50 protein-coding genes, 2 tRNA genes and 1 pseudogene (1 of these 53 running past the window's edge) are annotated in these 57671 nt (G+C 60.1%); 34 read left to right on the forward strand and 19 right to left on the reverse strand.

Annotated elements, in window-relative coordinates; all coding sequences use genetic code 11:
* A partial coding sequence (locus BMX68_RS26005; RefSeq protein WP_218145927.1) for a hypothetical protein occupies positions 1–573 on the forward strand: 573 nt, incomplete at its 5' end.
* 65 nt (positions 574–638) lie between these two features.
* Complete coding sequence (locus tag BMX68_RS25685; protein ID WP_017131676.1) at positions 639–806, forward strand: hypothetical protein; 168 nt, start codon at positions 639–641, stop codon at positions 804–806.
* 40 nt (positions 807–846) lie between these two features.
* Here BMX68_RS25685 and BMX68_RS20655 read toward each other — a convergent pair whose 3' ends face one another.
* Entirely contained in the window at positions 847–1311 is a 465-nt protein-coding gene (locus tag BMX68_RS20655) for a CopD family protein (protein ID WP_017131675.1), read from the reverse strand.
* Between the two features lie 98 nt (positions 1312–1409).
* Here BMX68_RS20655 and dinG point away from each other — a divergent pair, with 98 nt between their 5' ends.
* From dinG to pdxH, 5 genes are all read left to right on the forward strand, one after another.
* Positions 1410–3554, forward strand: coding sequence for an ATP-dependent DNA helicase DinG (gene dinG, locus BMX68_RS20660; RefSeq protein WP_017131674.1), 2145 nt, complete (start codon positions 1410–1412; stop codon positions 3552–3554).
* Positions 3555–3652: 98 nt separating this feature from the next.
* A complete protein-coding gene (locus tag BMX68_RS20665; RefSeq protein ID WP_026013138.1) occupies positions 3653–6013 on the forward strand; it encodes a beta-agarase in 2361 nt (786 codons plus the stop codon).
* Positions 6014–6137: 124 nt separating this feature from the next.
* Positions 6138–7283, forward strand: a complete 1146-nt coding sequence (locus tag BMX68_RS20670) for an EstA family serine hydrolase (protein ID WP_017131672.1) — start codon at positions 6138–6140, stop codon at positions 7281–7283.
* 110 nt (positions 7284–7393) lie between these two features.
* Positions 7394–8581, forward strand: coding sequence for an OmpA family protein (locus BMX68_RS20675; protein ID WP_074862570.1), 1188 nt, complete (start codon positions 7394–7396; stop codon positions 8579–8581).
* Between the two features lie 35 nt (positions 8582–8616).
* Complete coding sequence (pdxH, locus tag BMX68_RS20680; RefSeq protein WP_074862573.1) at positions 8617–9264, forward strand: pyridoxamine 5'-phosphate oxidase; 648 nt, start codon at positions 8617–8619, stop codon at positions 9262–9264.
* Here the strand turns inward: pdxH and BMX68_RS26480 are convergent.
* Positions 9216–9437: pseudogene (locus tag BMX68_RS26480) on the reverse strand (hypothetical protein). The gene pdxH and the pseudogene BMX68_RS26480 overlap by 49 nt on opposite strands.
* Positions 9438–9666: 229 nt before the next feature.
* Between BMX68_RS26480 and BMX68_RS20690 the strand changes: the two are divergent.
* On the forward strand, positions 9667–10131 hold the full coding sequence (locus BMX68_RS20690; protein ID WP_017131669.1) for an outer membrane lipoprotein: 465 nt from the start codon (positions 9667–9669) through the stop codon (positions 10129–10131).
* 68 nt (positions 10132–10199) lie between these two features.
* Here BMX68_RS20690 and nhaA read toward each other — a convergent pair whose 3' ends face one another.
* Positions 10200–11387, reverse strand: coding sequence for a Na+/H+ antiporter NhaA (nhaA, locus tag BMX68_RS20695; protein ID WP_017131668.1), 1188 nt, complete (start codon positions 11385–11387; stop codon positions 10200–10202).
* Between the two features lie 302 nt (positions 11388–11689).
* Between nhaA and BMX68_RS20700 the strand changes: the two genes are divergently transcribed.
* Positions 11690–12787, forward strand: coding sequence for a PLP-dependent cysteine synthase family protein (locus tag BMX68_RS20700; protein WP_176987121.1), 1098 nt, complete (start codon positions 11690–11692; stop codon positions 12785–12787).
* Positions 12788–12858: 71 nt separating this feature from the next.
* Here BMX68_RS20700 and BMX68_RS20705 read toward each other — a convergent pair whose 3' ends face one another.
* The 4 genes from BMX68_RS20705 to rimO form a co-directional block, all read right to left on the reverse strand.
* A complete protein-coding gene (locus tag BMX68_RS20705; protein WP_017131666.1) occupies positions 12859–13320 on the reverse strand; it encodes a YehS family protein in 462 nt (153 codons plus the stop codon).
* A 57-nt stretch (positions 13321–13377) separates the two neighbouring features.
* A complete protein-coding gene (locus BMX68_RS20710; protein WP_026013137.1) occupies positions 13378–14088 on the reverse strand; it encodes an rRNA pseudouridine synthase in 711 nt (236 codons plus the stop codon).
* 117 nt (positions 14089–14205) lie between these two features.
* Positions 14206–14655, reverse strand: a complete 450-nt coding sequence (locus BMX68_RS20715; protein WP_017131664.1) for a GNAT family N-acetyltransferase — start codon at positions 14653–14655, stop codon at positions 14206–14208.
* Positions 14656–14761: 106 nt separating this feature from the next.
* Complete coding sequence (gene rimO / locus BMX68_RS20720; RefSeq protein WP_017131663.1) at positions 14762–16099, reverse strand: 30S ribosomal protein S12 methylthiotransferase RimO; 1338 nt, start codon at positions 16097–16099, stop codon at positions 14762–14764.
* 345 nt (positions 16100–16444) lie between these two features.
* On the opposite strand from rimO, the gene BMX68_RS20730 reads away from it, so the two are divergent.
* From BMX68_RS20730 to BMX68_RS20740, 3 genes are all read left to right on the forward strand, one after another.
* Positions 16445–18343, forward strand: a complete 1899-nt coding sequence (locus BMX68_RS20730) for a potassium transporter Kup (protein WP_017131661.1) — start codon at positions 16445–16447, stop codon at positions 18341–18343.
* Positions 18344–18501: 158 nt separating this feature from the next.
* Complete coding sequence (locus BMX68_RS20735; RefSeq protein ID WP_017131660.1) at positions 18502–18792, forward strand: Phd-YefM; 291 nt, start codon at positions 18502–18504, stop codon at positions 18790–18792.
* 13 nt (positions 18793–18805) lie between these two features.
* Positions 18806–19093, forward strand: a complete 288-nt coding sequence (locus BMX68_RS20740) for a type II toxin-antitoxin system RelE family toxin (protein WP_017131659.1) — start codon at positions 18806–18808, stop codon at positions 19091–19093.
* A gap of 60 nt (positions 19094–19153) precedes the next feature.
* On the opposite strand, the gene BMX68_RS20745 is transcribed toward BMX68_RS20740, so the two are convergent.
* From BMX68_RS20745 to BMX68_RS20760, 4 genes are all read right to left on the reverse strand, one after another.
* Complete coding sequence (locus BMX68_RS20745) at positions 19154–20434, reverse strand: virulence factor family protein (protein ID WP_017131658.1); 1281 nt, start codon at positions 20432–20434, stop codon at positions 19154–19156.
* Positions 20434–23076 carry a bifunctional lysylphosphatidylglycerol flippase/synthetase MprF gene (gene mprF, locus BMX68_RS20750; protein ID WP_060782697.1) on the reverse strand — a complete coding sequence of 881 codons (2643 nt, stop codon included), beginning with the start codon at positions 23074–23076 and terminating at the stop codon, positions 20434–20436. Before mprF ends, BMX68_RS20745 begins: the two co-directional genes overlap by 1 nt.
* A 268-nt stretch (positions 23077–23344) precedes the next feature.
* Positions 23345–23421 (reverse strand) — tRNA-Met (locus BMX68_RS20755).
* Positions 23422–23627: 206 nt separating this feature from the next.
* Positions 23628–23704: transfer RNA gene (locus BMX68_RS20760), tRNA-Met, on the reverse strand.
* 294 nt (positions 23705–23998) lie between these two features.
* Here BMX68_RS20760 and dinB point away from each other — a divergent pair.
* Complete coding sequence (gene dinB / locus BMX68_RS20765; protein ID WP_074862576.1) at positions 23999–25060, forward strand: DNA polymerase IV; 1062 nt, start codon at positions 23999–24001, stop codon at positions 25058–25060.
* 40 nt (positions 25061–25100) lie between these two features.
* On the opposite strand, the gene BMX68_RS20770 is transcribed toward dinB, so the two are convergent.
* The 4 genes from BMX68_RS20770 to BMX68_RS20785 form a co-directional block, all read right to left on the reverse strand.
* Positions 25101–26054 (reverse strand): hypothetical protein, encoded by a 954-nt coding sequence (locus BMX68_RS20770; RefSeq protein WP_017131656.1) that lies wholly within the window; start codon positions 26052–26054, stop codon positions 25101–25103.
* Between the two features lie 17 nt (positions 26055–26071).
* Complete coding sequence (locus BMX68_RS20775) at positions 26072–27787, reverse strand: proline--tRNA ligase (protein WP_017131655.1); 1716 nt, start codon at positions 27785–27787, stop codon at positions 26072–26074.
* A 116-nt stretch (positions 27788–27903) separates the two neighbouring features.
* Complete coding sequence (locus BMX68_RS20780) at positions 27904–29454, reverse strand: AmpG family muropeptide MFS transporter (protein WP_017131654.1); 1551 nt, start codon at positions 29452–29454, stop codon at positions 27904–27906.
* 44 nt (positions 29455–29498) lie between these two features.
* Positions 29499–29813, reverse strand: coding sequence for an MGMT family protein (locus BMX68_RS20785; RefSeq protein WP_218165327.1), 315 nt, complete (start codon positions 29811–29813; stop codon positions 29499–29501).
* Between the two features lie 201 nt (positions 29814–30014).
* Between BMX68_RS20785 and BMX68_RS20790 the strand changes: the two genes are divergently transcribed.
* The 5 genes from BMX68_RS20790 to groL all read left to right on the forward strand — a co-directional run bounded on the left by BMX68_RS20790 (position 30015) and on the right by groL (position 34596).
* Positions 30015–31022 carry a DUF481 domain-containing protein gene (locus BMX68_RS20790; protein WP_026013136.1) on the forward strand — a complete coding sequence of 336 codons (1008 nt, stop codon included), beginning with the start codon at positions 30015–30017 and terminating at the stop codon, positions 31020–31022.
* Between the two features lie 52 nt (positions 31023–31074).
* Complete coding sequence (locus BMX68_RS20795; RefSeq protein ID WP_017131651.1) at positions 31075–31806, forward strand: HugZ family pyridoxamine 5'-phosphate oxidase; 732 nt, start codon at positions 31075–31077, stop codon at positions 31804–31806.
* A 65-nt stretch (positions 31807–31871) separates the two neighbouring features.
* Complete coding sequence (locus tag BMX68_RS20800) at positions 31872–32345, forward strand: FxsA family protein (protein WP_017131650.1); 474 nt, start codon at positions 31872–31874, stop codon at positions 32343–32345.
* A gap of 261 nt (positions 32346–32606) precedes the next feature.
* Positions 32607–32900: a co-chaperone GroES gene (locus BMX68_RS20805; RefSeq protein WP_017131649.1), complete on the forward strand. Its 294-nt coding sequence runs from the start codon at positions 32607–32609 to the stop codon at positions 32898–32900.
* A 49-nt stretch (positions 32901–32949) separates the two neighbouring features.
* On the forward strand, positions 32950–34596 hold the full coding sequence (groL, locus tag BMX68_RS20810; RefSeq protein ID WP_017131648.1) for a chaperonin GroEL: 1647 nt from the start codon (positions 32950–32952) through the stop codon (positions 34594–34596).
* Between the two features lie 195 nt (positions 34597–34791).
* Here the strand turns inward: groL and BMX68_RS20815 are convergent, their stop codons facing one another.
* Positions 34792–36741: an LTA synthase family protein gene (locus tag BMX68_RS20815; protein ID WP_026013135.1), complete on the reverse strand. Its 1950-nt coding sequence runs from the start codon at positions 36739–36741 to the stop codon at positions 34792–34794.
* 202 nt (positions 36742–36943) lie between these two features.
* Between BMX68_RS20815 and colR the strand changes: the two genes are divergently transcribed.
* The 5 genes from colR (at position 36944) to BMX68_RS20840 (ending at position 40716) form a co-directional block, all read left to right on the forward strand.
* Positions 36944–37627: a two-component system response regulator ColR gene (gene colR, locus BMX68_RS20820; RefSeq protein ID WP_017131646.1), complete on the forward strand. Its 684-nt coding sequence runs from the start codon at positions 36944–36946 to the stop codon at positions 37625–37627.
* Positions 37617–38897 (forward strand): sensor histidine kinase, encoded by a 1281-nt coding sequence (locus BMX68_RS20825; protein ID WP_017131645.1) that lies wholly within the window; start codon positions 37617–37619, stop codon positions 38895–38897. Before colR ends, BMX68_RS20825 begins: the two co-directional genes overlap by 11 nt.
* 190 nt (positions 38898–39087) lie before the next feature.
* Positions 39088–39768, forward strand: coding sequence for a class I SAM-dependent methyltransferase (locus tag BMX68_RS20830; protein WP_017131644.1), 681 nt, complete (start codon positions 39088–39090; stop codon positions 39766–39768).
* Between the two features lie 4 nt (positions 39769–39772).
* Positions 39773–40492: a lipopolysaccharide kinase InaA family protein gene (locus BMX68_RS20835; protein WP_017131643.1), complete on the forward strand. Its 720-nt coding sequence runs from the start codon at positions 39773–39775 to the stop codon at positions 40490–40492.
* Complete coding sequence (locus tag BMX68_RS20840; protein WP_017131642.1) at positions 40489–40716, forward strand: hypothetical protein; 228 nt, start codon at positions 40489–40491, stop codon at positions 40714–40716. Before BMX68_RS20835 ends, BMX68_RS20840 begins: the two co-directional genes overlap by 4 nt.
* Positions 40717–40949: 233 nt before the next feature.
* On the opposite strand, the gene gap is transcribed toward BMX68_RS20840, so the two are convergent.
* A complete protein-coding gene (gene gap / locus BMX68_RS20845; RefSeq protein ID WP_017131641.1) occupies positions 40950–41951 on the reverse strand; it encodes a type I glyceraldehyde-3-phosphate dehydrogenase in 1002 nt (333 codons plus the stop codon).
* 211 nt (positions 41952–42162) lie between these two features.
* Between gap and edd the strand changes: the two genes are divergently transcribed.
* The 4 genes from edd (at position 42163) to BMX68_RS20865 (ending at position 47296) form a co-directional block, all read left to right on the forward strand.
* Positions 42163–43989: a phosphogluconate dehydratase gene (edd, locus tag BMX68_RS20850; RefSeq protein ID WP_060782691.1), complete on the forward strand. Its 1827-nt coding sequence runs from the start codon at positions 42163–42165 to the stop codon at positions 43987–43989.
* A complete protein-coding gene (locus BMX68_RS20855; RefSeq protein ID WP_060782690.1) occupies positions 43986–44987 on the forward strand; it encodes a glucokinase in 1002 nt (333 codons plus the stop codon). Before edd ends, BMX68_RS20855 begins: the two co-directional genes overlap by 4 nt.
* 127 nt (positions 44988–45114) lie before the next feature.
* Positions 45115–45846 carry a response regulator gene (locus tag BMX68_RS20860; RefSeq protein ID WP_017131638.1) on the forward strand — a complete coding sequence of 244 codons (732 nt, stop codon included), beginning with the start codon at positions 45115–45117 and terminating at the stop codon, positions 45844–45846.
* Entirely contained in the window at positions 45836–47296 is a 1461-nt protein-coding gene (locus BMX68_RS20865; RefSeq protein WP_060782688.1) for an ATP-binding protein, read from the forward strand. The genes BMX68_RS20860 and BMX68_RS20865 overlap by 11 nt, the downstream gene beginning before the upstream one ends.
* Here BMX68_RS20865 and BMX68_RS20870 read toward each other — a convergent pair.
* On the reverse strand, positions 47265–47909 hold the full coding sequence (locus tag BMX68_RS20870; protein ID WP_017131636.1) for an AP2/ERF family transcription factor: 645 nt from the start codon (positions 47907–47909) through the stop codon (positions 47265–47267). The genes BMX68_RS20865 and BMX68_RS20870 overlap by 32 nt on opposite strands.
* A gap of 322 nt (positions 47910–48231) precedes the next feature.
* Between BMX68_RS20870 and BMX68_RS20875 the strand changes: the two genes are divergently transcribed.
* From BMX68_RS20875 to BMX68_RS20900, 6 genes are all read left to right on the forward strand, one after another.
* A complete protein-coding gene (locus tag BMX68_RS20875; protein ID WP_017131635.1) occupies positions 48232–49500 on the forward strand; it encodes a D-mannose isomerase in 1269 nt (422 codons plus the stop codon).
* 125 nt (positions 49501–49625) lie between these two features.
* The gene (locus BMX68_RS20880) at positions 49626–50912 is read left to right on the forward strand and encodes an ABC transporter substrate-binding protein (protein ID WP_026013134.1); all 1287 of its coding nucleotides are present in this window, start codon (positions 49626–49628) and stop codon (positions 50910–50912) included.
* Between the two features lie 146 nt (positions 50913–51058).
* Positions 51059–51967 (forward strand): carbohydrate ABC transporter permease, encoded by a 909-nt coding sequence (locus tag BMX68_RS20885; RefSeq protein WP_060782687.1) that lies wholly within the window; start codon positions 51059–51061, stop codon positions 51965–51967.
* A complete protein-coding gene (locus tag BMX68_RS20890) occupies positions 51960–52805 on the forward strand; it encodes a carbohydrate ABC transporter permease (protein ID WP_060782686.1) in 846 nt (281 codons plus the stop codon). Before BMX68_RS20885 ends, BMX68_RS20890 begins: the two co-directional genes overlap by 8 nt.
* Positions 52806–52807: 2 nt before the next feature.
* The gene (locus BMX68_RS20895; RefSeq protein ID WP_017131633.1) at positions 52808–53968 is read left to right on the forward strand and encodes an ABC transporter ATP-binding protein; all 1161 of its coding nucleotides are present in this window, start codon (positions 52808–52810) and stop codon (positions 53966–53968) included.
* Positions 53969–54057: 89 nt separating this feature from the next.
* Complete coding sequence (locus tag BMX68_RS20900) at positions 54058–55407, forward strand: carbohydrate porin (protein ID WP_017131632.1); 1350 nt, start codon at positions 54058–54060, stop codon at positions 55405–55407.
* Between the two features lie 80 nt (positions 55408–55487).
* On the opposite strand, the gene BMX68_RS20905 is transcribed toward BMX68_RS20900, so the two are convergent.
* A complete protein-coding gene (locus BMX68_RS20905) occupies positions 55488–56348 on the reverse strand; it encodes a MurR/RpiR family transcriptional regulator (protein WP_176987122.1) in 861 nt (286 codons plus the stop codon).
* A gap of 210 nt (positions 56349–56558) precedes the next feature.
* On the opposite strand from BMX68_RS20905, the gene zwf reads away from it, so the two are divergent.
* A protein-coding gene (gene zwf / locus BMX68_RS20910) for a glucose-6-phosphate dehydrogenase (protein WP_017131630.1) crosses the window boundary here: on the forward strand, positions 56559–57671 show its 5' portion. It continues 357 nt past the right edge of the window; only the first 1113 of its 1470 coding nucleotides appear in the window; the start codon lies at positions 56559–56561; its stop codon lies off the right edge, out of view.

Here is a 57671-nt window from a genome sequence, read left to right on the forward strand (position 1 = left end):
CTGACCCTGTGGGATAAAAAAATCTTCGTCAACGAAATCCGCAACAAGAAAAACGCCTACGAGCAACTGATGGCCTTGTCCCGCAGCGTAAACGTCAATGCCCATCACTACGCGTTCGCGGCCAACCGCTATGCGCTTAACCACTTCGAACAACGTGTCTACGACGCCAACCGCCCGAAAGCGGGCGCCGACGCGACACAGGTGATTCCGCTGATGAGCGACGCCGATGCCGCTGACCTGCGCGACAACCTGGGAATTGCCGGGCTGGTGGTGGAATACGGCATGGGCAGCGGCACCCGCCGCGAGGCCAATGGCTGCGGGCAGTACCGGCGCATCTTCGATCATGACCATGAAGCGCTGTCGCTAATCGATGAAGCGGGGCGGCACTTGGGGCATCTGTTCGACGAGATTCAGGAGCGCACCCGACAAGCCACCGAGAGCGTCGGTGCCGTGAAGGACCGGCTGACCGATAGCATCAGCGAGCTGCCGGCCCGAGCCGCCGAAGTCGCCCGCCGACGCGCACGGGACGCTCTGCGCGATTCACTGCCCAAAGGCATGCCGCCGCTACGGTGATTTTTATGACCCAGCACGAGATGGATAGGGAGGCTATGAGGTTGAGAGGATCAGCATGATTTTTTATGCATCGGATACTGGCTGAAGCACGCGCCAGAGGTGATGCACGGCTAAAATTCAGCGCCCGCGACAGCCTCGCCAAGATCGTCGGTCAATCACTGCACTGGACAGCCGGAGAAACCATCGCCCTCGGCAGCAGCTATGACACTCACGTGGTCGCCGGCTACAACTGATAGTCGGAGACTACCCGGTATTGATTGCAAAGACGTTTCCTCAGAAGCTCGGGCGCGCCGCGGCCACCGCCACCAGCGCCAGGCCGATCAGCAGATTGATGCCCACCAGGCGGCGAATTCGCCCCAACATGGCAGCACCTTCACCCCATTGTTGCGCCTCCACCGCCTGGCGCAATGGCGGTAATTGCAACGACTGGATACGAAGAAACAGTGCCAGCATCACGATATATAGCCCCATCATGACCTGCACATAGCGCGGCGCTGTCTCGAACCCGCTGAAACGCAGGTGGATCAGGCCCACGCCGCTGATCGGCAGGATCACCACCGCGACCCAGACCCAGACAAAAAAGCGTTGAAACACCTGGACCCACAATTTCAGGCGGGCCGGCCCTTCGAGGGCGGTCATGGCCGCCGGGCGCAGGATTATCCAGGCGAAGAACATGCCGCCGACCCAGATCAGGGCGGCCAGCAAGTGCAAGGTATAGGCGAGTGCAAAAGCGGTCATTCGGGTACTCCGTTCGGCGCGAGATGAATTCGCGGGGTATGATAGCGGCCATTCGAACCACTGAAAATTTATCCAGCGTTTTTCGCGCCCGAAGACTCATGATCAGCACCGAACTCAAAACCACGATCCAGGGCGCCTATTCGCGTTTCCTCGAAGCCAAGAGCCTGAAACCACGCTACGGTCAGCGCCTGATGATTGCTGAAGTGGCGAAGGTCCTCGGCGATATCAGCACCGACGATGAAGGTCGCCGCGACGGCGAACCTGCCGTGGTTGCCGTCGAAGCCGGCACCGGCACCGGCAAGACCGTGGCCTACAGCCTGGCGGCGATTCCCACCGCCAAGGCTGCGGGCAAACGCCTGGTGATCGCCACGGCCACCGTCGCCCTGCAGGAGCAGATCGTCTACAAGGATCTGCCCGATCTGATGCGCAATAGCGGACTGAATTTCAGCTTCGCCCTGGCCAAGGGGCGCGGGCGCTATATGTGCCTGTCCAAGCTCGACATGCTGTTGCAGGAAGGCCACGCGCAGACCGCCACGGCCCAGTTGTTCGAGGAGGAAGGCTTCAAGATCGAGATCGATGAGGCCAGCCAGAAGCTGTTCACCAGCATGATCGAGAAACTGGCCGGCAATAAATGGGATGGCGATCGCGACAGTTGGCCCAATGCGCTGGAAGACGCCGACTGGGCGCGCCTGACCACCGATCACAGCCAGTGTACCAACCGCCATTGCCCGAACTTCGGCCAGTGCGCTTTCTACAAGGCACGCGAGGGAATGGGCAAGGTCGACGTGATCGTGACCAACCACGATATGGTCCTGGCCGACTTGGCCTTGGGCGGTGGCGCGGTGTTGCCGGACCCGCGTGACACGTTGTATGTGTTCGACGAAGGCCATCACCTGCCGGACAAAGCCATCGGCCACTTCGCCCATTACACGCGCCTGCGCTCCACCGCCGACTGGCTGGAACAGACCGCCAAGAACCTGACCAAGCTGCTCGCCCAGCACCCGCTGCCGGGTGACCTGGGCAAGCTGCTCGAGCAGGTCCCGGAACTGGCCAGGGAGATCAAGACCCACCAGCAGTTCATGTTCACCGCGTGCGAGCAACTGGCCGACTTCAAGACCGGTGAAGACACGGAAGGCCGCGAGCGCCCACGCCATCGCTTTGTCGGCGGATTGATCCCCGATCACCTGCGGGAAATGGGTATCGAGCTGAAGAAGGGCTTTGCCCGTCTCAATGACTTATTTACTCGCTTGACCGAACTGCTGAAGGAAGGCATGGACGGTGAAGTCAATATCGGCATCACCAGCAACCAGGCCGAGGAGTGGTACCCGCTGTTCGGCAGCCTGCTGTCCCGGGCCCAGGGCAACTGGGAATTGTGGACCGCGTTCACCGTTGAGGACCCGCAGGACAACCCACCCATGGCGCGTTGGCTGAGCCTGGCGGAAAGCGGGGTGCTGTTCGATATCGAGGTTAATGCCAGTCCGATCCTGGCGGCGGAAATGCTCCGGCGCAACTTGTGGAACGTAGCCTATGGCGCATTGGTGACCTCGGCGACTCTGACGGCCCTTGGCACTTTCGACCGCTTCCGCATGCGCGCCGGTTTGCCGAAGACAGCCGTAACGGCAGTGGTGCCCAGCCCCTTCCATCACGCCGATGCCGGTGTGTTGCGGGTACCGGATCTCAAGGCCGACCCGAGGGATGCCATGGCCCACACGGCGGCGATCATCCGTGACCTGCCGGAGCTGGTCGAAGGCTCCAAGGGCACGCTGGTGCTGTTTTCCTCGCGCAAGCAGATGCAGGACGTGTTCGACGGTCTGGATCGCGACTGGCGCAAGCAGGTGTTTATCCAGGGCAACCTGTCCAAGCAGGAAACCCTCAACAAGCACAAGGCGCGGGTCGACGGTGGTGATTCCAGCGTGCTGTTCGGTCTGGCGAGCTTCGCCGAAGGCGTGGACTTGCCGGGCGCTTACTGCGAACACGTGGTGATCGCCAAGATTCCGTTCTCCGTGCCGGACGATCCGGTGGAAGCCGCGCTCGCCGAATGGATCGAAGCCCGTGGCGGCAACCCGTTCATGGAAATCTCCGTACCCGACGCCTCGCTCAAGCTGGTCCAGGCCTGTGGCCGGCTGCTGCGCACGGAAGCGGACCGGGGCATCATCACCTTGCTCGACCGGCGGCTGGTCACCCAGCGTTACGGTAAAGCCATCCTCAATGCCTTGCCGCCATTTCGTCGTGAAATTTCTTAGTGTGATGTAGGTTAAATCGCCTATTTTGTGGTCTATGGGAGGCGCGTTACCAGCGCCACGCAGGCCCTTGACCGGCTATTAGGGAGAAAATGATTCATATGATTGACCGTATGCTGCCCGCCGCTCTTGCTCTGTTGTTCGCTGCGCCGCTGTTGGCCGCGCCCGCCGGCCAGCAGACGCTGTTCAATTTCGTTCGCCCAGCCGACGTGGTGCAGGTAGTGACCAACGGCACTGACCTGCCGCAATCCAATGCCGAACAGACCGCCGAAGGCGAAGTGTTGCGGCGTGTCACCTTCACCCCGAGTGCCCAGCCGAGCCTGCGCCTGACGCCGCAGAGCGGTGTCTGGGACTGGTCGCAGGCGCGGATGATGAGCCTGCGGATACAGAGTGCGATGGATTGGGCCTTGACGCTCAACGTGACCATCCAGAGTAATGACGGCAAGACCCTCACCAGTCGCATCGACCTGCCAGCCGGTCCGGCGCAGACCCTGCTGGTGCCGCTGCAGGTCTTCTCGCCCCTGAGCCAGGGCATGCGCGCCGGCCCGCCGATGCCGATGAGCGTGGATGGCCAGCGGGTGTTGCTGGCCAGCAGCGTCGGAGAGCTGGATCTCGCGCAAGTGGTGTCGGTGACCTTGTCGATGGACAAGCCGAAAGTCGCACAGAACATCCTCTTGGAGCGTTTTGGCGTGCAAAACGGTGATGATGTGATCAAGGCCGCCTACAGCACGCTGGTGGACCGCTATGGCCAGTCCAGTCGCGCCCGATGGCCGGAAAAGGTCGGTTCCGACGAGCAGCTTAAGGCCGCCTCGACCAAGGAGTCGCAACAGTTGCAGGGCTGGCTGGCCGAGCGTGAGCGGGGTGGCCTGGACCCGTTCGGCGGCTGGAGCCATGGCCCGAGCTTCGCCGCCACGGGCTTCTTTCGCACCGAAAAGCATGACGGTCGCTGGTACCTGGTGACGCCGCAAGGTCACCCGTTCTACTCGCTTGGGGTGAATACTGTGAGTGCCAGCGACCAGCAGACCTACGTCGAAGGTCGCGAATGGATGTTCGGCGAGTTGCCCGAGGAAGGCCAATCGCTCGCCCGCTATTACGGTCAGGGCGATAACAGTGTCGCCCTGGCTTCCAATGCCGGGCGCGGATTCAACCGTGGAAAGTGGTTCGACTTCTATGGCGCCAACCTGCAACGCACCTATGCGCAACCTTGCGCCCAAGCCAAGGAAGGCGAGCCGCAGACACCGTGTGCCGAAGGCTTGGACAGCCAGCGCTGGCAAACCCACACCCTTGACCGCTTGCTGGCATGGGGTTTCAACACCCTCGGCAACTGGAGCGATCCGGCCTTGGGCCAGAACGATCGCGTACCGTACACCTTGCCGCTGTCGATTGTCGGCGATTACGCGAGCATCAGCACCGGTAACGATTGGTGGGGCGGCATGCCCGACCCGTTCGATCCACGCTTTGCCATGGCCACCGAGCGTGCGGTCGCCATCGCCGCCCGGGATCACCGCGACGACCCATGGTTGATAGGCTATTTTGCTGACAACGAACTGGCCTGGGCTGGCCCCGGCGATGATCCGAAGTCCCGTTATGCGCTGGCCTATGGCACCCTGCGCATGACTACCGACGTTCCGGCCAAGCGCGCATTCCTCAAGCAGTTACGCGATAAGTACCGTAACCAGCAAGGCTTGTCGAAAGCCTGGGGTGTGGAGATCCCGACCTGGGAGCAGATGGAAGACCCAGGGTTCGAAGCACCCTTGCCGAACCCGGAACACCCGCAAATCGAGGCTGACCTCCGGTATTTTCAGAAAGTATTCGCCGACGCCTATTTCAAGACCATATCCGATTCGTTGAAATGGCACGCCCCGAACCACCTGTTGCTGGGTGGTCGGTTTGCCGTCAGCACGCCCGAAGCGGTGGCGTCCTGTGTACAGTATTGCGATGTGCTGAGTTTCAACTTCTACACCCTTGAGCCCCAGGACGGTTACGATTTCAGGCAATTGGACGCGCTGGACAAGCCGGTGCTGATCACTGAGTTCAATTTCGGTTCGCGGGACCGTGGTCCGTTCTGGGGGGGCGTGACCGAGCTGTCGAAAGAAGAAGACCGTGGCCCGGCCTACGCCAACTTCCTCAAACAGGCGGTCAGTGAACCTTCTATCGTTGGTGTGCACTGGTTCCAGTACCTCGACCAGCCCGTTACCGGTCGTCTGCTGGATGGCGAAAATGGCCACTTCGGTCTGGTTGGCATCACCGACGTGCCGTTCCAGGGCTTTGTCGAGAGCGTGCGCAAGAGCAACCTGCAGGCCATTGAGCTGCTGGGCAAGGCCGCCGAGAAAGCCAAGATCGATGCCCAGCAGAAGGCGGCAAAGGGTTTCCACGACAGCGATGGCGGCAAGGGCCGTTCGGGCAGTGCCGGTGGGACGGGCGTGGGCCACGTCGGCGGGCACTCCGGCAACGGTCACTGAGCGCATTCACCGGGCTTGGGCACTCCGGTAGCGAGCATCATCCGACCTGTGTCTGTTCCCAAACCGGGCAATCGCTGGAACAATGCCTGCCATGTTGTCAGGTGATTGTCGGGAGAATTCAAGGGTGCAGATTCAGGGTCATTACGAGCTTCAATTCGAGGCGGTGCGCGAGGCGTTCGCGGCCCTCTTCGACGATCCCCAGGAGCGCGGCGCGGCGCTCTGCATTCAGGTTGGCGGCGAAACCGTGGTCGATCTCTGGGCCGGTACCGCCGACAAGGACGGCGCCGAGGCGTGGCACAGTGGCACTATCGCCAACCTGTTCTCCTGCACCAAGACATTTACCGCCGTCGCCGCCTTGCAACTGGTGGCCGAGGGCAAGTTGCAACTGGATGCTCCGGTTGCACGCTATTGGCCAGAGTTCGCCGCTGCCGGCAAGGCAACCATCACGTTGCGCCAGTTGCTCTGCCATCAGGCCGGGTTGCCGGCGTTGCGCGAGTTGTTGGCCCCTGAAGCCCTTTATGACTGGCAGGTGATGGTTGCTGCCCTGGCCGCCGAGGCGCCCTGGTGGACGCCCGGTGAGGGGCATGGTTACGCCGCCATCACCTATGGCTGGCTGGTCGGCGAATTGTTGCGCCGGGCCGACGGTCGGGGGCCGGGCGAGTCCATCGTCGCGCGCATTGCCCGGCCGTTGGGACTGGACTTTCATGTCGGTCTGGTGGACGAGGAGTTCTATCGGGTGGCGCATATTGCCCGTGGCAAAGGCAATGTCGGTGATGCGGCGGCCCAGCGCTTGTTGCAGGTGACCTTGCGCGAGCCCACGGCGATGTCCACCCGTGCGTTCACCAACCCGCCGTCCATCATGACCAGTACCAACAAACCGGAGTGGCGGCGCATGCAGCAACCGGCGGCCAACGGCCACGGTAATGCACGCAGCCTGGCGGGCTTCTACAGCGGGTTGCTCGATGGCAGCCTGCTGGAAGGTGAAATGCTTGACGAGTTGACCCGTGAACACAGCGTGGGCATGGACAAAACCCTGCTGACCCAAACCCGTTTCGGCCTGGGTTGCATGCTCGATCAGCCGGACGTCGCCAATGCCACGTTCGGCCTCGGTGCCAGAGCCTTCGGCCATCCGGGAGCGGGAGGCTCGATCGGCTTTGCTGATCCCGAGCACGATGTCGCCTTCGGTTTCGTGACAAATACCCTCGGCCCCTACGTTCTTATGGACCCACGGGCTCAGAAGCTTGTACGGATTCTGGCTGACTGTCTGTAGAATGCTCGCACCGTGCCGTAGGTCGGAACCCTGTGGCTTTTTTGTTTTCAAAACGTCTGTTTATATGGCTTTAGTGCCTCTGTTTTTCTATCTCATTTTGCGGATTTCCAATGTCATCGAATAAGTCTCTCGCCCTGGCCATCTGCCTGACCGTTACCGGTTGTGCACAAACTCCACAGAATGCAGATGGAAGCCACTGGTGGTCGTTCGGTTCGCCCGACAAGGTCGCGGAGAAGGCTCCAGCCCAGATATCTACAGCTCCAGCCGCAACCAAGGACGCCAAGGCTGGTGCACCTGTAGTTGCCAAGGTCGTGCCGGCTCCGGCAGTTGTCGCGGCAGCTCCCGCCCCGGCGGCAGAGGCGAGCAGCGGTAGTAGCTGGTGGCCGTTCGGCTCTGCCAACAAGAAGGACACGGCAAAGGATTTGGCCGCTGCCAAGCCACAGGACAAGCCCGTGCCCCTGGCGACGGCGGTAGCCGCCGCGACTAACCCGGCCCCCCAGGCCGACCCGGCGACCCATTGGTGGTGGCCGTTCGGCAGCTCGGACAAGGCTAAGGACACTGCTCAGCCGCTGGTCAAGGCCGTGCCGATGCCCGACCCGAAAATCACCCAGGCCTGGCTCGACAACTATGAGCCGCGCTTGCGCACGGCGATCGAGGGTTCTTCGCTGAAGCTGGAACGTCGCGAAAACGTCCTGGTGGTCATTGCGCCGGTGGATGGTTTCTACAATGCCAAACGCCCGGAAATGCTGTTGCCAGTGACCCTCGGACCTTTCGCGCGTGTTGCCAAGGTCGTTGAAGGTGATCCAAAGACTGCGGTGCTGATTCTGGGCCACGGCGACAACAGCGCCAGCGTTGATGCGGCCCAGGCCCTGAGCCAACAACGAGCCCAGTCGGTCGCGGCAATTTTCCGCCTCAGTGGCTTGCAACGCGATCGCTTGATCCTGCGCGGCATGGGTTCGGTGATGCCGCGTGCGGCCAATGACAGCAGCGAAGGTCGCGCCCTGAACCGTCGTATGGAAATTCTCCTGACTCCGCAGAACACCATGGTGGCGTTGCTGAGCAAGTACAGCATTCCACCTTCGGCGCCCGCGACTCTGGTGGCGGCACAGAATGTCAAGCCAGCGGAGGCTCAGGCACCGGTTGCGAAGAAAGCGCCCACCACCTCCAAGGCCAAGGTAGCGGCCAAGAAGGCGCCGGCCAAAGCCCCAGCAAAGAAAGCCCCGGTCAAGAAAGCAGCGCCAGCCAAGGCGGCGGTCGCGAAGAAAGATCCGGTGGCTGACAGTGCGGCCAAGAACTGATTGGCGATTGATTCGGGATTAGAAGGGAAAACACCATGACCCAGTCCCTGGCCGATATGCGCCGCGACTACACCCGCGACGGCCTCACCGAGGCCCAGGCCCCGGCCGAGCCGTTCGCGCTGTTCCACCAGTGGTTTGCCGACGCAGTGAAGACCGAGCAACCGCCGGTGGAGGCCAACGCCATGACCTTGGCGACCGTCGATGAAGACGGTCGGCCCCATTGTCGCATCTTGTTGTTGAAGGGCCTGGACGAACAGGGCTTTACCTTCTTCACCAACTACGAAAGCGACAAGGGCCGGCAACTGGCGGCACGGCCATTCGCGGCCATGACTTTCTTCTGGCCGAGCCTGGAACGTCAGGTGCGGATCGAGGGGCGGGTGATCAAGGTCACGCCGCAGGAATCGGCCGCCTACTTCCAGGTCCGCCCACTGGGCAGCCGCTTGGGCGCCTGGGCGTCACCGCAAAGCCGGGTGATTGCCGATCGGGTCGAGCTGGAGGAGCTGCTCAAGGCTACCCAGGCCCGGTTCAGCGATACCCAGCCGGATTGTCCGAAACACTGGGGTGGCTATCGCCTGCTGCCGGAACGCATCGAGTTCTGGCAAGGTCGCGCCAGTCGCCTGCATGACCGCCTCGACTATCGTTTGATCAATGACGGCTGGCACCGTTCGCGCCTGGCGCCCTGATCGGGACATTCTGCGGCGGTGGCCTTCAGCCAGTGCCGCGGGTTCTTGTGCTTGACCTTCTGCTTTCTGGCAGTGTCGAGACATCACTGCGTGAACTTTTGCTGTACTTCACTGTCTCCCGCTAGCGACAATACGCAGTCGCGATCCATCCAGCATCTGATGCTCACATACAGTCAATCGTGGAAATACCAGCCAGCGGCAGTCGTGACGACAATGGTGATGTCAGCCTGACGGTCCTTGCGGCACGCGGTGTGGGCGAGTTGAAAGCACGCTACCCTATCCTCGGCTTTGTTGCGCCCCGGCTGTACCGGTGCTGAATGAAAAACACTTTATCCGTTGGCCGCCGTGACACGGATCAAGTTGCGGAGTTTAATTGAGTCATGTCCTTTTGGAGTTCCCCTTATGCGTAAGTCTGTTTTGTTGATTGCTTCATTCTCCACAATGGCGATGCTGCTCGCTGGCTGCACCAACAGCCTGACTGGCGATAGCTATTCGCGCGATGAAGCCCGTCGCGTGCAGACTATCCGTCTGGGCACCATCGAATCCCTGCGTCCGGTACAGATCGAGGGCAACAACTCGCCCATCGGTGCCGGTGCCGGTGCGATCGTGGGTGGTGTCGGCGGCAGCGCCATCGGCGGCGGTCGTGGCAGTATCGTCACGGCGGTGATCGGCGCGGTGGCCGGTGGCGTGCTCGGCAATATGGCCGAGAAAGGCCTGACCAAGACTCAGGGTGTGGAAATCACCGTGCGTGAAGATGACGGTAGCCTGCGTGCCTATGTGCAGGAAGTGGCACCGAACGAAATCTTCCGGGTTGGCGAGCGTGTACGTATTTCCACTGTGGGTGGTACCAGCCGCGTTTCCCATTGATCTGACGATCAACCAGCAAAAGACCCCCCGGCCAGTACCCTGGCCGGGGGGTCTTTTGCTTTAGGCGATCAGGTGATCACGGTGCCGGCCTTGCGACTGGCCATCGCCGTCACGGCATAACCGATCAACGCGGCAAGGATCGAGCCGGTGAGGATACCCATGCGGTCCATGCCGGCGTAGTCGCCACTGCCCGGTACAAAGGCGAGGGAGCCGACAAACAGGCTCATGGTGAAGCCGATGCCGCAGAGGATCGCCACACCGAGCACCTGGCCCCAGTTGGCCCCGTTGGGCAGTGCGGCCATGCCTGCCTTGACCGCGAGCCAGGCCAGGCCGAACACCCCGACGGTCTTGCCGATCAGCAGGCCGGCGGCAATGCCCAGCGGCACATGGTGGGTGAAGCTGTCGAGATTGACGCCCGTCAGCGAGACGCCGGCGTTGGCAAAGGCGAACAACGGCAGGATACCGAAAGCCACCCAGGGATGCAGCGCATGTTCCAGGCTCAGCAGCGGCGAGGTCTCGGAGTTCTTGGTGCGCAAGGGGATGCAGAAGGCCAGGGTAACGCCGGCCAGCGTCGCATGCACGCCACTTTTGAGCACGCAGATCCAGAGGATCAGGCCGATGATCATATAGGGCCCGAGCTTGATCACGCCCAGGCGATTCATCGCGATCAGGGCCACCAGGCAGGCGCCGGCCAGCAGCAGTGATAGGGTCGAGAGCTCGCTGGAGTAGAACACCGCGATGACGATGATTGCGCCGAGGTCGTCGATGATCGCCAGGGTCATCAGGAACAGCTTCAGTGACACGGGGACGCGCTTGCCCAGCAAGGCCAGCACGCCGAGGGCGAAGGCGATATCGGTGGCCATGGGGATCGCCCAGCCACCCAATGCGTCCGGATGGTCTTTGTTCAGGAACCAGTAGATCAGCGCCGGCACCACCATGCCGCCAATCGCCGCCGCCCCGGGCAGGACAATTTGCGAAGGCTTGGACAGATGACCTTCGAGGACTTCGCGCTTGACCTCCAGGCCGATCAGTAGGAAGAACAGCGCCATCAGGCCGTCGTTGATCCACAGCAACAGCGGCTTGGCGATTTTCAAGGCGCCCACCTGGGCCACTACCGGGACGTCCAGCAAGCCGTTGTACAGGTACGACAGCGGTGAGTTATTGATGATCAACGCCAGCGCTGCTGCGGCAATCAATAACAGACCGCTGGCAGCTTCCAACTGAAAGAAACGTGTGAAAGTGCTACGCAGAGGCAAGGCGGCTCTCCATTGATAAAGTCAAAAGGTGGGACACCCTAACCCGCACTGTTGGTTGTTAAAACAAAAACTATATTCTTTTTTGCTATAATCGGAAGATAGGGACATTGAGCAGAGGAGCTTAGCAGTTGTATGTCCAAATGCGTCTTCACTGTATCTGTGCGACATGTAGGAAACTTCCTATAGTTAATGTTGAGTCTTGGCGGAACCATCCGCTTTTTGTCCTTCAGCGGTTTGGCCTAGAGCCAATGACGTAGCCATTCGTCAGCGCCTTCGCGGGGGGCCGTTCCAACGAGTAACCGATCATGAGCGACAATCGACAATGGGCCCGGGAAGCCATCCGGATCATCGAGGCCGACTTCCAGCGCAGTGCCGATACCCACTTGATTCCCTTGCCGCTGCCGGGCCTGCCGGGTGTCGAGTTGTACTTCAAGGATGAGTCCAGTCACCCCACCGGCAGCCTCAAGCATCGCCTGGCGCGCTCGCTGTTCCTCTATGCCCTGTGTAATGGCTGGTTGAAACCAGGGGCGCCGGTGATCGAGGCGTCCAGCGGTTCGACGGCAATTTCCGAGGCTTACTTCGCGCGCTTGCTGGGGTTACCGTTCATTGCCGTGATGCCGGCCAGCACTTCCCGGGAAAAGATCGCGCAGATCGCCTTCTATGGCGGCCTGAGCCACCTGGTGCAAGACCCGACGCAGATCTATGCCGAGTCCGAGCGCCTGGCACGGGAAAGCGGCGGACACTTCATGGACCAGTTCACCTATGCCGAACGGGCCACCGACTGGCGAGCAAACAATAATATCGCCGAGTCGATTTTCCAGCAGTTGCGCTTCGAGCGGCATCCGGAGCCGAGCTGGCTGATTTCCAGTCCAGGCACCGGTGGCACCACCGCGACACTGGGGCGTTATGTGCGCTACCGCCAACAGTGCACCCAGGTGTTGTGCGCCGACGCCGAGCGTTCGGTGTTCTTCGAGTATTACCAGACGGGCGACGCCAGCCTGCGTCTGGAGTGCGGTTCGCGTATCGAGGGGATTGGCCGGCCACGGGTCGAGGCTTCGTTCTTGCCCAAGGTTATCGATGCCATGATCAAGGTGCCGGATGCCTTGTCCCTGGCGGCCATGCATTACCTGGCACGACGCCTGGGGCGGCGAGTCGGCGGCTCCAGCGGGACCAACCTGATCGGCGCGCTGGTGGCGGCGCGGCATATGGTCGACGCGAGGGAGAGCGGCTCGATCGTGGCGATCCTCTGTGATGGTGGTGAACGTTATGCCACTACCTACTACGATGAGTCCTGGCTGCAGGCTCAGGGGTATCAGTTGGACGAGCTGATCGAGCGCGTCGCGGCTTGTGTCGAGCGTGGCGAGGCGTTGCCCGAGGACGTGCTGCGGGCTGGGATCTGATCCGAATATTGAGGTTTCTGGTGGCGAGTGGTCAGGCCTGCGGGGCTGTCCGACCGCCGCAGGCCTTGGGATCAGCCGCGAAGGCGCAGGGTCAAGCCCTTGAGGAAGTTGCGCAGTAACTGGTCGCCGCACGGACGATAGTTGGTGTGGCCAAACTTGCGAAACAGCGCACTCAGTTCCGGTTTGGACACCGGGAACTCGGCAGCCTTGAGGATTGCGTGCATGTCATCTTCCTTCAGCTCGAAGGCAACCCGCAGTTTCTTCAGGATGATGTTGTTGGTCACTGGCAGCTCCACCGGTAGTGGCTGACGGCTATCATCCTTGCCGCGCTTGAAAACCACCAGGCCGTCGAGGAAGTGCGCCATAACTTCGTCGGGGCAGTGCACAAAACCCTCCTCCTCGTCCTTTTTCAAGTAGGTGACGATATCGGCCTTGGCGGCTTCGAAGCCGGTCAGCTTGATGATCTCGACCACCTTGGCGTCGCTGATATCGAGCATGTAGCGCACGCTGCGCAGTACATCGTTATGAATCATGGGGGGAGTCCTGGCTGATCAACGCCGCGCATCTGGCGCGGTGTTGGAGTATTGAGTTCAAAACTTTTCCTTGGCCGACAGGTAGCGCCATTGGCCCACCGGCACCTTGCCGATGGAGACGCCGCCGATACGGATGCGGCGGATGGCCACGACGCTGAGACCGACGGCTTCGCAGAGTCGCGCGATCACGCCCGGTTGCGGGTTTTTCAGGGCAAAACGCAGGCGGTTTTCGTTTTGCCAACTCACTTTGACCGCCGGCAGCTCCTTGCCTTTGTAGGTCAGGCCGTGGTTCAGCCGGTTGAGGCCATGGGCGAGCATATCGCCGGCGACCTCGACTACATATTCCTGCTCGATCTTGTCGGCATCGGCGGTCAGTTTGCGCAGGATCTTCCAGTCCTGGGTAAACACCAGCAGGCCGCTGGCATTGGCCTGCAGGTCGGCGGCGGCCGTCAGGCGCAGGAAATGCCCTTTGAGCGGGCGCTTGCCATAGCGGTGCTCTTCGGACAGATTGGCGGCTTCGAGCAGCTGCAAGGCGCTATCGGCGCTGATGCCGGCCGGCTGGTGCAGCAACAGTGTCACCGGCTCCGGCGCGGTGGCCTTGGCGTCGGGGTCCAGTTCGACCTTCTGGCTATCGACCTTGAACTGAGGCTCGTCGATGACCTCACCGTCGACCGTGACCCAGCCGCCCTCGATAAACAGCTCGGCCTCCCGGCGGGAGCAGCCGACCAGCTCGATAAGGCGTTTGGAAAGGCGAATGGGTTCAGACATGACTGCGGCCGTGGCAAAGGAGGACTGCCATTGTACCCGCCTGGCGCCGGTTAAGCCCGGCAACATTTGTCGCAGTGACCTGCCGCCCACCTGCGCAAGGTGGGCGGCCATCGATGGTCAGCGTTTCAGGCGTAGATGCAGCAGTGGATACGGCTGCCCCATGCCGTCGCGCGCCGAACGGTCGATCACCTCGAAGCCTTGCTTGAAATAGAAACCGATGGCCTGTGGGTTCTGTTCGTTGACGTCCAGTTCGTCGGCATTCAGATGTTCGATCGCATACCCTAGCAACAGCTTGCCCAGGCCTTGACCGCGGTTCTGCGGCGCAATGAACAGCATCTCGACCCTGCCTGCCGCCACGCCGGCGAAACCGGTGATGCGCTGGTGGGAGTCGCGAGTACAGATCAGCATGACCGCATCCAGGTAGCGGGTCAGCACCAGGTTCTTCAGCAGTTCGATGTAGCTATCCGGCAGGAAGTCATGGGTGGCGCGAACGGAAGCCTCCCAGACAGCGGTCAGCTCGGGGTAGTCGCTGGTTTTTGGGGTATGGATGACGGAGGGCTGGTGCATGTCGCCGTTCCTCTTCTGGCGCAGGCTTTGTTATTGAGGCAAACAATAGCTGTAAAAAAGCCCCGCATCTCGTGGAAAGAGCAGGGCTTTTCGATTTTGTTACAACTTACAGGGTTTGCGCCCAGAGGTCGTACTCATCGGCGTCGGTCACCCGGCACCAGACCTTGTCGCCCGGCTTGAGATCACCGGCCCCGTCGATGAAAACGTTGCCATCGATTTCCGGCGCGTCGAAGAAGCAGCGACCGACGGCGCCGTTCTCGTCGACTTCGTCGATCAGTACTTCGATTTCCTTGCCGATGCGTAGTTGCAGGCGCGCCGAGCTAATGGCCTGCTGATGTGCCATGAAACGCTCCCAACGGTCCTGCTTGATGTCGTCCGGTACGACTGTCAGGCCCAGGTCATTGGCCGGGGCGCCTTCGACCGGCGAGTACTGGAAGCAGCCGACGCGGTCGAGCTGGGCTTCGGTCAGCCAGTCGAGCAGGTACTGGAAGTCTTCTTCGGTCTCGCCCGGAAAGCCAACGATAAAGGTCGAACGGATGATCAGCTCGGGGCAGATTTCGCGCCAGTTCTTGATCCGCGCCAGGGTCTTGTCTTCGAACGCCGGGCGTTTCATCGCCTTGAGAACTTTCGGGCTGGCATGCTGGAACGGGATGTCCAGGTACGGCAGGATTTTGCCGGCGGCCATCAACGGGATCAATTCGTCGACGTGCGGGTAGGGGTAGACATAGTGCAGGCGAACCCACACGCCCAGGCTGGCGAGGGCCGCGCAGAGCTCGGTCATGCGCGTCTTGACCGGGGCGCCGTTCCAGAAGCCAGTGCGGTACTTGACGTCCACGCCATAGGCGCTGGTGTCCTGGGAGATCACCAGCAGTTCCTTGACCCCGGACTTGACCAGACGCTGGGCCTCGTCGAGCACATCGCCGACCGGGCGGCTGACCAGCTTGCCGCGCATCGAGGGGATGATGCAGAAACTGCAGCTGTGGTTGCAGCCTTCGGAAATCTTCAGATAAGCGTAGTGACGTGGGGTCAGCTTGATGCCTTGTGGCGGCACCAGGTCGATCAGCGGATTGTGATCCTGGCGTGGCGGCACCACTTCGTGTACGGCGTTGACCACCTGCTCGTACTGCTGCGGTCCGGTCACGGACAATACGCTGGGATGCACGTTGCGGATATTGCCTTCTTCCACACCCATGCAGCCGGTGACGATGACCTTGCCGTTCTCCTTGATCGCTTCACCGATCACTTCCAGGGACTCGGCCTTGGCGCTGTCGATGAAACCGCAGGTGTTGACCACCACGACATCGGCGTCCTGGTAGGTGGAGACGACGTCATAGCCTTCCATGCGCAGTTGCGTGAGGATGCGCTCGGAGTCGATCAGGGCTTTGGGGCAACCCAGGGATACGAAACCGACCTTGGGGTTGGCCGGCGCGGTGGGGGTGGACATGTCTAACCTCGGTCTGGGGATCGCTGTGTTTGGCGGTTTGGATAAACTCGCTCACGACGGATGGGCGCTTGATGCGCCTCTGATCAAAAAGTGCGCAATTCTAGCGATGGGCGAGGCACTTGACCAGCTTTATGGAGGGAAATGCGACGAGTGCTGCGCTATGCTTCGCCGCGTCGCGCCTCGGTGTCATTTTTTGTTTCAGATTGCAGTAAAAGATTAATCGTCGGCAACTGTAAGAAAATCAGCGCATGCTGTACTCAAACAGCTGTACCGATAGAGCCGCACCAAAAAAGAGTAGTGCTTCTTAGACGAAGACCGGTCCACGTTGTAGTAGGGGAGTAATTGATGGGGCAGGCAGTGAGTCAGGCGCCGGTTGGGCATTCGGCGACAAAGCCGTTGGGCATGCTGGTGGCTGCGGTGGGGGTGGTGTACGGCGATATCGGCACCAGTCCGTTGTACACCCTCAAGGAGGTGTTCTCCGGTGGGTATGGGGTTCAGGTCAACCATGATGGCGTATTCGGGATTCTCGCACTGATTTTCTGGTCGTTGATCTGGGTGGTCTCGATCAAGTACGTGTTGTTCATCCTGCGGGCGGACAACCAGGGCGAGGGTGGAATCATGGCCTTGACCGCCCTGGCGCGGCGGGCGGCGTCGCCGTATCCGCGGTTGCGGGCGGTGTTGGTGATCCTCGGGTTGATCGGCGCGGCACTGTTCTATGGCGACAGCATGATCACTCCGGCCATCTCGGTATTGTCGGCGGTGGAAGGGCTGGAGTTGGCCTTTGACGGCCTGGAGCGCTGGGTGGTGCCGCTGTCGCTGGTGGTGCTGGTGGGGTTGTTCCTGATCCAGAAACACGGGACGGCGAGCATCGGCAAGTTGTTCGGGCCGGTGATGGTCGCCTGGTTCCTGGTACTCGGAGTTCTAGGCGTGCATGGCATTCTCCAGCATCCGCAAGTGCTCAGCGCGCTGAATCCGATGTGGGGCGTGCGTTTCTTCGTGGTGCATCCCGGCATGGGCGTGGCGATTCTCGGCGCGGTGGTGCTGGCATTGACCGGTGCCGAAGCGCTATATGCCGACATGGGCCACTTTGGCCGCAAGCCGATCGCCCGTGCCTGGTTCGCGCTGGTACTGCCGGGGCTGGTGCTGAATTACTTCGGCCAGGGTGCCCTGTTGCTGGAAAACCCGGAAGCGGCGCGCAACCCGTTCTACCTGCTGGCGCCGTCCTGGGCGCTGGTGCCGTTGGTGGGATTGTCGACCCTGGCAACCGTGATTGCTTCGCAGGCGGTGATTTCCGGAGCCTTCTCCCTGACCCGTCAGGCAATCCAGCTCGGCTACATTCCGCGCATGTATATCCAGCACACCTCCAGTGCCGAACAGGGGCAGATCTACATCGGGGCGGTGAACTGGAGCTTGATGGTCGGCGTGATTCTGCTGGTACTGGGCTTCGAGTCCTCCAACGCGCTGGCCTCGGCCTACGGCGTGGCGGTGACCGGGACCATGCTGATCACCAGCATTCTGGTGTCGGCGGTGATGTTGCTGCTGTGGAAGTGGCCGCCGATTCTCACGGTACCCATCCTGGTCGGTTTCTTGGTGGTGGATGGATTGTTCTTCGCCGCCAACGTGCCGAAGATCGTCCAGGGCGGTGCTTTCCCGGTGCTGGCGGGGATTGCGTTATTTATCCTGATGACCACCTGGAAGCGCGGCAAGGAGCTGTTGGTGGATCGCCTGGATGAGGGTGGCCTGCCGCTGCCGATCTTTATCGGCAGTATCCGCGTGCAGCCTCCGCATCGCGTGCAGGGCACGGCGGTGTTCCTCACCGCCCGCGCGGACGCGGTGCCTCATGCCTTGTTGCATAATCTGCTGCACAATCAAGTGCTGCATGAACAGGTGGTGCTACTGACGGTGGTCTACGAAGACATTCCGCGGGTGCCGAGCCAGCGACGGTTCGAGGTCGATTCCTACGGCGAAGGTTTCTTCCGGGTGATCCTGCATTTTGGTTTCACCGACGAACCGGACGTGCCGGAGGCGCTGAAGCTGTGCCACCTCGACGAGTTGGATTTCAGCCCGATGGGCACTACCTACTTCCTCAGCCGTGAAACCGTGATCGCGTCGAAGATCGTCGGCATGGCGCGCTGGCGGGAGTCGCTGTTCGCCTTCATGCTCAAAAACGCCAACGGCAACCTGCGGTTCTTCAAGCTGCCGGTGAACCGGGTGATTGAGCTGGGCACCCAGGTCGAGATGTAATCCTGCGATCACAAAAAAGCCCCCGTTGCCTTGTGGCGGCAGGGGCTTTTTGCTGAGGCGTGGAACGATCAGCTATATTAGGTTACGTTTAATTTGATGTAGTATTTTGCGTTCTATTTTATGATTTTTCTGTTCTAACCTGTGCGGGAGAGAGTGATATGACTGCATTGCTGGAACGTGCCGATCAGGCTGTCTCGGTGACAGCCATGGTTCGTGGCTTCAGTGCCAAGCTCAAGGACATTGCCAGCCGGACTACCGAGCGTCTGGTGATTTTCAAGGATAACGAACCTGCGGCGGTGATTATCAATGTCGAAGCCTTTCAGGAAATGCTCGACGAGTTGGAGAATCTTCGTGTCGAAGCAACCGCGCATGAACGGCTGATGGGCTTCGATGCGGGTAACGCCCTCTCTCATAAAGACCTGCGGGCACGCTACGCCGCAAAGGATTGATTGGGAGAAGGGGATGGCTTGGAGCGTTATCTATCATCCGCAGGTCATGGATGATCTGGATCAATTGGGCAGTGCCGCAGCGAATCGAATCCTCGATGTGATCGAGGAGCGCATTGTCCATGGCGAGCCGGACAAGAGCGGCAAGCCATTGCGCGGCAGTCTTGCGGGGTGTCGCAGGATCAGAACCGGCGATACGCGTATTGTCTATCGTGTCGACGGCAAGGCCATCGAGGTGTTGATCGTGGCAGTCGGAGCCAGGCGGGACAGGGAAGTCTATGATACTGCCGAACGCCGGATCTGAATGCAAGAAAGCCCCCGTTACCTTGTGGCTGTAGGGGCTTTTGCCGGTGTTTGTCGCGACTTATTCGGCCCTGCTCTGGCGCTTGTCGATGGCGTCGATCAGGCGCTTGGCCAGCGCCGGGTAGTTTTCGTCGAAGTGATGCCCGCCCGGTAATTCCATCGGCTCGCCGACAGCGGTCTTGGTGGTACAGCCACTTTCATCAATCTCTTCCTTGCCGTAGATGCACAGCACCTTGGCGGCCGGCAGCTTGGCCATGTCGGGGCCGGTGTCCAGCTCCATGCCGGCCTTGCCCAGCCAGCCATCGACATGAATCTCGAAGCTGCCGCTGCGGGCGAAGGCCAGTAGGATGATAGCGTCCACGCGCTGTTGTTCGGCTTCTGGCAGGCGGTTGTAGATCGCTGGCAGCACGTCGGCACCGAATGAGTAACCGGTCAGCACAAAGCGCTTGATCCCCCATTTCTGGCGATAGTGCTGCATCAGTTCGGTCAAGTCGACAGCGCTCTGTTCCGGGCTCTTGTGTTGCCAGTAGTAGCGCAGGGTGTCGATACCGATCACTGGGTAGCCGAGCTTGGCCATTTCACCGGCGACATCGCGGTCGAGGTCGCGCCAACCACCGTCGCCGGAAAGGAACAGGGTCACAGTGTCGGTGGTCTGGCCGGCCGGTACTTCCACCACTGGAATGGCCAAGCCACCGTTCTCGGAACCGACCAGCATCTTGCGCAGTTCGTTGTTCAGCACCTGTGGCAGGTGCACATCGTAGTCGCTGATGCTGGTCTCGGCATTGGCCTGGTCGCGCACGAACGCCGCGCTCGGATCATCCGGGCCGTCGTTCCAGGCGACGAGCCAGTGACCATGGGCCGCCGACTTGGCAACCGGTGTGCCGCAGCCTGGTTGCTCAAGGGTAAAACCGACCGAGATGGCCTGGGCCTTGTCATCGGTCTGTGTCGCCAGCCAGTTCCAGGCCAGGGTGGCGCCTGGGCCGATACCGCCGACCAGCGTCGCCGGCCCTTTCAAGTGTTGCAGGGCGTTGTCCAGGGCCTGTTGCTGCAGCTTGCAATCATCCTTGGGCAGGATCACTTGGACGATCTGCGCGGCGCCGCTACGACTCAGCGCTGATAGTTGTTTGTCGCTGAGGGCGTCTTCGGCGAGGGTTGCCACGATGACCTGGGCCTTGGGTGTGGTGCCGGGGATCAAACGGGTCAGGGTCGAGCCATCGGCCTGATCCAGGTGTTCAAGAGTGGGTTGCGGCGTGGGGCGATTCCAGAACCAGTAGCCGCCACCCGCGAGCGCGGCCAAGACCAACACGATTACCAGTAAAACCCGCCAGGAGCGTCGAATCATCAGCGTTTCACCAATCCAGTCAAGCCGCCCGCGATCAGGGCGGCAGTATCGGCCAGGGCAACCAGCGGATCGAGTCCGGCTGGCACGGCCATGTAACGAGGTTCCCAGTCAGGCTGGAACTTGTCTTTGAAGCGGCGCAGGCCCTGGAAGTTATAGAGTTGCTCACCGCGCTGAAACACCATCGACCCCAGGCGCTGGGTCAGGGGAGCGCCGCGCCGGGGTTGCAGACCAGAGAGCGGTACCATGCCGAGGCTGAAGCGTGCATATCCGTGATTTTTATAATGTTGAATCAAACCGACCATCAGGAACTCCATGGTCAGTTTCGGTGCGTCGGGGTGCGAGCGCATCAAGTCGAGGCTGGCCAGTTCATGGCTATGGGTCTCGAGCAGGTTGGCGAACGCCACCGGTCGACCTTCGAAATGAATGATCGCGACGCGGAAGTGGTTGATGTATTCCGAGCTGAAGCGGCCCAGGGAGAAGCCTTTCTCGCGGACGTTCTTGCCGGTCAGCCAGGCATCGGAAATCACCTTGAGTTCATCCAGAGGTGCTTGTCCCGGCTCGTAGATCTCCAGAGACAGGCCGTCGCGACTGCCACGATTCCAGGTGTAGCGCAGGTCCTTCATCTCCTTGCCTTTGGATTCAAGATCAAAGCGGTGCAAGTCGACCCGGGCCTCTTCGCCGAGTTTGATAGCGGTCAGGCCGATGTCCATGTAGTACGGTAAGTTCTCGGCACGGACCTGATAGAACACTGGACGCGCATGGTGGGTATCGCACAGGTCGCGGAACTGCCAGATCAGCTCGGCGCGCTGGCGTGCTGGGCCAATTGGGTCATACAGCGATACCAGGCTGCGGCCGCGACGGGCATACATGAGGAAGGCGGTATCGGTCGGATGGAACAGGAAGGCTTTGTCACCCGTCAGGGCCAGGCCGCCATCGGGCTGGTCGGAGGCCATCAGGATCTTGTGGGCACGTTCCAGTTCTTCGGCACTGGGCTGATGGATGACCGGGCGTTCGGTGCGCAGCAGCCAGGTCAGGGATACCGCCACCAGCAGTACCGCGGCACCCAGCAATGAGCGCAGTCCCCGTGGAGCATCGCCATCCAGTGCGAATTGCCACCAGAGTTCATGGCTGTAGGGCACGTCCTGGTAGGCGAACAGCAGTAACCAGACCGAAGCCCCCAGCACGCACAGGCTGGCTACCAGATACAGTGGCGAGAACGGTAGCTCGGTCAAGCGGCTGGGTCGGTAGAAGGAACGCCGGAAAGCTCCCAGCAGGCAGGCCGTGGCCGTCAGCATGCTGGCTTCTTCCCAGTCGAAGCCCTTGAGCAGCGAGAGCAGGGCGCCCACCAGCAGCAGGATCATGGTCAGCATCCAGGCCGCCGAGAGGCGCCGACGCAGGCCCTGGGCCAACAGCAGGCACAACACGCCTACCAGGCTGGCGCCGAAGTGCGAGGCGTCGATCAGGCGATCCGGCACGAGGAAGTCGATGCCTTCCAGGCGGGTATCGATTTCCGGGGTGGCACCGGAGAACAGCAGCACCACGCCGGAAAGGAATACCAGCACCGCGAGGACCGGAGCGGCCAGGCCGGACGCCACGCGCATGCTCTGGCGCGACGCGATCAGACGCTGGGCCTCGGTGCTCAGCAGTGCCAGGCAAGCCAGCAGCAACGGCAATAACACATAGATCAGCCGGTACAGCAGCAAAGCTGCCGCCAGTGGGGCTGCCCCCAGCTCATTGGCGAAAGCGGCCAGCAGGATCGCTTCGAACACCCCGACGCCACCGGGCACGTGGCTGAGTACGCCCGCGGCCAGGGCCAAGAGGTACACCAACAGAAAGGCACCGAACGGCGGCGCCTGCGGCAGCAGCAGATACAGCACTGTTGCGGCGGCGGCCACGTCCAGGGCGGTGATGACCAATTGCAGCAAGGTCAGGCGGGCGCCGGGCAAGCGCAGGGTACGGCGACCGACCTTGACCAGCAGGTTGTTCGGGATGGGTTGCTCTGGCAGGCGTCGACGATAAATACCCACTGCCAGCAGCGCGAACAGGGCAAGGAGGGTCACGGCAACCGCGCCCAGCAGATAGGCGGGCAGGTGCAAGGCTTCAGCGGCAGCCGGCAGGTTGCTCAGAGTAGCCAGAGCAGCGAGCGGTGGCAGCGCGCAACCCAGCGACAGGCTGGCGAACAACGTCATGCGTGCGACTTCAGCGGCACCGAGGCCGTTGCGGGCGTAGAGACGATAGCGTACCGAGCCGCCGGAAAGCAGCGACAGGCCGATGGCATTGCCGATGGCGAAGGCGGTAAAGCCGCCTAGAGCCAGGGTCTTGGCCGGCAGGTGGACATTGGTATAACGACTGGCGGACCACTCATACCCCAACAAGATGATAAAGCCGATGGCGGTTGCCGCGACGGCTCCCGCCAGGGCCGGCTTGGGCACGCCCAGAATCGAATCGTGAAGCGCATCCAGGTCGAGTTCGATCAACAGATGATGACAGGCGACCAGGGCAATGGCGAACAACAACAGGGTGACAATCAGCCCAACGGATTGACGGTACTTGCTCAGCAGATCCAGCCAGCGCAAGCGGGTGGCCGCAATCGGTTGTGTCGCTGTGACGGTGTCTTGTGGTTCAGACGAGTTGGCGCGCATCAATCACCTCTAGGATTGTGCGCGACAGGATGGGGGTATCCAGCCAAGTTACCAATCCCTACGGACAAAATAATTACAAATATAACGCGTCTCGCCGTCTTGCGGCGACCTACGTCCCGGGGCTGTTGTAGAGGGGTTTGTTGCTAATTGAGCATAGCCTGTACAGGCATTGGTTCTGGCTTCCGTCGGGGATGGATTGTGCTTGAGCACCATGCTTTTTCAGCGAATACAAAAAAGGCCACTCTTTCGAGCAGCCTTTTCCGATGTTTGGTTGCGGGAGCCGGATTTGAACCGACGACCTTCGGGTTATGAGCCCGACGAGCTACCAGACTGCTCCATCCCGCGTCTGTGTGGCGGCATTCTACAGCCAAACACCGGGGTGTCAACTGTTAATAGCCCAGAGGGTCAAAATAATGCAAAAAACCCCAGCACGTCCTTTTGGATTGGATAAGTGTCAGACAATCAAGGTTTTTTTGATCGAGTGAGGAAGGGCTGGAAGAAACAAGCGAACACAAAAAAGGCCACTCTTTCGAGCAGCCTGTTCTGATGTTTGGTTGCGGGAGCCGGATTTGAACCGACGACCTTCGGGTTATGAGCCCGACGAGCTACCAGACTGCTCCATCCCGCGTCTGTGTGGCGGCATTCTACAGAGAAACACCGGCCTGTCAAACCTTAATTTCGGAAAACCTCTTTATTGTTCAATTGCTTAGCCTCTTAAACAGGGTGCTTGAGGCGTCTCGAGGCCATGCCCTGCAAGGCTTTTGGCTCTATCGTGGTTGGCTTTTCGATTGAAAAACTAAATTTATATCGGCTATTTCTCACTGCCTTGTCGGAATATTTAAACCACTGGTGCTATATACAGGTATCAGTGAGATACTGACGATCCGTGCCGTTTCTGTCTTTTGAATAAACACTGTCCGCCATGACGCAACGCAAAATCATCCATGTCGACTGTGATTGCTTCTACGCTGCCATCGAGATGCGCGACGACCCGAGCCTGGCCAGCAAGCCGCTGGCGGTGGGCGGAGCGGTAGATCGGCGGGGAGTGATCGCGACCTGCAATTACGAAGCGCGGGCATTTGGAGTGCGGTCAGCAATGTCATCGTGGCAGGCTTTGAACCTGTGCCCGGATCTGGTGATTGTCGAGCCGCGCATGCCTGTCTATAAGGAGGCGTCAAAGGAAATCCAGGCAATCTTTCGGGACTACACCGACCTGATCGAGCCGCTGTCGCTGGACGAGGCTTACCTGGATGTGTCTGACAGCCCCCACTTTGCCGGCAGTGCCACGCGGATCGCCCAAGATATCCGGCGTCGAGTGTCGCGCCAGTTGCATATTACCGTCTCGGCGGGTGTCGCGCCGAACAAGTTCCTGGCGAAGATTGCCAGTGACTGGAAAAAGCCCAATGGCTTGTTTGTGATCACTCCAGACCAGGTGGAGGCTTTTGTCGCCGGGCTGGCGGTCAGCAAACTGCATGGTGTCGGCAAGGTCACGGCGGACAAGCTGGGGCGATTGGGTATCGTCGACTGCCTGCAGTTGCGCGAGTGGAGCAAGCTGGCCCTGGTGCGTGAGTTCGGTAGTTTCGGCGAACGCTTGTGGGGGCTGGCGCGGGGGATTGATGAGCGAGTGGTGCACAATGACAGTCGGCGGCAATCGGTCAGTGTCGAAAATACCTACGACGTCGATTTGCCCGATCTCGAAAGTTGCCTGCAAAAGCTTCCGCAGCTGATGGAAACCCTGGCCGGACGCATGGCGCGGCTGGACGATGGTTATCGACCGGGCAAGCCGTTCGTCAAGGTGAAGTTTCATGATTTTACCCAGACCACCCTGGAGCAGGCCGGGGCCGCCCGGGATCTGGAGAGTTATCGACAGTTACTCAGCCAAGCATTTGCCCGTGGAGATAAGCCCGTGCGCCTGTTGGGTATCGGGGTGCGCTTGCAGGATTTGCGCGGCGGCCATGAGCAGTTGGAGCTGTTCAGCCGGTAAGTCGTGTGAGCTGGCGGGCTCGCTCACACAGGGGAGGTGTTCAGCTTGCTCCGGGATCCGCCACCAGACGTCCGGCATTCTTGCTCAGCGACTTGAGAAACTCGTGTTGCAACTCGGGATCGTTGCGCGTCAGTTCGATCAGGCTCTGTTCCAGTTCGCTTGCTTCTTCTTCCAGGCCCAATTCGGACAGGCGCTTGACCCGATGAACCCATTGGTCGACATCGTCGCCCTCCAGGTCGTCATAGATCAAGGCGTGGGCCTCCAACAACTTGCCTTGGAGCTGGCTGCTGATGGACAGGTTCGAATCCGAGTGGACTTCATCCTTGGCATCCTCGACGCGAATCGTCAGGTTGCCAATGTGATTCAGGCCCCGCTCGGCAAACGGGCTGTCCAGCAGGTTCAGGCGTAACACACCGTGGCGATCGGTGGTCAGCTCATAGGTCTGTCGACCCGCCACCACCTCCACTGGCCGTTCGGCCCACGGTAGGCTCGAATATTCCATGCGCTTGTCGCGCTGGACTTCTTCGATGGCTGCCAGGTTTTGCTGCGCGCGTCCGTGGGATTGCATGTTCATTAACGGATTGAGCCCGTCGATGCCATAGCTGATCCAGTCGCGGGTCATGCTGGTAGGCAGGGAGCCGAGGGCGAACACGTTCACCACGTTAGCGCCGATGCCACCCACCAGCGCCACCGCGCCCAGCGGTATTTCATAGGCTTTGCGCCAGGGCTGATAAGGCGTGTAGCGATCGTAGCGACGGGTGACGTCGAACTCGGTGACCTCGAAGGTCTTCTGTTCGTTGATTCGCACACGACGTTGCGCTAGTTCGAGGATCTTGGGGTCGCCGACATCGATCTGCAGGCTGTGCTCAAGCAGTTTGCGTTCGACACGTTCCTCGTGCTCGCTGCGCTGCGACATCGGGTTGGCACAGCCGCCAAGCAGCAGGGCGCCGCACAAGGCGGCGCCCCCGAGGGCTAAGGTACTTCGATTGAACATGAGGTCTCTATCTGGGCTTAGCGACGGATACGGGCCTGCAGGAAAGCCAGTACATCGGCAACCGGCAGCGCTTGCGCCTCGGCTTCGGTACGGCTCTTGTATTCCAGGTTGCCTTCGGCCAGGCCGCGGTCGCTGACCACGATCCGGTGAGGAATACCGATCAGTTCCATGTCCGCGAACTTGATGCCCGGGCTGGTCTTCTTGTCGCGATCGTCCAGCAGCACTTCGAAGCCGGCGGCCGTCAGTTCGGCATAGAGCTTGTCGGTGGCTTCACGAACCTGTTCGGTTTCGTAGCGCAGCGGCACCAGGGCGATCTGGAACGGTGCGAGGCTGTCGCTCCAGATGATGCCGTTGTCATCGTTGTTCTGCTCGATGGCCGCGGCCACCACGCGAGAAACACCGATGCCGTAGCAACCCATGGTCAGGGTGACCGGCTTACCGTTTTCGCCCAGGACCTGGCACTTCATCGCTTCGCTGTACTTGGTGCCCAGCTGGAAGATGTGTCCGACTTCGATACCGCGCTTGATTTCCAAGGTGCCCTTGCCATCCGGACTTGGGTCGCCAGCAACGACGTTGCGCAGGTCGGCAACGGTCGGGACCGGCAGGTCGCGTTCCCAGTTCAGGCCGAAGTAATGCTTGTCGTCGATGTTCGCACCGGCCCCGAAATCGCTCATCAGCTCGACCGAGCGGTCGATGATGATCGGCAGTGGCAGGTTCAGCGGGCCGAGGGAACCTGCGCCGGCGCCGATGGCGTCACGCAGTTCGGCGTCGGAGGCCATGATCAGCGGGTTGGCGACGCCAGGCTGGTTGGCGGCCTTGATTTCGTTCAGCTCGTGATCACCACGGATGATCAGCGCAATCAGCTTGCCCTCTTCTTCGGCGTGGACGATCAGGGTCTTGACGGTCTTTTCGATCGGCAGGTGGTAGCCTTCGACCAGTTGTACGATGGTTTTTGCATCGGGCGTGTCGACCAGGCGCAGTGCTTCACTCGGCGCGGGGCGCGAGGTTTCCTGCGGCACGGCTTCGGCCTTCTCGATGTTCGCCGCGTAATCGGAGCCGTTGCTGAAGGCGATATCATCTTCGCCGGACTCGGCCAGCACATGGAATTCGTGGGAGCCGGCACCGCCGATGGAGCCGTTATCCGCTTCGACCGGACGGAAACGCAGCCCCAGGCGGGTGAAGATGTTGCAATAGGCCTGGTGCATACGGTCGTAGGTGGCCTGCAGCGACGCCTGGTCGGCGTGGAAGGAATAGGCGTCCTTCATGATAAATTCGCGACCGCGCATCAGACCGAAGCGTGGACGGATCTCGTCGCGGAATTTGGTCTGGATCTGGTACAGGTTGATCGGCAATTGCTTGTAGCTGCTCAACTCGTTACGGCACAGGTCGGTGATCACTTCTTCGTGGGTCGGGCCGGCGCAGAAGTCGCGGTCATGGCGGTCCTTCAGGCGCAGTAGCTCGGGGCCGTACTGTTCCCAGCGACCGGATTCCTGCCACAGCTCAGCTGGCTGGATACCCGGCATCAGCACTTCCAGCGCACCGGCTGCGTTCATTTCTTCGCGCACGATAGCCTCGACCTTGCGCATCACGCGCAGGCCCATGGGCAGCCAGGTGTACAGGCCAGAAGCAAGCTTGCGGATCATTCCGGCGCGCAGCATCAACTGATGGCTGATCACGACCGCATCGGAAGGTGTTTCTTTCTGTGTGGCGAGCAAATATTGACTGGTGCGCATGGTTGGCCGTTGTCGTTGCTAGTGGCTAGAAGTAACGGAGCATTGTACGGGCGGGATCCGGCGACGTACAGACGTGTGGCGGCTCTGAGGCGGGGAGAGCATAGCTCCCCTCGTGTTTATGGGGCTTGCTGCGTGTCTTCGGTGGTTGAAGGTGTTGCACCGCCGCGACGAACTTCCTGATACCAATGCAGGGCAATCAGCACCAGGGTGGGAACGCCCATTATCGCCGTGGCAATAAAGAACTGATGGTAACCGAACTTCTCGACCATCACCCCCGAATAGCCGCCGATCAGCCGTGGCAGTAGCAGCATGATCGAGCTGAGCAGGGCGTACTGAGTGGCGGAGAACTTCAGGTTGGTCAGGCTCGACAGGTAGGCGACGAATGCCGAAGTCGCCAGGCCCGAGCTGAAGTTGTCCAACGAAATGGTGGCGATCAGCATCTTCAGGTTCGGTCCCATGTCGGCCAGCAACATGAACAGCAGGTTAGTGCCAGCCGAGGTGACGCCGCCGATAAACAGGATCGGCAGGATGCCGAAGCGCACGATCAGCAAGCCGCCCATGCCAGCGCCCAGCAGGGTCATGATCAGACCGAAGATCTTGCTCACTCCGGCGATCTGGTCCTTGGTAAAGCCCTGGTCGATGTAGAAGACGTTGGCCATCACCCCCATCACCGTATCCGACATCCGGTAAGTGGCAATCAGCCCGAGCAGCAGCAGGGCTTGCCAGCGATAACGGAGGATAAAGTCGTTGACTGGCGTGAGCACCGGCGCCAACCCGCGTCGCCCCAGGTTCGATAGGCACAGCACCGTCAGGGTGGTGTAGAGGATAGCGCGCAGAAAGGCGCGATCTTCGAGGAGCAGGTCGAGCAAGCTGACGTCATGGAACAGCACACCGGCGAAGTCGGTGTTGTAGAGCTGGGTGAACATCGCCGGCACCGAGACCAACAGAATGATCAGCACGAATACCGAGGTCAGTTGATGCATGAAGCTGTAGCGCCCCGCGGACAGTTGGGTACGCAACGGCACCGGCGGTTCGCGCATGAAGAAAGTGGTGAGTAGCGCAGGGATCATCAAGACGCCAAACAGCACATAGGTGCCGGTCCAGGCCGAGTGCTTGTAACTGAAACCGGTGGAGCCGAAGCCTTCGGCGAAAAACAGGGCGCCGGCGGTGGCCAGCAGGGCGGCGACCCGGTAACCGGACATATAGCTGGCAGCCAGAGCGGCCTGCTGGGTGTCATGGGCGATTTCCAGGCGATAGGCGTCGACCGCGATGTCCTGGGTGGCGGAGGCAAAGGCGACGAGCACGGCGATTGCGATCAGCCAGGACAAGTGTTTCTGCGGATCGCAAAAGCCCATGCCGATCAGCCCTAGAACAATCAGGCTTTGTGCCAGAACCAGCCAGGAGCGACGCCGACCCAGCTTGCCGAGCAGTGGCAGGCGCCATTGATCGAGCAAGGGCGACCAGACCCATTTGAAAGCGTATGCCAGGCCGATCAGGCTGGCATAACCAATGGTTTCGCGGGCTACACCGGCCTCGCGCAACCAGACCGAAAGCGTTGAAAATACCAACATATAAGGCAGGCCGGCGGCGAAACCGAGCAGCAACAGCACTAATGTCGAGGGGCTGGCATAGGCGGCGAGCGCGGCGCGCCAGGTTTTACGGGGCATGGGCTGGAATCTGCCTCAGGGTTGACGGAAACAAAGCGCGCACTCTAACCGCTGTGCTCTATCGGACGCCAGCCATGACGCTTGATATCGACACGATTGTTCAGGACGCTGAGGCCTTCGGTGCGCAGCCGGGCCCGTTGTTCGTCGCCGGATGGGCTGCCGACCGGTAGACTGATCCGACCACCGGCACCCAGTACGCGGTGCCAGGGCAGGCGGGTGTCGGCCGGCAACTGACTCAAGGTCCGCCCCACCCAGCGGGCCGCCCGACCGAGTCCGGCGAGTTCGGCCAGCTGACCATAGGTGACCACCTTGCCTTCAGGCACTTGGGCCAGGGTCAGGTAGAGGGCCGTACGCCGCATCTGGGCGGGGCTTTCACTGACGGTTTCTTCGTTCACGGGGCCATTCCTTTGAGTGGTTTTTGCCTCTATCAAGTCAGAGATTTCCGCTTATTGAGAGTAATTGTTGAACTTGACTCCTGTTTGCTCGGTCGGTCCTTGCTCGTGCGTTATCCGCCGGGATAATGCCGGTTTTTTTTCGCCAACCTGAGTCTTGTGTTGTCTATGTTGTCCAGAATCCTATTGTGCCTCGCTGTTTTCAGCGCCTCTACGCCTTTGCTGGCCGATACTGTCTGGTTGAACAACGGTGATCGCCTGAGTGGCAAGATCAAGCTGTTCGACGGCGGCAAACTGTTGGTCCAGACCGATTATGCCGGAGTCGTTGCAGTTGACTGGGCTCAGATCAAGACCCTGGAGAGCGATCAGGAGCTGCTGGTCAAGCAGGACGCCTACAGCGGTGAGAGGGCCCAGTCGTTGCTGGCCGCCGACACCGGCAAGGTGATCCTGGCCAATGGCCGAGCCTCGAAAACAGTGGATCTGGACAGCATCCAGCAGATCGTCAAACCCAAGCCGGTGATCGCAGACCTGGTCTGGAAAGGCAATGTCGATGTGGCCTTGGATTACAAGCGTGCGGAAAAAGATACCGATGACTACGACATCGACTTCAAGACCACGGCCCGCCATGGTGCCTGGAGGCATCATGCGCAAGGAGAATACAACCGCGAGTTCCAAGACAATCTAGTCATCACGGATAACTGGGGTATCGAGTATGCCCTTGACCGTTTCATCACCGAGCAATGGTTCTGGCAGGGGCGCCTGAGCTACAAACGCGACCGGATCGAGGACTTGTCGCGCCAGCGCACTGTCGGTACCGGTCCGGGTTATCAATTCTGGGATAATGAGTTAGGCGCGTTCTCCCTGGGTTCGTTGGTCAACAACACCCATTATGAATATGACGATGGCGAGAGTAAGACCTTCTACTCGTTGGGCATGAAGTGGGACTATAACCGTTACTTGGTCGGCAAGACCGTAGAGTTCTTCACCAGCGGCGAGGTAGGCTGGCCGTTGAACGGGCCTTCTAAATACGCTCTGGATGCCGACATGGGCCTGCGCTACAGAGTCACCGAATGGGCGTCGTTGAACCTCAAGGCTGAACGCGACATTGTGAATGGCGACGACGACACCCGATTAAACCGAACCCGCTACACCGTCGGGTTCGGCGTGGCCTGGTAAGGGGCAGGAATGCTATAAGGCAAGCGGTGGATTTTGCATGAGGAGTCATAAGGTGAGTGTGGACGTTGCCAAAAATGCGCGAGCATTGTTGCTCAAGGAGTACCGGGGCGTGTTGTCAACGCATTCCAAGGCCATGCCTGGTTTTCCGTTCGGCTCCGTGGTGCCTTACTGCCTGGACGATCAGGGCCGCCCGCTGATCTTGATTAGCCGGATCGCCCAGCACACCCACAACCTGCGCAAAGACCCGAAATGCTCATTGCTGGTGAGTGATCGAGAAGCCGAGGATGTCCAGGCGGCCGGTCGCCTGACCTACCTGGCCGAGGCGGAGAAACTCGTTGAATCCGCGGCTATCGAAGCCGCCGCCGAGCGCTACTACCGCTACTTTCCGGACTCGGAGAACTACCACAAAGCCCACGATTTCGATTTTTGGGTGCTCAAGCCGGTACGTCACCGTTATATCGGTGGCTTCGGCGAGATCCACTGGCTTGACCAGGTGACCTTGGCTAATCCGTTTGCCGGCAAGGCGGAGGTGAGTATGGTCGAGCATATGAACAGCGATCATGCCAAAGCGATCGCTCACTATGTCGACTTGGCGGGATTGCCACGTATCGCGCCGGCCCAACTGGCGGGAATCGACACGGAAGGGATGCACTTAAGGGTCGGTCAGGGGGTGTATTGGCTGGCCTTTGAAACACCTTGCAACACGCCGATGGAGGTTCGCCAGGCCTTGGTTTCCTTGGCCCATGCGCAGTTTTGGCCGAAAAAGCAAGCGGCCGAGGCTTGAATTCACGGAGGGTTGACGTCATCTGATGTCTACTGGAAGGCATTCTTCCGTAGAGGAACCATTTGATGCGCGCTTTTCTATTGCTCTTTCTGCTGTTTCCGGTGCTAGAGCTGTATGTGTTTTTTCAGGTCAGCACGGCTATCGGTTTTTTCCCGGCGCTGGCCCTGATCATTCTTGGCTCGGCACTCGGTGTACTGGTCCTGCGGGTCGCTGGCCTGGCTACCGCGTTTCGGGCGCGCGAAAGCCTGAGTCGTGGTGAACTGCCGGCCCAGACCGTGCTTGAGGGCCTGATGCTGGCCCTGGGCGGTGGCCTGATGTTGCTGCCGGGCTTTATCAGCGATGTGTTCGGCCTGCTGTTGCTGTTGCCGATCACCCGTCGACTGGCGGTCGGCAAGATGCGGCGACGGGCCGAGGAGCAAGCGATGCGCCAGCGAGCCTTTGCCGATGACCTGCAGACTCGCGGCCAGCCTAGCGCGGCACCGGCCAATGGCCGCCTGCCGAACGTGATCGAAGGTGAGTTCGAACACCGCGACTCCTAACCGATCGCCACTTCGCCACGCGACACCTTCGGGTGTCGTGTTCGTTTCTACAGGGACCGTTACCTGCAAAAAAACCTCTTCCTGCCCTTGTAATTATCTTTGGCGCCCCTATGTAACGGTCACCGCAAGGTTTTTGGCGTAAATCGCCAAACAGTCTTTTGCGGTTCGCTCGTCGAGCCGCAACCGGCAACGCCGGATGTGCTAGCAGGCCGGTATTGATACTGGCTGTGGAAAACCATAAATAACTAGGAGAGATCGACAATGAAGCTTCGTCCTCTGCATGACCGCGTCGTCATCCGTCGCAGCGAAGAAGAAAAGAAAACCGCTGGCGGCATCGTCCTGCCAGGTTCGGCTGCCGAGAAAGCCAACAGCGGTGAAGTTCTCGCTGTAGGCACTGGTCGCGTTCTGGACAACGGTGAAGTGCGTGCGCTGGCCGTGAAAGTGGGTGACAAGGTTGTGTTTGGCCCTTACTCCGGCAGCAACACTGTGAAAGTAGACGGCGAAGACCTGCTGGTAATGGCTGAGAGCGAAATTCTCGCTGTTATCGAAGGCTGATTCCCGCTCATTTTTCCCGTTACCACAAAGTATTCAAGGAATTACGATCATGGCTGCTAAAGAAGTTCTGTTTGGCGACTCCGCCCGTAAGAAAATGCTCAAAGGCGTCAACGTCCTGGCTGACGCCGTAAAAGCCACCCTGGGCCCGAAAGGCCGTAACGTGATCATCGAGAAGAGCTTCGGCGCTCCGACCATCACCAAGGACGGCGTTTCCGTTGCCAAGGAAATCGAGCTGGAAGACCGTTTCGAGAACATGGGCGCGCAGTTGGTCAAGGACGTTGCTTCCCGTGCCAACGATGACGCTGGCGACGGTACCACCACCGCCACTGTCTTGGCCCAGTCGATCGTCAACGAAGGCCTGAAGGCTGTTGCTGCCGGCATGAACCCGATGGACCTCAAGCGCGGCATCGACAAGGCAACCATCGCCATTGTCAAGGAGCTGAAGTCGCTGTCCAAGCCTTGCGCCGACACCAAGGCTATCGCTCAGGTAGGTACCATCTCCGCCAACTCCGACAGCTCCATCGGCGACATCATTGCCGAAGCCATGGAAAAAGTCGGTAAAGAAGGTGTGATCACCGTTGAAGAAGGCTCGGGCCTGGAAAACGAACTGTCGGTTGTGGAAGGCATGCAGTTCGACCGTGGCTACCTGTCCCCGTACTTCGTCAACAAGCCAGACACCATGGTTGCCGAGCTGGATAGCCCGCTGATCCTGCTGGTGGACAAGAAGATCTCCAACATCCGCGAAATGCTGCCAGTGCTGGAATCGGTTGCCAAGGCCGGTCGCCCATTGCTGATCGTAGCTGAAGACGTCGAAGGCGAGGCCCTGGCGACTCTGGTTGTGAACAACATGCGTGGTATCGTCAAGGTCGCTGCCGTCAAGGCACCGGGTTTCGGCGATCGTCGTAAAGCCATGCTGCAGGACATCGCTGTCCTGACTGGCGGCACCGTTATCTCCGAAGAGATCGGTCTGAGCCTGGAGAGCACCACTCTGGAGCACCTGGGTAGCGCCAAGCGCGTGACTCTGTCCAAGGAAAACACCATCATCGTCGACGGTGCTGGCGTACAGAGCGATATCGAAGCGCGTATCGCCCAGATCCGTGCCCAGGTTGCCGAGACTTCTTCGGACTACGACCGTGAAAAACTGCAAGAGCGCCTGGCCAAGCTGTCCGGCGGTGTTGCTGTGATCAAGGTCGGTGCCGGTTCCGAAGTTGAAATGAAAGAGAAGAAAGCCCGCGTTGAAGACGCTCTGCACGCAACCCGCGCAGCTGTCGAAGAAGGCGTGGTGCCTGGCGGTGGCGTGGCGCTGATCCGTGCTCTGGAGGCACTGACCGAGCTCAAGGGCGACAACGCTGATCAGAACGTCGGTATTGCTGTACTGCGTCGCGCTGTTGAAGCGCCACTGCGTCAGATCGTTGCCAACTCCGGCGACGAGCCAAGCGTGGTTGTGGATAAAGTCAAGAACGGTCGTGGCAGCTTCGGCTACAACGCTGCGACTGGCGAATACGGCGACATGATCGAAATGGGCATCCTGGACCCCACCAAGGTGACTCGTTCGGCCCTGCAGGCTGCGGCGTCGATCAGCGGTCTGATGCTGACCACCGAAGCGGCGGTAGCTGATGCGCCGAAGAAAGATGCTCCTGCTGGCGGCGGCATGCCAGACATGGGCGGTATGGGTGGTATGGGCGGCATGATGTAAGCCACCGCTCCCGTACACAAAACCCCGCCTGCAGTGATGCAGGCGGGGTTTTTTTCATGCGTTCTCGCTGCCCTGTAGGCGCGAGCCAACTGCTGAAAAACCGAGGGTGCAGGCTTTATATTGGGATGCACGTGTAACGGTTAACCCTCCTCGCGAGCAAGATCGCTCGTGCGATGAGAGCGATTTACGCCTGACTCAGCGCTCACTTAACTGTGGAGCCGTCTCTTTGGGAGTCTTCCAGCTCAGCAATTGCTGTTTGAAGTCATAGCTGGCGGCCTGATAGTAGGTGATTGCGCGCTGGATCAAACGGTCGTCGCTATCTACACGCAACTCCTGACTCTCACCCAGGGCTTGGTCGTGACGACGCAGGCCCAGGCGCGGGCTGAGAATTGCCAAGTCCTTGCCATCAAACAACCCCAGATGTTGATAGTTGCCGACCAAAACCCGAGCGGGCAACGGATTGTCTTGCAACAGGTTCCGGCCAAAAAACGTCGATTCGTAGCTCAGATTGATCAGCCCCAGCAAGGTTGGCGCAAGATCGATCTGGCTGGCTAATTGCGCTGTTTCCCGAGCCTCGACCAGCTTCGGCGCATAGATGAACAGGGGAATCTGATAGTTGCTGATGGGCAGGTCTTCCTTGCCCGCGCTGCCGGCGGTATGGTCGGCGACAAAGACAAAGATGGTGTTATCGAACCAGGGCTTCTGGCGTGCGGCCTCAAGGAACTCACCGATGGCATAGTCGGTGTATTTCACCGCTCCATCGCGACCGTGGCCGGACTTGATGTCGATACGATCATCAGGATAAGTATAGGGGCGATGGTTGGAGGTGGTCATCAGTTGTAACAAGAACGGCTGCTGCTTGGCGTAGTCAGCATCGGCCAGCTTCAGCGTCTGTTGGTAGAGATTTTCATCGGCCATGCCCCAGGCATTTTTGAAGGAAATCTCCGATTCAGGCACGCTGCTCTGATCCACGACCCGATAACCGTTACCGCTGAAGAACGCGTTCATGTTGTCGAAGTAGCCGCGCCCTCCGTAGACAAACACGCTGTCATAACCGATGGCACTGAGTTGCTGGCCCAGGCTGGCGAAGCCGCTTTCGCGGCCAATGCGCTTGACGATCGAGCGCCCCGGTGTCGGTGGGACGGCCAGGGTGATGGCTTCCAGGCCGCGGTCGGTGCGAGTACCGGTGGCGTAGAAATTATTGAAATATAGGCTTTGCTGGCGCAGTGCATCAAGATTGGGCGTGAGGTCGCGCCTATCGCCGTTGCTGCCCATATACTTGGCGCTGAGACTCTCGATGGTCACCAGTATGATATTGGGCGTGCGCAGCGTGCCGGGGTTGGTGATGGCGCGACGGATGTCCAGGGGATCGTTGCCGATAAAACGGGCATTGGCTTCGCTGAGCTCGGCGTGCAATTGCTTGGCTACCACGTCGGTCGGCAGGCTTTTGTAGAACTGCGAGTAATCCAGTTCGTTGTTACGAAACGCGGCAAAAAATTGATAAGGACCGTTGCTTGCCAGTTCATTCTTGTAGGCGTTACCGCCTTGGGCGCGCGGGCTGTCCTGGCTGATCAGTTGCAGGCAGAGGCCGGCGACCGCCAACAAGCTCAAGGCATTGAGCAAGCGACCACGTGTTGTCGGCAATGGCGAATCCATCGCGCGGTTAAAGGGTTGGCGCAGGGTCCAGCTCAAGACCACGGCCAGCACCGCCAACAGGCTCAGCAGTTTGCCGATTGGGTAGGACTCCAGCAGGTTATTCAACACCTCATCGGAGTACACGAGGTAGTCGACGGCAATGAAGTTGAAGCGCACACCGAATTCATCCCAAAACAGCCATTCCGCCACCGAGGTGAACAGCATGGTGAACAGGCTGACGGTGAGTACCACCTGCAGGAACCAACGGTGGCCACGCCGACGCCAGAGCGCGGGTGGGCACAGCAGCAAGTACAGTCCCAAGGGGAGGGCGGCATAGACCAGGAAGGTCAGGTCATAGAGCAGACCCACCCCAAATACCGGCAGCAGGTTGCCGCCGACTTCGCCCAGATGGGTGATCAGCAATACACTACGAGTGAGCAGGAAAACGGATAACCAGGCACCGGTTATCAATAGCAAATAGCGCATTGGCGCTGTTTTGGAGAGACCCATGTCGATGTTTCTTATATCAAAGAAAGCGCGATATTGGCTCTGACGCTGTCGTTAGTTTGTGAAGCTATAGTGAAAAACTCGTTCAGCCTCGAAATCGGTTGAAAACCCTTATCGATGGGGCTCTCAGGCCTATCCCTGAGCCACACTTGGCCTTAAGCTGCGCGAGCCATCATGGCCGTTACCGCGTACGGAGACAGTGCCCATGCGAATTTTATTGGTTGAAGACAACCGCGATATCCTGGCCAACCTGGCGGATTACCTGGGTCTCAAAGGCTATACCGTGGACTGTGCGCAGGACGGCTTGTCGGGTCTGCACCTGGCCGCAACCGAGCATTACGATCTGATCGTGCTCGATATCATGCTGCCTGGGATCGACGGCTACACCCTGTGTAAACGTTTGCGCGAGGATGCCCGGCGCGACACGCCGGTGATCATGCTGACGGCCCGTGACCAGCTCGATGATCGCCTGCAGGGCTTTAAGTCCGGCGCCGATGACTACCTGCTCAAACCCTTCGCCCTGTCGGAGTTGGCGGCGCGTATCGAAGCGGTGTTGCGTCGTGCCCAAGGTGGCGGTCGGCGCGCCTTGCAGGTGGGTGACCTGAGCTACGACCTGGATACCCTGGAAGTCACCCGCCAGGGGCGTCTGCTCAAGCTCAATCCGGTCGGTTTGAAGCTGCTGGCGGTGCTGATGCAGAAAAGCCCGCACGTATTGCGTCGGGAGATTCTTGAAGAGGCGCTCTGGGGGGACGACTGCCCGGACAGCGACAGCCTGCGCAGCCATGTGCACCAGTTGCGCCAAGTGATCGACAAACCGTTCGACAAGCCATTGTTGCAGACCGTGCATGGTGTCGGCTACCGCCTGGCTGAGGGCCGTGATGGAGTTTAAGCAGAGTCTTGCCCAGCGCATCATCATTGCCTTTGCCTTGATGAGCGCGTTGGTGGCGGGTGCCTTTGCCCTGGGCATCGTGGCCACGGTTCACCTGGTCGAGGAAAAACTGATCTCCGCCGGCCTGGGCGGCGATCTACAGCGCCTGCTGCTGATGGACAGCGTGGGGGACTGGAGCCATCGACCCGAACCCGACCAGTTGTTCTACTACAGTGACGGCAAAGGCGATTTCGAGCTGCCCAAGGATTTGCGCCATCTCGATCCGGGGTTTCATGAGGTCTTTCGCGAGCAATCGTCCTATCATGCGATGGTTGAGGTGGTTGACGGTCGGCGCTATGTACTGCTGCAGGACCAGAGTGACTTCGAGGAACGCGAGCGGGTGCTGTTCGCGGTGGTGCTCGTGGGATTTATCCTGGCCCTGGTCCTGGCGGTGTTCCTCGGCTGGGTTCTGGCCCGACGAGTGATGGCCCCGGTAGTGCGGTTGGCCCGCCAGGTTCGGCATCGCGACCAATTGCTTGGACTTGCGCCGCCTCTTGCGCCTGACTACGCGGCGGACGAAGTGGGTGAGCTGGCGGTAGCATTCGATGCGACGCTGGGACGCCTGCGCCGGGCCTTGACCCGCGAGCGGCTGTTTACCAGCGACGTCAGCCATGAGCTGCGCACGCCGCTGATGGTGCTGGCCAGTTCCTGCGAGCTGTTGCTGGAAAACCCCGCGATCGATCAGCGCGGTCGTAATCAGGTCGAACGTATCGCTCGGGCCTGCGAGGAGATGCGCGAGTTGGTGCAGACCTTCCTGATGCTGGCTCGTGCCCAACGTGAGGACGCCAGCATGTCGCCACAGGTTTCGCTCAAGCTGGTGGCCGAGGACCTGGTCGGCCTGTGGCGTGCGCCTGTCGAGGAGAAAGGCCTGAAGCTGATCTTCAATCCAGGCGATCCCCTGGATGCACGTTACAACGCCACGTTCCTGCACGCGGTGATGGGCAATCTGTTGCGCAACGCCCTTCATTACACGGAGCAGGGCTTTATCCGCCTGACACTTGAGTCGACGGGATTTGTTGTCGAGGACAGCGGTGTCGGGATTCCGGAAGAAAAGCGCGAGGCGATGTTCCAGCCTTTTGTGCGTGGCGATGAGAGACGCGGTGAAGGCTTGGGGCTCGGGCTTTCGCTGGTGCAGCGGATCTGCGAGAACCAGGGCTGGTATGTCAGTCTGACGACCATGCAGCCTAATGGTTGTCGCTTCCATGTAGACCTGGCACGACCTACTGCTTGACTCTCGGAGCGCCCGGTTTCTTCAGGGCGGCGACCTCGTCGATGTTTACAGATATGGCCCTGAGCCATTATTTTCGGCTTGTAAAGTTTTGTAATGCTTTGTTCGAGACAGAACAAAATTTTCACGAGGGGACGACCTGTCACTGACACGCGCCTACCTACTGTGGCTATGTTGGCTACAGGAGATGGTGATGAATTCCCCGATAAAACTTGAATTTTCCGATAAATACGACGACAAACATGCGGAGCAGTATCTGCTCAAGCACAAGAACAGTTTGGCTCGTCGATTGTCCCATAAGCGTGATGAGCAACTGGTGCGTGCCGCGTTAGCCCTGGCTGGCGAGCCGGGCCTGGTGCTTGACTTGCCGTGTGGTGCCGGACGGTTCTGGCCACTGTTGGCGGAGAAACCCAACCGGGTGATTATTGGGGCCGATAACTCGGCGTCTATGCTGGAAACCGCGCTCAACGCGCAGCCGGTCGAAGTGGTCAAGAGGATACGACCGCTGCAAACGTCGGCATTTGATATCGAGCTGCCCGATAATGCCGTCGACAGCATTTTTTGCATGCGTCTGCTCCACCACGTCGGCGAGGCGGCGCACCGGATGGCGTTGTTGGAAGAGTTTCAGCGGGTCACCCGCGATAGCGTAATCGTTTCACTTTGGGTCGACGGCAACTTCAAGGCCTGGCGGCGTCGGCGATTGGAGCGTGAGCGCCAGGCCGACGAGGCGCGGGACGGTTATCAGAACCGTTATGTGCTGCCTACCGCTAAAGTAGAAGAAGAATTCAGGCAAGCGGGCTTTCGTATCCAGGAGCATCTGGATTTTTTCCCGCTCTACGCCATGTGGCGGGTTTATATATTGCGCAAGAGGTAGCAGGATGGCCGTTGAGTACGTATTGCACGCAAAAGATGTCACCGAGGATCGCTTCGAGTATTTCTGGCAACAGAAAGGCGAATGGGTGGAAGAGCCCAATCAGCGTCGAGGCGGGGAAAGTGGTGTCCAGCGGGTGGTAGGTGCGAGCGGTCGACTGTTGTATGTGAAACGCCAGGTGGGGCATACCTACCGAAGCCTGTTGCATCCCTTTGGTCGTCCAACGGTCCTGCGCGAACTGGCTGCGCTGAAGAGCTTGCGCATGCTGGATGTGGCGGTGCCTGAACTGGTGTTCTGTGGTGCCCGGCGCGAAGGTGAGGGGGCATGGCAGGCGCTGCTGGTCACGGCGGCGCTGGACGGTTTTCTCGAGATCGAGAACTGGTATGCCGAGGGCGGTCGTGAGCGCCATGGCGAAGTTTTGCATGATCGTGTGCTGCAGGAATTGGCCAGCACCTTGGCGCGGATGCATCGCGGTCGCTGGCAGCACGGCTGCCTGTATTTCAAGCACGTGTTTGTCCGGGTCAGTGGCGAAGGTGAGTCGGCAACCGTCGAGGTCGCCCTGTTGGATCTGGAGAAGGCTCGTCAGCGATTGAGTCGTCGGCTGGCGGCGGACCATGACATGAGACAACTGCGGCGCCATTCGTCGTGGAATGAAACGGACTGGAACAAGCTGAGCTACTTTTACGATATGGCGTTCGGCAGCACCATCAAAGGTTTACAGCGATGAAGTTAGAAATAGCTCGAGGTTTGTTTTTACTCAGTGCACTGGCCATTGCGTCATTGGCGCTGGTGGTTTGGGAGCAACCGGGAACCCAGATACTCAGCAAGGCTGATGGCACAGGGCATTGTCCCTTGCCGCGGGTGGCCAAAGCCGGCGTCGAGGTCAGGCCTGATCATGATTTGCTGTTGTTTATGTTTGGCCTTTCCCAGGGAGCGAAGCCGCAAAGTTGAAGAACCATTGCCGTCCTCGAAGGCCTCGTGATTCACGAGGCTTTTTCTTTATGTCCCGCTAGTGCCTTGCCGAAAGACACGCGTTGTGGCCTGCGGGCATCGCTCACGGCGATGATGGGCCACCCTGGCGAGGCGCTTACGCTCCGTCAGGGTATTACGGGTCAGACTGAGGCCTATCGTCGGTTGCTGCTCGATGCCCGCTGTCACTGCGCGCACTTACTCCGCGTTGCTTCCTATTTAGCGTTGCAAAGGGCCAGGCAGTTATCCAGCATGCGATTGGAGAAGCCCCACTCGTTGTCGTACCAGGCCAGGACCTTGAGCAGCTTGCCGCTGGCCTTGGTGTGATTGGCGTCGAAGATCGACGACAGTGGGTTGTGGTTGAAGTCGCCGGAAACCAGCGGCAGGGTGTTATAGCCGAGGATCTTCGAGTGCTGGCTGGCTTCCTTGAGCAGCGCGTTAACCTCGTCAGCGCTGGCTTCGCGCTTGAGCTGCACGGTCAGATCCACCAGCGACACGTTGATCACCGGCACGCGCACGGCCATGCCGGTGAGCTTGCCCGCCAGTTCCGGCAGCACCAGGCCCACGGCTTCGGCAGCGCCGGTCTTGCTGGGGATCATGTTCTGAGTCGCCGAGCGAGCGCGGTACGGGTCGGTGTGGTAAACGTCGGTCAGGTTCTGGTCGTTGGTATAGGCATGGATGGTGGTCATCAGGCCGCTTTCGATACCCAGCTCACGGTGCAGCACTTGAGCCACCGGGGCTAGGCAGTTGGTGGTGCACGACGCGTTGGAGATGATCTGGTGCGACGGGCGCAGGATGTCATGGTTGACCCCGTACACCACGGTGGCATCCGCGCCCTTGGCCGGTGCGGAAATAATCACTTTGCGAGCGCCGGCGCTAATATGCGCGGCAGCCTTGGCACGGTCGGTGAACAGACCGGTGCATTCGAACACCACGTCGATTTTCTCGGCGGCCCAGGGCAATTCGGCTGGATTGCGGATCGCGCTGACCGAGATGCGGTCGTCGTTGACGGTCAGGCTTTCATTGTCATGCTCCACGCTAGCATCGAAGGTGCCGTGGACAGTGTCGTACTTGAGCAGGTGGGCATTGATGGAGCTATCGCCCAGATCGTTGATGGCGACGACCTGCAAGTCCTGGCGGTAACCTTGGGTATAGAGTGCGCGCAGGACATTGCGGCCAATGCGGCCAAAACCGTTGATTGCGATTCGTAGCGTCATGAGGAAAGCGCCTGTCGTAGCTTTGTTGTTGGAATTACAAGATTATTCGCATAAAAATAGAAAACAAGCCTTTTTAGTGGCAATATTTTGTTTTATCTACAACGAGTGACCTGAATCAACAGGTCCAGATGATTGAGAAGCCCTTCCCTGCGAGGCTTTCGATCAGCTTGGAAGTACAGGTCGTCATATCCGTTAGCCTGGAGTTCTACACATGCATCCCCGCGTTCTTGAGGTCACCGAACGGCTTATCGCCCGCAGCCGCGCCACCCGCGAGGCGTACCTGGCACTGATTCGCAGCGCCGCCAGCGACGGTCCGATGCGCGGCAAACTGCAATGCGCGAACTTCGCCCATGGGGTGGCTGGGTGCGGCAGCGAAGACAAGCAAAGCCTGCGCATGATGAATGCCGCCAATGTGGCAATTGTTTCGTCATATAACGACATGCTCTCCGCACACCAGCCTTATGAAACTTATCCGGAGCAGATCAAGCAGGCGTTGCGTGAGATTGGCTCGGTTGGCCAGTTCGCCGGTGGCGTGCCCGCCATGTGCGATGGCGTCACCCAGGGCGAACCGGGCATGGAACTGGGGATCGCCAGCCGCGAAGTGATCGCGCTGTCGACCGCCGTGGCGCTGTCCCATAACATGTTCGACGCGGCGCTGATGCTCGGCATCTGCGACAAAATCGTGCCGGGCCTGATGATGGGCGCGCTACGCTTCGGTCATCTGCCGACCATTTTCGTCCCAGGTGGACCGATGATCTCGGGCATTTCCAACAAGGAAAAAGCCGACGTCCGCCAGCGTTACGCCGAAGGCAAGGCCAGTCGCGAAGAGCTGTTGGAGTCGGAAATGAAGTCCTACCACAGCCCTGGCACCTGCACGTTCTACGGCACTGCCAACACCAATCAGTTGTTGATGGAAGTCATGGGCCTGCACTTGCCGGGCTCGTCCTTCGTCAACCCGAATACCCCGTTGCGCGATGCCCTGACCCGCGAGGCGGCGTTCCAGATCACGCGCATGACCAAGCAGAGCGGCAACTTCATGCCGATCGGGGAAATCGTCGACGAGCGGTCGCTGGTCAACTCCATCGTCGCGTTGCATGCCACCGGCGGTTCGACCAACCATACCCTGCACATGCCGGCTATTGCCCAGGCGGCGGGCATCCAATTGACCTGGCAGGACATGGCCGACCTCTCCGAGGTGGTGCCGACCCTGTCCCACGTGTACCCGAATGGCAAGGCCGATATCAACCACTTCCAGGCGGCGGGCGGGATGTCGTTCCTGATCCGCGAACTGCTGGAGGCCGGCCTGCTCCACGAAAACGTCAACACCGTGGCCGGCCATGGCCTGAGTCGCTATACCCAGGAGCCGTTCTTGCAGGACGGCCAATTGGTCTGGCGCGAAGGCCCGATTGAAAGCCTCGACGAAAACATTCTGCGTCCGGTGGTTCGCGCGTTTTCCCCTGAAGGTGGCCTGCGGGTGATGGAAGGCAATCTTGGTCGTGGTGTGATGAAAGTCTCTGCGGTGGCCCTGGAGCACCAGGTCGTCGAAGCGCCGGCGGTGGTGTTCCAGGACCAGCAGGATCTGGCGGACGCGTTCAAGGCCGGCCTGCTGGAAAAGGACTTCGTGGCAGTGATGCGTTTTCAGGGCCCACGTTCCAACGGCATGCCGGAGCTGCACAAGATGACCCCGTTTCTCGGCGTGCTGCAAGATCGCGGCTTCAAGGTCGCGCTGGTGACCGACGGGCGTATGTCCGGCGCCTCGGGCAAGATTCCGGCGGCGATTCATGTTTGTCCCGAAGCCCATGTGGGCGGCGCGTTGGCGCGGGTACGGGACGGTGACGTGATCCGCGTCGACGGGGTCAACGGGACGCTGCAGGTGCTGATCGATGACGCCGAATTCGAAGCGCGCGAGCCGACAATCGGTCTACTGGGTAATAATACCGGTTGTGGCCGCGAACTGTTCGGCTTCATGCGCATGGCCTTCAGCTCGGCGGAGCAGGGCGCCAGTGCGTTCACTTCGGCCTTGGAGACCCTCAAATGAAATTGGCCTTGGTTGGCGATATCGGCGGTACCAACGCCCGCTTCGCCGTGTGGAAAGACAACGGCCTGGAGTCGGTCAAGGTGCTGGCGACCGCCGATCATGCTTGTCCAGAAGACGCCATCAAGGTCTACCTGAGCGAGCTGGGACTGGCATTGGGGGCAATCGGCGCGGTGTGCCTGTCGGTGGCCGGTCCCGTGGGCGGCGACGAGTTTCGCTTTACCAACAATCACTGGCGCCTGAGCCGCAAGGCCTTTTGCGCTACGTTGCAAGTCGATGAGTTGTTGCTGGTCAACGATTTCTCGGCGATGGCCCTGGGCATGACCCGTCTTGAGCCCGGTGACTTTCGCGTGGTTTGCGAAGGCACCCCGGAGCCGCTGCGGCCCGCCGTGGTGATCGGCCCGGGAACCGGCCTGGGAGTCGGGACTTTGCTGCACCTGGGCGACGAGCGCTTCATGGCGCTGCCCGGCGAGGGTGGGCATGTCGACCTGCCATTGAACAGCCCACGCGAAATCCAGCTCTGGCGGCACATTTATGATGAGATTGGGCATGTCAGCGCCGAGGCTGCGTTGAGTGGCGGTGGGCTGCCGCGAGTCTATCGGGCCATCTGCGCGGTGGATGGACACACGCCGCTGCTGGAGACGCCGGAAGCGATCACCGCTGCGGGACTGGCGGGCGACCCGATTGCCCTGGAAGTGCTGGAGCAGTTCAGCTGTTGGCTGGGGCGGGTCGCGGGTAACAATGTGCTGACCACGGGCGGCAGGGGAGGCGTGTATATCGTCGGTGGCGTGATTCCGCGATTTGCCGATTTTTTTGTCAAGAGTGGCTTTGCCAGAAGCTTTGCCGACAAGGGCTGCATGAGCGACTACTTCAAGGGCATCCCGGTGTGGCTGGTGACAGCGCCGTATTCCGGGCTGATCGGTGCGGGGGTGGCGCTACGGCAGGCTGTTGCGCACCGATCCGGTTCTCACAGCGTCCCGACAAGCCCGCTCTTGGCCTGACTTGAGATCGACCGACATCCAAGGCCGGTTTGCGAAAGCATCGGTTCACGCAACACAGCTTCACAGCTTAATCGATTAAGGCATAATCCGCGTTTCGGTCCTACTCACAACAACAAGGACGCCTACCGTGAGCGCAGTCAGTAAGTCCATTCTTCTGGTCGACGATGACCAGGAAATCCGTGAGCTGCTGGACACCTACCTCAGTCGTGCCGGTTTCCAGGTGCGCACAGTCGGTGATGGCGCCGGTTTTCGCCAGGCGCTTAACGAGGCCCACAGCGACTTGGTCATCCTTGATGTGATGCTCCCCGACGAAGACGGCTTCAGCCTCTGCCGTTGGGTTCGCCAGCACCCGCGCCAGGCCCAGGTGCCGATCATCATGCTGACCGCCAGTTCCGACGAAGCCGACCGCGTCATCGGCCTGGAGCTGGGTGCCGACGATTACCTGGGCAAACCCTTCAGTCCTCGTGAACTGCAGGCCCGGATCAAGGCACTGTTGCGCCGCGCCCAGTTCGCTCAGGACCGTAGCAGCAGTGAAGTGCTGGCCTTCGACGAGTGGCGTCTGGACACGGTCAGTCACCGGCTGTTTCATGTCGATGGCGAGGAAGTGATTCTCTCCGGTGCCGACTTCGCCCTGCTCAAGCTGTTTCTTGACTATCCTCAAGAGATCCTCGATCGCGATACCATCGGCAATGCCACCCGTGGGCGTGACCTGATGCCCTTGGACCGGATCGTCGACATGGCCGTCAGTCGGTTGCGCCAACGCTTGCGGGATACCGAGAAGCCCCCCCGACTGATTCGCACGGTGCGTGGCAGCGGTTACCAACTGGCCGCCTGCGTCACCACCGCCAATGCTCTCTGATCTGAGTCGGCGCTTGCCGGTCCCGCGCTCTCTGCTGGGGCGGATGCTGCTGCTGACGCTGTTCGCGGTGCTGCTGGCCCAGACTTTGTCCAGCCTCATCTGGCTCTCGCAATTGCGTGCGACCCAGCTCGAAGGTCTGGTGACCAGTGCCCGCAGCCTGGCGCGCTCGATGACCGCCAGCGTCAGCTACCTGCGCTCGTTGCCCCTGGCCTATCGGCCGCTGGTGCTCGACCAACTGCGTAGCATGGGCGGTACGCGCTTTGTCGTGACCCTCAACGACAAACCGCTGGACATGAAGTTGCTGGGGCCGACCCCGCGCAAGACCGCGGTGCTCGATGCGGTCCACGAGGTGCTACACCAATCGCTGGGCAACGATGTCGATATCTCGGTGAGTTTTGTCAGCCCCAGCGACCTGCGGATTTTCAACGGCGGTCTGAAGCTCGACGAGTTACCGCGCTCCTGGGCCCACTACGCACTGACCCTGGAGCCGGTCAATCCGCCGGTGCTGGTGACACAGATCCAGATGGCGCCGGGCGAGTGGCTGTATATTGCCTCGTTGCTTCCCGAGCCTTACACCAGCCTGGAGGAGGAGGGGCTGCCCTCCCAGCAGGTCTGGTTTATCCTGCTCACCAGCGGTTTCCTATTGCTGTTCATCGGTCTGCTGGTGCACTGGCAGAGTCGCCCGCTCAAGCGCCTGGCCCGCTCGGCCCGGGATATGTCGCTGGGCGCGGAGCAAGTGCCGCCGGTGCTGGAGGGTGGCGGCAGCGAGGTGATGGAAGTCGGCCGCGCCCTCAATACCATGCGCGAGCGCATCGGTCGCTATCTGACCGAGCGTAGCCAGTTGTTCAGCGCCATTTCCCATGACCTGCGCACGCCCATCACGCGCTTGCGGCTGCGGGTCGAATTGCTCGAAGACGAAAAGCTGCAGTTGAAGTTCGGCCGTGATCTCGACGAACTGGAGATGTTGGTCAAAGGGGCGTTGCAGTGTGTGAAGGACACCGATATCCACGAGAATATCGAACCGGTGGACCTCAACCATGTACTCGATTGCCTGATCGAGCCCTACCTGCCGCCCAACGGCAACGGTCGGGTCACGCTCGATGGTCGCGCACTGGCGGCCTTTCCCGGCAAACCGCTGGCCCTACGCCGGTGCATGGGCAATCTGATCGACAACGCCCTCAAGTACGGTGACAAGGCTCATCTGCACATCGAAGACGACGACGAGGCTTTTGTCCTGCACGTCGATGACGAAGGTCCTGGGGTCCCCGAGCAGCGCCTGGAACAAGTGTTCGAGCCGCATTTCCGGTTGTCCGGCCAACTGCAGGGTTATGGCCTGGGGTTGGGAATTGCGCGCAATATCGCCCACAGCCATGGCGGTGAAGTGAGCCTGCAGAACCTGCGTGAAGGTGGTCTGCGGGTCACTTTGTACTTGCCGCGAAATGCCGACTGATCGAGAGCAGCGCTTGCTCCGCGCTGATCGTCAGGGCTGCGTCCTGGGGTTTGGGCAGTTGGCTGGCGGCTGAGGCGGAAATCTGCTGGGCCTGGATGATGGCGGCCTGGATACGATGCTCGCGCAGACGCGAATTGGTCTGGCTGAAGTGTCGCTGCAAGGTTTCCATGGCTTGCTCATAGGGTTCGTCACACAACGCCAACTGTCGTTGGCGCTCGGCCAGGGCGAGGCGCTTGGCCTGCTGCTCGCCATAACGCTCGACACTGAAATTCCGGTTCAGGCTGTAGCCATGAATCCGCGTACAGGCCCGCCAATAAGCGGTGTTGTTGGACTCGATCCGGCGCACGCCCGGATGACCGCTGGTGTTGTGCGGCAACAGGCGTTGGCGGAATTCGGCGGTGAGCGTTTGCGACCGCTTCGGCAGCGGCGCATTGCGACACGACTCGGCGGCCAGGCGTGCGCCCTGTTCGCCACCGTATTGGTCGAACGTGAAGGTCTCGCTCAGGGACTGGCCGTGGCGCTGACCTTGCACTTTCCAGGCGTACTGTATCCCTCCCCGATACAAGGGCAAAATGCAGCATCGACGGGCCAGGTGCGAGTTATCGTTAACCATGGTGCATGCCTCCTTACGGGCGTGGGCTTCTATGGGTCATGTCATGGATGAAGTCTGGAAGATTCGCCCAGGCAACGTTGTCCTTCAATGTGGGAAAACTGCTTAGGGAGCACTCCTACACCGAAAACGGAATCGGCCTAATCGGCGTTTTTCCTACTTGATGGCAAAAGTGCCGATGCGGCGGATTATCAGGACAACAATTGTCACCGCAAGGTGACATTTTCATCGGCCTTCGTTACCTGTTGTCAGCAAGATGCTGGTTAGAATCCGCATGATGACAGGCGTTCGACCTGCCCCTGAATAACAAGAAAAGGCGACGCTCATGGCTGGCGACAGCGTTGAATCTCCATTCGGCAGTTGGCTGGATGCTCCTGCTCACCAAACCTGGTTGATCATGGAAGGACAGCGCCTGCTGTCCTTCGCTAAGGCTTCCAGGCTAGCTGAAGGTTTCGGCAATCTGGATGGGCGTGGTCGCCTGCCAGCCCAGGCCGTGGCCGAGACCATGAACACGGCCCGCATGACCCACGGTTTCGCCATGGCCCATATCCAGGGGATTCCCGGTTGCCGCGAGTTGGTCGACCATGGCGTCGCCGCGCTCTGGGGACCGCTGCGCGATGCGACCTTTGGTGGCTGGTATGCGGTGGCCGAACATCGCGATGGCAACAGCGCCAAGGCCGCTTATCTGCATGCCTTCGTGGCGCTCGCCGCCAGTTCGGCGGCGGTCGCCGGCAACCCGGAGGCCCCCGGCCTGCTCGCCGAGGCGATCCGGGTGCTCGATACGCATTTCTGGAGCGAGGAAGAAGGCACCTTGCGCGAGTCCTTCGCCCGTGACTGGGGCAACGAGGAAAGCTATCGCGGTGCCAACAGCAACATGCACGGCACCGAGGCCTTCCTTGCCCTGGCCGATGTCACCGGCGACAGTCGCTGGCTCGATCGTGCCCTGCGCATCGTCGAACGACTGATCCACCAGCGGGCGGCCACCAATGATTTCATGGTCATTGAGCATTTCGACCGTCAGTGGCAGCCTTTGCCGGACTACAACCAAGACAACCCGGCTGACGGTTTCCGCCCCTACGGCACGACGCCTGGTCACGGTTTTGAATGGTCGCGACTGTTGCTGCACCTTGAGGCAGCCCGCCGTGCGGCTGGGCTGCTGGCTCCAGATTGGCTACTGGAGGATGCCCGTGGGCTGTTCGCCAGTGCCTGGCGCCATGGCTGGGCGGCGGATGGCGCCCCCGGCGTGGTCTACACGCTGGATTGGGATCATCGTCCCGTAGTTCGCGAACGCCTGCACTGGGTGCATTGCGAGGCGAGCGCGGCAGCGGCGGCTTTGCTCCGGCGTACAGGAGAGGCGCAGTACGAAACCTGGTATCGGCGCTTCTGGGATTTCAACGAACTGTACTTTATCGATCGGCTGCACGGTAGTTGGCATCACGAACTGGATGAACACAACCGGCCGAGTGCGCGCATCTGGGCTGGCAAGCCCGATCTCTATCATGCCTATCAGGCGGTACTGTTACCTTGCCTGCCGCTGGCACCCAGTCTCGCGAGCGCTCTGGCACAGGCTTGCTGGCCGAAACGCGGGTTATAAATACGTGTAACCAGGCAGTGACATTCGCGCGTCCCTTCGTTACCTGCGAAGGCTTGCGCCTTGACTAGAATCCGATGCAGCGCAAGCACAAGACTTGTATGCATAACAACAAGAAAGGTACTCAGATGAATTCGATTTCTCGCCTCGCCGCAGTGATTTCTTTCGCTTCGTTGTTCCCCCTCGGCGCACAGGCCGCGGACTCGAAAGGGACCGTAGAAGTGGTTCACTGGTGGACCTCCGGTGGTGAAAAAGCGGCTGTCGATGTTCTCAAGGCTCAGATTGAAAAAGATGGCTTCACCTGGAAGGACGGCGCTGTCGCTGGCGGCGGCGGTGCCACGGCCATGACCGTGCTGAAAAGTCGCGCGGTTGCCGGCAACCCGCCAGGCGTTGCGCAGATCAAGGGGCCGGACATCCAGGAGTGGGCGTCTACCGGTCTGCTCGACACTGATGTCCTGAAGGGCGTTGCCAAAGACGAGAAGTGGGACAGCCTGCTCGACAAGAAAATCTCCGATACCGTGAAATACGACGGTGACTACGTGGCCGTGCCGGTGAACATTCACCGCGTCAACTGGCTCTGGATCAACCCTGAAGTCTTCAAGAAAGCCGGAATCGAAAAACCGCCGACCACCCTCCAGGAATTCTACGCTGCCGGTGACCAGCTCAAGGCTGCGGGCTTCATCCCGCTCGCCCACGGCGGTCAGCCTTGGCAGGACAGCACTGTTTTCGAGGCCGTGGTGCTCTCGGTCATGGGGGTCGATGGCTACAAAAAAGCCCTGGTCGATCTGGACAATGCCACCCTGACCGGTCCTGAAATGGTCAAGGCACTGACCGAGCTGAAGAAAGTCGCGACCTACATGGACGTCGACGGCAAAGGCCAGGACTGGAACCTGGAAGCGGCCAAGGTCATCAACGGCAAGGCCGGCATGCAGATCATGGGCGACTGGGCCAAGAGCGAGTGGACCGCGGCGAAGAAAATCGCTGGCAAGGACTACCAATGCGTAGCCTTTCCAGGCACCGACAAAGCCTTCACCTACAACATCGACTCCCTCGCGGTGTTCAAGCAGAAAGACAAGGGCACCGCAGCCGGTCAGCAAGACATTGCCAAGGTCGTCCTGGGTGAAAACTTCCAGAAAGTCTTCAGCATCAACAAGGGCTCGATTCCGGTGCGCAACGACATGCTAAGCGATATGGGCAAATACGGTTTCGACTCCTGTGCCCAGACCGCCGCCAAGGATTTCCTGGCGGATGCCAAGACCGGCGGCCTGCAACCGAGCATGGCGCACAACATGGCGACCACGCTGGCGGTACAAGGGGCGTTCTTTGACGTAGTGACCAACTACATCAACGACCCGAAAGCCGATCCTGCCGACGCCGCGAAGAAACTCGGCGCGGCGATCAAGTCTGCCAAGTAGCCTTCAGCACCGACCGCTCGGTAGGAGCTGGTCTGCCGGTGATAGCGAAATATCAGTAGCCGAGGCCCACTGACAGCGCAATCGCCAGCAAGCCAGCCCCTGCACAATATCTGCATGCGCTCCTTTTCCCTGTACTGGATTTTCCCATGAGTTCTGTTGCTGTGTTCAGCAAAGCCTCGCCGTTCGATGCACTGCAGCGCTGGCTACCCAAACTGGTGCTGGCGCCCAGCATGTTCATCGTCTTGGTAGGCTTCTACGGCTACATCCTGTGGACGTTCGTCCTGTCGTTCACTAACTCGACTTTCCTGCCGAGCTACAAATGGGTGGGCCTGGCGCAATACGCACGGTTGTTCGACAACGACCGCTGGTGGGTGGCGAGCAAGAACCTGGCGCTCTTCGGTGGCTTGTTCATTGGCATCACCTTGGCGATCGGGGTGTTGCTGGCCGTGTTCCTCGACCAGCGCATCCGCCGCGAAGGTTTTATCCGCACTATTTACCTATATCCGATGGCGCTCTCGATGATTGTCACCGGTACCGCCTGGAAATGGCTGCTCAACCCTGGCATGGGCCTGGACAAATTGCTGCGTGATTGGGGCTGGGAAGGCTTTCGCCTGGACTGGCTGATCGATCCCGATCGCGTGGTGTATTGCCTGGTGATTGCCGCGGTGTGGCAAGCCTCGGGTTTTATCATGGCGATGTTCCTCGCCGGCCTGCGCGGTGTCGACCAATCGATTATCCGTGCCGCCCAGATCGATGGCGCGAGCCTGCCCAGGATCTACTGGAAGGTGGTGCTGCCCAGCTTGCGTCCGGTGTTCTTCAGTGCGGTGATGATCCTGGCGCACATCGCGATCAAGAGCTTCGACCTGGTGGCGGCGATGACCGCCGGCGGTCCGGGTTACTCCTCCGACCTGCCGGCCATGTTCATGTACTCCTTCACCTTCAGTCGCGGCCAGATGGGCATGGGCTCGGCCAGTGCGATTCTGATGCTCGGCGCGATTCTCGCGATCATCGTGCCTTACCTGTACTCCGAGCTGAGGACCCAGCGTCATGACTAGTTTCGCCGCCAAACCTGTCATCAGCCTGAGTCGCATCGCGATCTACGCGGTGTTGATTCTCGCCGTGGTGCTGTACCTGGTGCCGCTGGTGGTCATGCTACTGACCAGCTTCAAGTCACCGGAAGACATCAGTACTGGCAACTTGCTGAGCTGGCCGACAGTGATCACCGACATCGGCTGGATCAAAGCCTGGGCCACGGTCAACGGTTACTTCTGGAATTCGATCAAGATCACCGTTCCGGCGGTGCTGATCTCCACCGCCATTGGTGCGTTGAACGGCTATGTGTTGTCGATGTGGCGTTTTCGCGGCTCACAGCTGTTCTTCGGACTGTTGCTGTTCGGTTGCTTCCTGCCGTTCCAGACCGTGCTGCTGCCGGCCTCCTTCACCCTCGGCAAGATGGGGCTGGCCAGCAGCACTAGCGGCCTGGTGTTGGTCCACGTGGTCTACGGCCTGGCGTTTACCACGCTGTTCTTCCGTAATTATTACGTGAGCATTCCCGATGCATTGGTGAAAGCGGCGCGCCTCGATGGTGCGGGTTTCTTCACCATCTTCCGGCGGATCATCCTGCCGATGTCGACCCCCATCATCATGGTCTGCCTGATCTGGCAGTTCACCCAGATCTGGAACGACTTCCTATTCGGTGTGGTGTTCTCCAGCGGCGATTCGCAGCCTATCACGGTGGCGCTGAACAACCTGGTCAACACCAGTACCGGGGTCAAGGAATACAACGTGGATATGGCCGCGGCGATGATCGCCGGGCTGCCGACCCTGCTGGTCTATGTGGTCGCAGGCAAGTATTTCGTGCGTGGGCTGACAGCCGGCGCGGTCAAGGGGTAATCATGGCAACGCTCGAACTTCGCAATGTAAACAAGACCTACGGCGTCGGCCTGCCGGACACCTTGAAGAACATCGAACTGTCGATCAAGGACGGTGAGTTCCTGATTCTGGTAGGGCCTTCGGGGTGTGGCAAGTCGACGCTGATGAACTGCATCGCGGGTCTGGAAAACATCACCGCCGGCGCGATCATGATCGACGACCAGGACGTCAGCGGTATGAGCCCGAAGGATCGTGACATCGCCATGGTGTTCCAGTCCTATGCGCTGTACCCGACCATGAGCGTGCGCGAGAATATCGAGTTCGGTCTGAAAATTCGCAAGATGAGCCGGTCGGCCATCGACGAGGAAGTCGCCCGGGTCGCCAAGCTGTTGCAGATCGAGCACTTGCTCAATCGCAAGCCGGGCCAACTGTCCGGTGGTCAGCAACAGCGCGTGGCCATGGGCCGGGCGCTGGCTCGCCGACCGAAGATCTATCTGTTCGACGAGCCGCTGTCCAACCTCGACGCCAAGCTGCGGGTCGAGATGCGTACCGAAATAAAGCTGATGCACCAGCGTTTGAAGACCACCACCGTCTACGTCACCCATGACCAGATCGAGGCGATGACCTTGGGCGACAAAGTGGCAGTCATGAAGGATGGCATCATCCAGCAGTTCGGTACCCCGAAACAGATCTATAACGATCCGGCCAACCTGTTCGTCGCCAGCTTCATCGGCTCACCGCCGATGAACTTTATCCCGCTGCGCCTGCAACGCAAGGACGGTCGTCTGCACGCGCTGCTTGATAGCGGTCAGGCACGTTGCGCGTTGTCGATGAACATGAGCGACGCCAGCCTCGAAGGCCGCGAGGTGATTCTGGGCGTTCGCCCAGAGCAGATCTTGCTGGCGTCCGGCGAGGCTGCGGGCATGCCGAGCATCCGTGCCGAGGTGCAGGTCACCGAGCCGACCGGCCCTGACACGCTGGTCTTCGTTACCCTCAATGACAGTAAGGTCTGCTGCCGCCTGGCGCCGGATGTGGCGCCGCAGGTAGGTGAAACTCTGACACTGCAATTCGATCCGGCCAAGGTGTTGCTGTTCGATGCCAAGACCGGTGAACGCCTGGGCCGGGTGGGCAAGCCCGAAGCCCAGGCGCATAGCGACAACGTGGCGCAGTTCAAGGGCCGCTGAGTTAGCGGCGGGTGGTTCGCCACCCGTCGCGATTGATGTGAACCACGTTCAATAAAATCTGTTAATAAAAATAAGACGAGGATGCAGGGATGAAAAAGAAGAACACCAATACTCCATTGATCTGCCGGTTGTCTGCGGTGGCGGCGTTAACCCTGGCTGGGAGTGCGCATGCGGCCGATGCTTTCAGCTCAAGTTCGAAGTGGATGACCGGTGATTGGGGGGGTGAGCGGACCCAATTGATCGAACGGGGTATCGATATTCAGTCTGACTACGTGGGTGAAGTCGCCGGCAATCTCGGCGGCGGCTACAACAACGACAAGACGGCGCGTTACAGCGACCAGTTCGGCCTGGGCGTCAAACTGGACCTGCAAAAGCTGTGGGGTTGGGATAACACTCAGGCCAAGATTCAGCTCACCAACCGCAACGGCGAGAGCATCTCCAATGACCGTGTCGGCGACCCGCGTGCCGGCACCCTGAGCTCCTCGCAGGAAGTCTACGGTCGTGGGCATATGGTCCGGCTGACTCAATTGTGGATCCAGCACCAGTTCCTCGACGGCAAACTGGACGTCAAAGCCGGTTACTTCGGTGAAGGTGAAGACTTCAACACGTTCCTTTGCGACTTCCAGAACCTGGCCTTCTGCGGCTCCCAAGTGGGTAACTGGGCGACTGGCATCTGGTACAACTGGCCGGTCAGCCAGGCGGCATTGCGTGTGAAGTACCACATCACCCCCGAACTCTATGCGCAGATCGGTGCGTACAACCAGAACCCATCGCAACTGGAGCACGGTAACGGCTTCAAGCTCAGCGGCAGTGGAACCAAGGGCACCGTCTTGCCAGTCGAACTGGTTTGGTCGCCGAAGGTCAACAGCCTGCCCGGCGAATACCGCGTGGGTTACTACAAAAGCACCTCCGACGCCGCCGACGTGCGCGAGGACGACAACGGCCAGGACGCCGCCACCAGCGGTAACGGTTTTCGCGTTCACAACAGCAAGCACGGCTACTGGTTCGTTGGCCAGCAGCAACTCACCACCCACAACGGCGATGCTTCCCGAGGTCTGAACGTTGCGGCCAACGCTACGTTCCACGACAAGGACACCAACGTCATCGACAACTACCAATCGCTGATGTTCGTGTACAAAGGCCCATTCGATGCGCGCCCGAAGGATGATATCGGTATTGGCGTCGCCCGCATCCATATCAACGATGACGTGAAGAAAAACGCCGAGCTGGCCAACGCCGCCATAGGTGTCAGCGATTACAACAACCCGTTGTACTCGCCACTGCGCGACACCGAGCACAACTATGAGCTGAACTACGGTATCCACGTTACCAATTGGCTGACGGTACGTCCCAACCTGCAATACATCACTCACCCAGGGGGCGTGAACAAAGTGGATGACGCCGTGGTCGCTGGCCTGAAAATTCAATCGGTCTTCTAAGCCTCGACTGATAAGCTCTCTCTTTATGCGCGTCTTGCGGATGGCTCTCCTGGCCATCCGCTTTTTTTTCGGGTCAGGGGTCAGTCGAACTCGTCACCCACGGGGTAACGGCTGGCATTGAGGCTTTCCTTGATCTTGCGCAGGTGCGGCTGGAAGTCCACGCCTCGGCGTAGGGTCATGCCGGTGGCCAGTACATCGAGCACCGTCAACTGGACAATCCGTGAGGTCATCGGCATGTAGATGTCGGTGTCTTCGGGCAACGGAATGTTCAGGCTCAGGGTGCTGGCCTTGGCCAGTGGCGAACCGGCGGCCGTCAGGCCGAGGACCGAGGCGCCATTCGCTCGGGCGATGCGCGCCACCTCCACCAGTTCCCGCGTGCGTCCAGTGTAGGAAATGATCACGAACAGTTCGCCGGTATGGGCGACCGAGGCGATCATGCGCTGCATCAGCACGTCGACGTGGGCCGTGACCGCCATGTTGAAGCGGAAGAACTTGTGCAGGGCGTCCATGGCCACTGGCGCCGAGGCGCCCAGACCGAAGAAGTGGATCTGCCTGGCCTGGGTCAGCAGATCGACGGCGCGGTTGATCAGGGCTGGATCCAGTACCTGGCAGACGCTGTCCAACGAGGCGATCGCGCTGCCGAAAATCTTCCGGGTATAGGCTTCGGCGTCGTCGTCGGCTTCCACTGCCCGGCTGACATAGGCCGCACCGCTGGCCAGGCTTTGGGCCAATTGCAGCTTGAGTTCCGGGTAGCCGCTGACATCGAACGAACGACAGAAGCGGTTGACCGTCGGTTCGCTCACCGAAGCCGCCTGGGCGAGGGCGGCGATACTGTAGCGGGTCGCCTGCTGTGGGTTGAGCAGGATGACTTCGGCGACTTTACGCTCGGCCTTGTTCAGGTCTTCGAGACGGTTCTGGATCTGTTCCAGCAGATTTCGCACGCGGTCCATGTTGATGTTCCTTGGTTCTGCAATGCCTATAAGAACACGCTTTGGCGGCTCTCGGCGGTGGCCTATCCTACTGATGGCGTCTGTGGACCACCACTCGCAATCGTCAGTTTGATAAAATGTTGTGATTATTACTACATTTTTCCTTGAATGATGCCTCAAAAAAAGGTATTTATCGTTTAACTTGATAAAAGAACAAACATCATGTCTTCGATAACGGTTGAACCTTGCACTTTCGCCTTGTTCGGCGCCCTGGGCGACCTGGCGCTTCGCAAGCTCTTTCCTGCCTTGTACCACCTCGATAGTGCTGACCTGCTGCACGCGGATACGCGGATCCTGGCCCTGGCCCGCGAGCCAGGCAGTGTCGAAGAGCACCTGTCGAGCATCGCCGCCGACTTGCGCGAATTCGTCCAGGCCAAGGAAATCGACGAGGTGGTCGTCGAGCGATTCCTCGCTCGCCTGAGCTACTTGCATGTGGATTTCCTCAAGGCCGACGACTACGTAGCCCTGATGGAAGCGGCCGGAACGGCCGAGCCACTGATTGCCTATTTCGCCACGCCGGCCGCTGTGTATGGCGCGATCTGCGAGAACCTGGCGAAAGTCGGCCTGGCCGAGAACACGCGGGTGGTGCTGGAAAAACCCATCGGCTCGGATCTGGAATCGTCACGCAAGGTCAACGACGCGGTGGCGCGGTTTTTTCCGGAAAACCGTACTTACCGCATCGATCACTACCTGGGCAAGGAGACGGTGCAGAACCTGATTGCCCTGCGTTTCGCCAACAGTCTGTTCGAAACCCAATGGAACCAGAACTACATTTCCCATGTGGAAATCACCGTGGCCGAGAAGGTCGGTATCGAAGGTCGCTGGGGTTATTTCGACAAAGCCGGCCAACTGCGGGATATGATCCAGAATCACCTGCTGCAGTTGCTCTGCCTGATTGCCATGGACCCGCCGGCCGACCTTTCAGCCGACAGCATCCGTGACGAAAAGGTCAAGGTGCTCAAGGCCCTGGCGCCGATCAGCCCGGAAGGCCTGACGACCCAAGTGGTACGCGGTCAGTACATTGCCGGCCACAGCGAAGGCAAGTCCGTGCCCGGCTACCTGGAAGAAGAGAACTCCAACACCCAGAGCGACACCGAGACCTTCGTCGCCTTGCGTGCTGACATTCGCAACTGGCGCTGGGCCGGCGTGCCGTTCTATCTGCGTACCGGCAAGCGCATGCCGCAGAAGCTGTCGCAGATCGTCATCCACTTCAAGGAGCCGTCGCACTATATCTTCGCGCCCGAGCAGCGCCTGCAGATCAGTAACAAGCTGATC

The sequence above is a fragment of the Pseudomonas agarici genome, assembly GCF_900109755.1.
Classification (GTDB): Bacteria; Pseudomonadota; Gammaproteobacteria; order Pseudomonadales; family Pseudomonadaceae; genus Aquipseudomonas; species Aquipseudomonas agarici.

Bases quoted from the DNA above. Each gene is read 5' to 3' on its own strand.
- BMX68_RS20780 (WP_017131654.1), bottom strand. From the start codon at position 29,454: ATGCCCCGTAAAACCTGGCGCGCCGCGCTCGCCGCCTATGCCAGCCCC.
- BMX68_RS20805 (WP_017131649.1), top strand. From the start codon at position 32,607: ATGAAGCTTCGTCCTCTGCATGACCGCGTCGTCATCCGTCGCAGCGAA.
- BMX68_RS20880 (WP_026013134.1), top strand. From the start codon at position 49,626: ATGAATTCGATTTCTCGCCTCGCCGCAGTGATTTCTTTCGCTTCGTTG.
- BMX68_RS25685 (WP_017131676.1), top strand. From the start codon at position 639: ATGCATCGGATACTGGCTGAAGCACGCGCCAGAGGTGATGCACGGCTA.
- BMX68_RS20835 (WP_017131643.1), top strand. From the start codon at position 39,773: ATGGCCGTTGAGTACGTATTGCACGCAAAAGATGTCACCGAGGATCGC.
- BMX68_RS20865 (WP_060782688.1), top strand. From the start codon at position 45,836: ATGCTCTCTGATCTGAGTCGGCGCTTGCCGGTCCCGCGCTCTCTGCTG.
- edd (WP_060782691.1), top strand. From the start codon at position 42,163: ATGCATCCCCGCGTTCTTGAGGTCACCGAACGGCTTATCGCCCGCAGC.
- BMX68_RS20770 (WP_017131656.1), bottom strand. From the start codon at position 26,054: ATGTTCAATCGAAGTACCTTAGCCCTCGGGGGCGCCGCCTTGTGCGGC.
- BMX68_RS20745 (WP_017131658.1), bottom strand. From the start codon at position 20,434: ATGATTCGACGCTCCTGGCGGGTTTTACTGGTAATCGTGTTGGTCTTG.
- BMX68_RS20715 (WP_017131664.1), bottom strand. From the start codon at position 14,655: ATGCACCAGCCCTCCGTCATCCATACCCCAAAAACCAGCGACTACCCC.
- gap (WP_017131641.1), bottom strand. From the start codon at position 41,951: ATGACGCTACGAATCGCAATCAACGGTTTTGGCCGCATTGGCCGCAAT.
- mprF (WP_060782697.1), bottom strand. From the start codon at position 23,076: ATGCGCGCCAACTCGTCTGAACCACAAGACACCGTCACAGCGACACAA.
- BMX68_RS20840 (WP_017131642.1), top strand. From the start codon at position 40,489: ATGAAGTTAGAAATAGCTCGAGGTTTGTTTTTACTCAGTGCACTGGCC.
- BMX68_RS20735 (WP_017131660.1), top strand. From the start codon at position 18,502: ATGACTGCATTGCTGGAACGTGCCGATCAGGCTGTCTCGGTGACAGCC.
- BMX68_RS20855 (WP_060782690.1), top strand. From the start codon at position 43,986: ATGAAATTGGCCTTGGTTGGCGATATCGGCGGTACCAACGCCCGCTTC.
- dinG (WP_017131674.1), top strand. From the start codon at position 1,410: ATGATCAGCACCGAACTCAAAACCACGATCCAGGGCGCCTATTCGCGT.
- BMX68_RS20730 (WP_017131661.1), top strand. From the start codon at position 16,445: ATGGGGCAGGCAGTGAGTCAGGCGCCGGTTGGGCATTCGGCGACAAAG.
- BMX68_RS20825 (WP_017131645.1), top strand. From the start codon at position 37,617: ATGGAGTTTAAGCAGAGTCTTGCCCAGCGCATCATCATTGCCTTTGCC.
- groL (WP_017131648.1), top strand. From the start codon at position 32,950: ATGGCTGCTAAAGAAGTTCTGTTTGGCGACTCCGCCCGTAAGAAAATG.
- BMX68_RS20665 (WP_026013138.1), top strand. From the start codon at position 3,653: ATGATTGACCGTATGCTGCCCGCCGCTCTTGCTCTGTTGTTCGCTGCG.
- BMX68_RS20740 (WP_017131659.1), top strand. From the start codon at position 18,806: ATGGCTTGGAGCGTTATCTATCATCCGCAGGTCATGGATGATCTGGAT.
- BMX68_RS20655 (WP_017131675.1), bottom strand. From the start codon at position 1,311: ATGACCGCTTTTGCACTCGCCTATACCTTGCACTTGCTGGCCGCCCTG.
- BMX68_RS20885 (WP_060782687.1), top strand. From the start codon at position 51,059: ATGAGTTCTGTTGCTGTGTTCAGCAAAGCCTCGCCGTTCGATGCACTG.
- BMX68_RS20875 (WP_017131635.1), top strand. From the start codon at position 48,232: ATGGCTGGCGACAGCGTTGAATCTCCATTCGGCAGTTGGCTGGATGCT.
- BMX68_RS20785 (WP_218165327.1), bottom strand. From the start codon at position 29,813: ATGCGGCGTACGGCCCTCTACCTGACCCTGGCCCAAGTGCCTGAAGGC.
- BMX68_RS20830 (WP_017131644.1), top strand. From the start codon at position 39,088: ATGAATTCCCCGATAAAACTTGAATTTTCCGATAAATACGACGACAAA.
- rimO (WP_017131663.1), bottom strand. From the start codon at position 16,099: ATGTCCACCCCCACCGCGCCGGCCAACCCCAAGGTCGGTTTCGTATCC.
- colR (WP_017131646.1), top strand. From the start codon at position 36,944: ATGCGAATTTTATTGGTTGAAGACAACCGCGATATCCTGGCCAACCTG.
- BMX68_RS20890 (WP_060782686.1), top strand. From the start codon at position 51,960: ATGACTAGTTTCGCCGCCAAACCTGTCATCAGCCTGAGTCGCATCGCG.
- BMX68_RS20790 (WP_026013136.1), top strand. From the start codon at position 30,015: ATGTTGTCCAGAATCCTATTGTGCCTCGCTGTTTTCAGCGCCTCTACG.
- BMX68_RS20815 (WP_026013135.1), bottom strand. From the start codon at position 36,741: ATGGGTCTCTCCAAAACAGCGCCAATGCGCTATTTGCTATTGATAACC.
- BMX68_RS20675 (WP_074862570.1), top strand. From the start codon at position 7,394: ATGTCATCGAATAAGTCTCTCGCCCTGGCCATCTGCCTGACCGTTACC.
- BMX68_RS20870 (WP_017131636.1), bottom strand. From the start codon at position 47,909: ATGGTTAACGATAACTCGCACCTGGCCCGTCGATGCTGCATTTTGCCC.
- pdxH (WP_074862573.1), top strand. From the start codon at position 8,617: ATGACCCAGTCCCTGGCCGATATGCGCCGCGACTACACCCGCGACGGC.
- BMX68_RS20705 (WP_017131666.1), bottom strand. From the start codon at position 13,320: ATGATTCATAACGATGTACTGCGCAGCGTGCGCTACATGCTCGATATC.
- BMX68_RS20690 (WP_017131669.1), top strand. From the start codon at position 9,667: ATGCGTAAGTCTGTTTTGTTGATTGCTTCATTCTCCACAATGGCGATG.
- BMX68_RS20895 (WP_017131633.1), top strand. From the start codon at position 52,808: ATGGCAACGCTCGAACTTCGCAATGTAAACAAGACCTACGGCGTCGGC.
- dinB (WP_074862576.1), top strand. From the start codon at position 23,999: ATGACGCAACGCAAAATCATCCATGTCGACTGTGATTGCTTCTACGCT.
- BMX68_RS20800 (WP_017131650.1), top strand. From the start codon at position 31,872: ATGCGCGCTTTTCTATTGCTCTTTCTGCTGTTTCCGGTGCTAGAGCTG.
- BMX68_RS20900 (WP_017131632.1), top strand. From the start codon at position 54,058: ATGAAAAAGAAGAACACCAATACTCCATTGATCTGCCGGTTGTCTGCG.
- BMX68_RS20710 (WP_026013137.1), bottom strand. From the start codon at position 14,088: ATGTCTGAACCCATTCGCCTTTCCAAACGCCTTATCGAGCTGGTCGGC.
- BMX68_RS20775 (WP_017131655.1), bottom strand. From the start codon at position 27,787: ATGCGCACCAGTCAATATTTGCTCGCCACACAGAAAGAAACACCTTCC.